This is a genomic window from Candidatus Nitrosopumilus sp. bin_32a, from assembly GCF_054095935.1.
This window is the reverse complement of record NZ_JBSWSN010000003.1, coordinates 112523-168984: the sequence shown is the minus strand read 5'-3', so window position 1 is coordinate 168984 and position 56462 is coordinate 112523. Positions and strand designations below refer to the sequence as shown.

The window sequence follows — 56462 nt, the reverse complement described above, 5'->3', positions numbered from 1 at the left end:
TTCTACAGTGTAACTTCCAGTTTTAGTTGGAATTATTGGAGAGAAATAATATCCAGGTCTTGGATCAGAATTAATATCAATTTTTTTGGATGCTCCCCCAAACATTACAGTAGCATCAATATTTTTGAAAACATTGGTAACGCCTTTGCGAGTACCTTCTGTTTCTCCTGCCTCAGTAAATTTGAAAACAAGATCATTTCGAATTCCAACTACAGGAGGTTCAATCCCCCATCCTGCTTCAATCTCATATGGTTCGACATGAACAGTAGTATGTGCATATGATGGAGCAATCATACCAATTGAAAACAATAACGCTACAAAGCCAAAAAATGCCATCTTCATTGTTATCATTTCATTATTACACATTATTATCTTTACGTGGATTGGTACAAAGATCGAATTCATGAAAACTGTTTAAATTGTCAATAATGACCTGAAGATTAAATGCAAAAGTTTCTAATTGTTTTGTTGGTCTCATCATTCATTTCCATCCCATTTGCAGCAGCTCATCCATTTACAGAAGAAACCATCCCAAGCTTATCATCTAATGCACCTGCTGGTACAACTGAAGTAATTGTATTTTTTTCAGAACCAGTTGACATTAACTTTAGCGAACTCAAAGTACTTGACAATAATGGAAATCAGATAGATAACAAAGATACGAATTACTATGAAGGGGAATTATCCCTTATTGTTACAACGCCTCCTTTAGAAGATGGAGTTTATACTGCAACAACCAAAGTCCTCTCAAAAGTTGATGGACATCTTGTTCCAGGAGCATTCTTGTTTGCAGTAGGGGATGTCATAGTTGATCCTTCTATATTAGGAGTGGAAAGGCCATCAGAATTGGTATTTTTACCTGAAGCAGGTGCAAGGTTTCCAGGAATTGTAGGTCAAACAATTGTTCTAGGAGTTGTTATTGCATCTCTATTCATTTGGGGAACACAGAATAAACATCCTATCAAAGAAGAGTTAGAAAAGATTGAAAAAATTCATCACGGGAAATTTATGTCCCTTACTGGAATTGGCCTCGGATTAGTTTTTGTTTCTGATATTTTGATGATTGTGGTACAGACTATACGATTAGAAACATCTCCATTAAATGCGATTCAAACGGATTTTGGAAATATTTGGCTAATCAGAATGGCAATCACAATAATTTTACTAGGAATTTGGTTTGGATTGGACAGAAAAAAAACTCTATCAAAAAAGAATCAAATCCCATTACTTGCAATGTCACTTGCATTAATTGCTACTTCAAGTCTTATTGGACATGGAGCAGCTAGTGGAGAAGCACCAGCACTGTTACTAGATTACATTCACAATTTAGTTGCAGCAGTATGGATAGGTGGAATATTTTATTTTGTATTCACATTATTGCCAACATTTTCTCAACTCAAAGAATCAAACAGGGAGAAAATGAGTCTGGTACTCATTCCAAGATTCTCAATTGCATTTATCATTGCAGTAGGGATTGTAATCATTACAGGTCCAACACTGATGTGGTTCTTAGAAAGTGACGTAGGATTAATCACTGAATCAGTATATGGTCAATTGATCATTCTTAAAATAGCAATTGCTGCAATTATGGTAGGATTAGGAGGTTATTTTCAGTTTAAAGTACAAAAAAATGCTGAAAAGAATTATTCAACGGGAAAAATTTCCGTTCATAAAAAATTAAAAAGATCACTTAAGATAGATGCAGTATTAGGAATAATTCTACTTGGAGTTGTTGCGTTACTAGCTAATGGAACATTACCTGCAGGTGAAATTCAAAAAGTTGATGCACAAGAGATTGTTTATGAGTTTAAAACTATAGAATTTACTGAAAACGCAAAATTTGATATAGATATCTCACCATTTTCTAGTGGAATAAATACAATTCTGGTCAAAGTAACTGACTCTGAGGGCAATCCATTATCTGATTCAAACCAAGTTAAAGTCAAAGTTTCAAATCCATCAAAAAGCATCTCCCCAATTGAAATTCCTATGGAAATTGTAAAACAGAGTGAAGATGGAATAACTGAATTTCAAGGAGAATTAACATTTGGATTTTCTGGAGAATGGTTAGTAGAAGTGGAAGCTCAGAGAACTGAGAATGCAAATGAATCAAAGTTGTTGAATTTGCTTATAAAACCAAGATTAACAGATATTCAAACACAAATTACAGAATACGAATTACCTGAAGATGCAAAGCCCCTATTCCCAATATATGATGGAAGTGATTCTTTATGGATTAGTGATGCATCTGCACCTAGAATATGGCAATTCTCACTTGAAACAAATGAATTTACTCCTTATTCATTTGATGGATTAGTTACAACTTTTCTAACTCAAGATAATACAGGTAAAATTTGGTTTACAGACACTCCAAGAAACCAAATTGGATTTATCGATATTGAATCAAAAAAAATTACAACTAAAACTCTACCAAAACTAGATCCAGTAATTTCAGAAAATACTCCACTATTCATCAAGGCAGACTTTGATGATAATATTTGGATTACAATTGTAAACAAAGATAGAATTCTAAAATATCTTCCAGACCAAGATGTGTTTGAAGAAATAATTCTACCAGATAAACAATCACTTCCATTTGCTTTAACATTAGATAAAAATGGAAAGATATGGTATTCTACTACAGGAGCAGGCAAAATAGGATTCATAGATCCTAAAGATAATCATCTAACTCAAATTTCAACTGAAACAGTTTTGCAGGCACCAGAAGCTCTAATTTTTGATGAAGATGGAAATCTATGGATTGCTGAACATACAGGTTTAGCAATTACCAGATTCAATCCAGTCTTGGAGACATTTGAAAAAGTATCTGTACCTAATAATGAAGCATTGCCGTTTGGTATGACATTTGACAGATATGGAAATGTATGGTTTGCACAACATACTGTTGATAGTTTAGGAGTGTATGATCCAGATAACAATAACTTGTTAGAAATTCCAATTCCAACTGAAACGTCTTTTATTCAATTTATGACATCAGATGGCAATGACAATGTATGGTTTGTCGAACAACAATCAAATAAAATTGGAACAGTAAAGATTACAGAAATTCCAGTAAGCATAACACAAGTTAAAGAAGTAAATAATATTGAAATAAAATATACTGAGCTTGCATCACCACTAATTGCATTAGGAATTATTGCAACATCTTTATTTTATGTAAAAAGTATTCAAGATAAAAGAAGACTAAATTCTTTGATTAATTCTTAGATAACAATCCAGCTGACTTTATTCCCATAGTTCCTGCAAGCAATCCAATTGCAATCAATACAATAGTTCCTGCAGGAGTAATATCAAAGACGTAAGAGACTAGAATTCCCACCACAACTGAGAAAATAGAAAAACTCATTGAGAGTATTGCTGTTTGTTTGAATCCTTTACCATACATTATTGCTGTAACATTAGGAATTACAAATAGAGCTGAAATTAACAATACTCCTACAAGCTGAATTGATGTAACTACAGTAATTCCTGCCATGAACACAATCAAGTAATTTATTTTTTCTACAGGAATTCCACTGACTTTAGCCTGTTCTTCATTAAATGTAGAATAAAGAAGTTGCCGATATAGTAATAAAATTACAATTAGAATCGCACCAGTTAATGCTAAAACTAGAACAGTATCATCTACACTAACAAGTAGAATACTACCAAATAGAAAACTAAAGATATCAATTGTGAATCCTCCAGATAATCCAATAATTACAAGCCCAACTGCTATGCCTGAGGACAGTAAAACAGCAATAGATGCATCACCAGAGATGTTATACCTGTCTTTTACTTTTGTAATAATTAGTGCACTAGCTATAGAAACAGCATATGCAGTCCATAATGGATAAACACCTGCCAATAATCCTAAAGCAATTCCACCAAATGATGAATGTGCTATTGCATCACCAAATAATGAATAACGTCTTAAAACTAGAAACAACCCCACAACTGAACAAAGAATTGCAATAGCAACTCCAGAAATTAATGCTCTATGCATAAAACTAAAAGTTAAAATTTCAAAAGACATGATTAATGATGATGCATGTGTTCCTGCATTGAGGCCTCAGAATATTGTTTAACTAGTTTATCATCAGAAAAGAATGTTTCAGACTCACCATGAAAGAACAAAGTTCTATTCAGACATGCTACATGATTGGCTAATTTGTTAACTGCATCCAAATCATGTGATGACCAAATAATAGTAATTTTTTGTTTAGAATTTAATTCACGTAAAATACTGTAAAACAGATCAATACTTTGTTGATCAATTCCAGTTACTGGTTCATCTAAAATCAAAATTTTTGGATTATTTACCAAAGCCTTTGCAATAAAGACACGTTGTTGTTGTCCACCAGATAATTCTCCAATTCTTCTTTCACGTAATTCATGTATCCATAATTGTTGCAAAATTTCATCAATTTTATTTTCATCAGATTCTTTTCTTAATCCCATTCTAACAACATCAGTAACAGTTACTGGGAAGTTACTCTCAAAGATTGGCTTTTGTGGAACATATCCAAGTTCTTTCAAATAACTTTTTGATTTTTTTATGTCCTCATCAAAAAATTTGATTGTCCCTTTGTATTTTGTATTCAGTCCAAGCATAGAAGCAAAAAGTGTTGATTTGCCTGCACCATTTGGTCCTATAATGCCTAAAAAGTCTCCTTGATTTACTACTAAGCTAATGTCATCTAGAGCCTTAACATCAGGATATTGAACAGTTAGATTATTGATTTCAACTACTTTCAACATAATGCCTCCTTTAGATGTTCAAGGTTTTGATTCATTTTAGAAATATAATTACCATCAGAAACAATTTCAAGTGGAGATAAAACTAAAACTTTTCCTCCTATTTCATTAGCAATTATTTGAGAAGTTTTTGTATTAACAGATTCTTCACTAAATATTACTTTGATATTTAATTCTCTGGCTTTTGAAATAACATTTTCCAATGTTTTTGCAGTAGCTTCTCCATGAGAATTACTTGATGGAATAATTGTATGTTGATTTAAATCATATTCTTTAGCAAAATATGAAAATGCATCATGGAATGCTATAAAATCATTATTACAATCAGATAATTCAGTTCTAATTTTTGAATCAAGTAAATCTAATTTTTTATTATATTTTTCAGCATTCATATGATAAAATTCACTGTTTTTAGAATCAGAATTAGAAAAAGCATTTGCAATATTTTGAACTTGAATTTTTGCATATACCGGATTCAACCAAATATGCGGATCACCTGCAAGATGTTCATGTTCATCATGTTGTTCTTCATCATGTTGTTCTTCATCATGTTGTTCTTCATCATGTTGTTCTTCATCATGTTGTTCTTCATCATGTTGTTCTTCAGGTTGATTTAGTTTAATTCCATTACTAGTATCAACTATAATTCCTTGATAATTATTTTCAATTAAATCATCAACCCAGTTTTCAAAACCAATTCCATTTATCACAATTAGATCTGACTTTTGCATTTGTTGTACATCTTTGATTGTAGGTTCCCAATCATGAGGTTCAACTCCAACAGGAACTAATAATATGGCATTAACTTTTTCTTGACCTACTATTTGTGAAAACTCATGAAGTGGATTAAACGATGAAATTACTTGAAGTTTAAAATTATCATTATTTGTAAACTGTTGATTGGTATTGGTACCATAAACTGCAATTGAAGTTAATGGAATTACTATCATAATTGCAATAATTGCCATCTTAGTTTGAGTATTCACAAAACAAATCGCTATAAATTATTAATAAATCTATAAAATCTTAATAAGATTAATTGCTAAACTTATAAGATAATTAATAACATTAGGCATATGCCAATAGTTTCAATCTCTCTAAATGATGAGATTTTATCAGAATTAGACAAGCTACAATCCTCAATGGGGTTTTCAGGGAGGTCTGAAGCTATCAGAGCAGGAATTAGAGCATTTGTTTCTGAAGAAAAACAAAAAGCAGATTTATCAGGAAATATTCATGCCATTCTCTTAGTCGTTCATAATGATGAGTTTGATCACATAGTTTCTGGAATTACACATAATTTTGAAGATTTAATCACAACACATCTTCATAGTAAAATTGATAAAAAAAAATGCATGGAACTTTTTGTAATTAATGGAGATGCAGAAAAAGTTTCTACCATTACAAAAGACTTTCAGAGAAATAAAAATATGGATACAGTAAAGTTAGTTGCTCTTTAAATGAACAATTGGTTCCTTCTTGTAACAAAAATAACACTGATTGTAGAAATTACCAATATCAACAATGCAATAGTTCCAAATTCAGGTGCAACCACTAAAACAAATTCAGTTTCTTGTCCTGTATTTCGAATATTTTCAAATTTAATAATTGTGGGGCCAGTCTGATCTTCAGTGAATGCAAATTTTTCAAAATCACCACCAACTTGAGCCATTCCAGAAACACGATGAATTTCCTTTCCATTTTGAATTATTACAAATGTATAGTCAGAACTTCTTAGAGGCTCATTTGTTCTTCCATCCCTGATTGTAAAAATAAAATTAGTGTCAACCCCAGGTTCTACATCTTTAGGATCCCATGAGAGGTTTACTTTGAAATCTTCACTTTTTGTATAAGCTTCTAATGGAAATGCTGTATCTTTGCTCATAGAAATTGTAAATACCATATTATCAGGATAATCATCAAGATCTTTTTTCATTTCATTTTTTAAATATCTCAAGTGATCTTGTAACAAAACAAAATGAATTATTCTTTCATCATCTTCTGTATAATCATCAACAGAAACTGAAGATTTGAATAATTCAACTCCGTTAACATATCCAGAATAGCTAGGTGCCAAAAATTCTACAAAATCTTTTGGAAAGTGTGTTTCTACATGAACCACATTAACATGAGACATTTGTTTTTCACTCCAGTCAAATGGCATTTCAAACGTGACTTGGTTAGCCTCATAATCATAATTGAAATTAGAGATTGTGTCAAAATACGACTTTGAACGAAAATCTACATCATTGTTTTCAGAGTCTTTTTGAGTAAACGATACAGTCTCAATTACGCTCAAATCAGCATTATAGATTCCCGATTCTATGATATTTGTAGGCTCATCTATCGTTCGTATCTCAATTTCAAAATTGTATAATCCACTGGAATCAAACAAAGGCCCTGTGATTTTAAGAGGATCAGATTCAGTTCCACGCCATGCTCCAAGCAAAGAGTCTTGTTCACCATGAATTGTAATTTTATCCTCTAGTGTAGGATTGACTTGTATTTGTAAAACACCATCTTCTGCAAAGAAATAATTTCTAAATATCATTTCGTTTTCATGAAATAAACCAATCAGGAAGGTAACATTTTTTGCTTTTTCTTTTGTGTCATCTTCAGTAGCAGTAATCGTAATTTGTTCTTGATCATTTTCAAAAATCATTGGCATCTCTACTGAAATTGAGAGCTTTTTTCCTTGGATATCTATTGAAGAAATTGTGTCAAGACCAAAACCATGTCCATAAACACTACTTGCAGGAAACAACAAACAAGAAATCAATCCAAATATTACAAATTTTTTTAAAGACATCATAATTATACTGTTAATAATTTTTCAACTCGCTTAATTAGTTCATCCATAGTTGTAGCCTCTAAAATTGGCTGTAACTCATTTGGATCCTTAGCACCGATTGCCGATAATGAGTAAATGTAGTCAATTGTTGGGGTATCAGTGTTTAGATAGTATTGTTCTAAAACATGATCCAATGAATGCAAATCAACAACTTGGGGTAAAGCTTGTTTGATGATTTTCTTTTTCCATAATTCAACTAGTTTTTCCCATTTCTCAAGTGAGATATTCTCATCAATTTCAGGAATCATTTCAACTTCTGCTTGTATGTACATTTTTTCTTCTGTTCCAATTTTTTCATGTATTTCAGAAATTTCTTGGTGGCCCTCAACTGAAAGAGGATCATAATTTGCTGGTTGTGTTATAGAGGGGGGAATTATTCTTTTGATTTTAAATGAATTTCTTCCAATTGTTTCAATGTGTAACTGTAATCCATCCATTTCTACATCTTCACACTTGGAAATTTTAGCCATAGTACCCACTAATTTAGGAGAATTCCAGCCATTAACAGAATTGTTTTCATCAATCAAACAAACTCCAAACTGACCATCACCTATCATACAATCATCAACTAATTGCTTATACCGAGGCTCAAAAATCCGAAGTGGAAGTTCTTGTCTTGGAAATAAAACCAAATCTAAAGGAAAAATTGGGATAACTTTTTTTTCTGTCAACTAGTTTTATTCAAACGTCTCTAGATATATGGAATACGGATTTTCTTAAAATTTAAAATCCATTCTCATTTAGAATCATACCTAACAGGGCAGCACGAGTATGTTTTCCATACTCGGCTTGCTCAAAATATTTGGCATTTTTTGTTTTATCAACATCGGCAGAGATTTCATCAATTCTTGGCAACGGATGCAAAATTATTGAATCGTCTTTCATTCGCTTTAGCATGTCTAATCCCACAACATAGCTTCCTTTGACCTTGAGATATTCTTCTTCATCAGGAAATCTCTCTTTTTGAATTCTTGTCACATATAGAACATCAAGTTCATCCAGATGATCTTCAATGTCAGCAGATTCAACATAGTCTAACTTCTTTTTTATTTCATACGTCGAGTCAGATCTTATTCTTAATGATTCAGGAGAAATCAATCTTACATCAACATCATAATTTCCAAGTCCATGTAATAGGGAGTAGACAGTTCGTCCATACTTTAGATCACCTACAATTCCAATTTTTAAACCGTCAATCTTTTTCTTTTCTTTTTTGATTGTAAACAAATCTTGAATTGCCTGAGTTGGATGTTCTTCAGTACCACTACCTGCATTAATTATTGGTTTATCAGAAATTTCTGCAGCAAATCTACTTGAGCCATCCATAGGATGACGTAAAACTAGGACATCTGAATAAATTGACATTATCCTAACAGTATCAGCAAGACTCTCGCCTTTTTGAGTTGATGAAGATGCAATGTCAGAAATGCCCAATGAATTACCACCGATGGATGCCATAGCAGAATCAAAGCTAAGACGAGTCCTAGTGCTTGGCTCATAAAACAAATATCCTAATGTATTACCTTTGCAAATTTCTCTTCTTTCAGATAGGCTTAGTTGCATAATTTTATCAGTGGATGTAAAGATAGTTTCCAGTTGATCTTTTGTATAATCCTTAATTGAGATGATATCTTTTTGGTAGAACTCGTTCATTCTTTCAATAATATATACAGGTGACTATACAAAGTATTCTGATGGAACAGTCCGACCTTATGGTTCGACGAATTAAAGAAGGTACTGTAATTGACCACATAGACGAAGGAAAAGGTCTTCAGGTGCTTAGTGCATTAAGAATTGATGGGAAAGACGGCAGTCTAATTACCGTAGCTCTGAATGTTCCCAGTGGCAAATTTAAGAAAAAGGATATCATCAAGGTAGAAAACAAGTTTCTGAAAGATGATGATACAAACAAGATAGCAGTTATCGCACCTGCAGCAACAATTAACATGATAAAAGAATACAAACTTGTGGAGAAGCGAAGGGTTTCATTACCAAATGAGATTGATAGAATTTTTAGATGTTCAAATCCGGATTGCATTACAAACAGTACAGAATACATTGAATCAGTAATGGATGTTATCGACAAAGAAGGAAGAGTTCTCAAATGCAGATATTGTGCAAGAGTATTGGATGTTAACAAGCTAAAATATAATTAAATAAAAAATCTAAAAATTTGAAAAATATGTAGTCTGGACTATTGTCCTAAGATGATAAACATCATAACTATACCGTAGATTGCAATGGATTCGACCATACCTACGAAGATGAATACTTTTGACTGTAGTGCTGGATTCTCACTAATTACTGCAAGTCCTGCTGCACCTACTTGACCAAGACCAATACCTGCACCGAAAGCTGCTAGACCGAAAGCTAATCCTGCACCGAGAATTTTGAATGAGTCAGAACTTCCTGCTGCATCGCCTTCTGCAGCGTATGCAACTCCAGTAGATCCAATAACGGATATTACTGCTGCTGCCAAAAGTAGTAAAACGATAGGTTTCATTTTCTGATCAAACTCTCTTAAATCCATATTTAAATCATGATAATAAAATTTCAGATTAACTGAGCGCTTTCTTTTTGAAAGAGGTTAAATCAGCTTTGATTGATTTTGAGAAATCCTCATGATCTTTTTCTATAACTTTTTTAGAGTTTTCGAGTAATTTTCTTATTTCTTCTTTTGCCATTATTATCTACTTTCCATCTTTGCCTTCACTTTTTTTAACTTTGCGAATTCTTCTCTTTCTCTTTCTTCAAGAGTAGAGAGAATAAATCGAATATTTTCTTTGTATTGAGGAATAATGACATTTTCAAGTGCATTTAACAATTTTTGGGTCTTTTCTAATGCTTTTGCAAGACTAAAAATAGAATTTTCATATTCTGCTGCTTTACAAATTTTTGGCATCAATTCTTTGATTTGTTTTGCTGCTCTATCAATTGAAGAATTCGTATCTGCAAATCCATAAGGCATTGATTTTGTATCTTTTTCAGTTACAGTAAGTGCAGGAATTTTCACATCAACAACTCTTCTAACATGAACTTCTACTTCCATTACAGGAGGAGTAGATTCTGCAACAGAGTCAACAGTGTTGGTACCAAGTGCTAGATATGCTTCATTTACGGATTTGTAAATATCTTGTAAAGGATCCCAAATTCCACCTCTTGCTTTAGATGCTTCCTGAATCATTTCTTCAATATTTTTTAAGAGAACTTTACGTTTATCATCTAAGATTTGCTGAACCATAACAGCAATTTGTGTAGATTTTTTATATTTGAAAAGTTCAATTTTTGTTGCTGCAACGTTTTGTCCAAATGACATTCAGTTACTCTTCCTTGTAATATTGTTCTACGTATTTGTCTTTGATTTTAGTAATCTCATTCTTTGGTAATTTTGAGACAATCTTCCACATAAGAGCAAGTGTTTCCTCAATTGTTCTATTCTCATCAGTTGCTTGTGTAAGGAATTCTTTTTCAAAAGTATCACCTACATCCATGTATTTGAGGTCAATCTCAGTAAGTCCTGCTTTACCTACAATACCTGCAAGTGCTCTTACTTCTTGTGCCCTAGAATATGCATCATAAACTTGATTAGAAACTTCACTGTGATCTTCTCTGGTACTTCCTTCACCAATTCCATCTTTCATTAATCTACTAAGACTCATCAAAATATTGATTGGCGGATAAACTCCTTGTCTGAACAAGTCTCTACCAACTACAATTTGTCCTTCTGTAATGTAACCAGTAAGGTCAGGTATTGGGTGAGTAATATCATCAGATGGCATTGATAAAATTGGAACTTGTGTGACACTTCCTTTTCTTCCATTGAGCTTTCCTGCTCTCTCATAAATTGTTGAGAGGTCAGTGTATAGATAACCAGGATATCCCTTTCTTCCAGGAACTTCCTCTCTTGCTGCACTAATTTCTCTTAGTGCCTCTGCATAGTTTGTCATGTCAGTCATTACAACTAAAACATGCATTCCTAATTCAAATGCCAAATATTCAGCGACAGTTAATGCTACACGAGGCGTGATAATTCTTTCAATTGCAGGATCATCTGCAGTATTTAGAAATAGAACACTTCTTTTGAGTGCACCAGATTCTTCAAGACTTCGTCTGAAATATTCTGCTTCACTGTATTGCACACCAATTGCTGCAAATACTACAGCAAAATCATCTTGTGTTCCAACAACACTTGCTTGTCTTGCGATTTGTGCTGCCAAAAGATTATGAGACATACCAGAACCTGAGAAGATTGGAAGTTTTTGTCCTCTAACTAGAGTCATCAATCCATCAATTACAGATACACCGGTTTGAATGAAATCCTTTGGATATTCACGTTGTTCAGGATTCATTGGTTCGCCGTTAATGTCAATAAATTTATCAGCAATTGGATCTGGCAGTCCATCTTTTGGTCTTCCTAATCCATCAAATACTCTACCAAGTACCTCTTTTGATACGGGCATTTCCATAACTTTGCCTACAAATTTTGCTTTAGTTCCAGATATTGATAATCCAGTTGTTCCTTCAAAGACTTGTACAATTGCTTTACCGTTTCCTACTTCAAGAACTTTACCTAATCTCCTTTCACCATCAGTAGTTTCAATTTCAACTAGTTCATCAAATGCTGCACTTTCAACATCATCTACGACAACTAGAGGACCTTTGATTTCTGCAATCTTACTGTATTGAACTCCGCCTTCTGCTGTCAATTTGATATTTTTACTCCTGAAATTGCTTTGAATTGTTCTTGCATGTCTTTATCTAATTGATCAAGTTTTGGCATCTCATCATCTTTGACATCCATTCTTGCTTTGAGTAAACTAGTTACTATAGACAATCCACGTATGTCAGATAACGCTGTACCTTCTTTGAGTGCTTGTTGTCCCTTTTTGTAAAAATCAACTAATAATTTCATTAATTTGAATTGTTTTTCTGGACTACAATAAGTATCAACATCATCAAATGAATTTTGTTGTAACAAACCAATCTTTACCATTCTTGCAACTTCAAGAATTAATTTTTCTTCATCAGGTAATGCTTCAGGACCTAAGAGTCTGACAATTTCTTTTAATGTATCTTCTCGTTGTAGAATACCATAAGTTTCACTTCTAATGCTAAACCAATCTTCACTAATGTTTTCACTCCACCATTTTGCAATATCTGCAAGATAACCAGAATAACTGTTCATCCAATTAATTGATGGATAATGTCTAGAGTATGCAAGTTTTGCATCCAATGCCCAGAAAGTTTTGATAAATCTCATTGTGTGAGTTGTAACTGGTTCTGTAAAATCACCACCGGATGGAGATACAGCACCAATCAAAGTAACAGAGCCATCACGTTCTGGACTACCAGATGCTTGAACACGGCCTGCTCTTTCATAAAATTCTGCTAATCTAGATGCCAAGTATGACGGATAACCTTCTTCTGCAGGCATCTCTTCTAATCTTCCACTCATTTCTCTAAGTGATTCAGCCCATCTACTTGTAGAATCTGCTACAAGTACAACATCTTTACCCATATCTCGGTAATATTCTGCAATTGTGACACCAGTGTAGATACTTGCTTCTCTTGCTGCTACTGGCATGTTACTAGTATTTGCGACAAGGACAGTTCTATCCATTAATGGTTTTCCACTACGTGGATCTTTAAGATGTGGGAATTCAACTAATACTTCAGTCATTTCGTTTCCTCTTTCACCACAACCAATGTAGACAACAACCTGAGAATCAGCCCATTTTGCAATTTGGTGTAATGTTACAGTCTTTCCTGTTCCAAATGCTCCAGGAATTGAACCGGTTCCACCTTTTGCAATTGGGAAGAATGTATCAATAACACGTTGTCCGGTTAAGAGGGGTACAGTTGGATCATATCTTTTATTGTAAGGACGTGGTTTTCGTACAGGCCATCTGTGATACATTTTAACAGGAATTGATTGTCCATCTTTCTCAGTAGTGGCCATTACAGTTTCTAAATCATAATCTCCTTCGGATACAAGGTTTGAAAGTTTTCCACCTGGATGATCTGGTGGCAACATAATAGAGTGTTCAATAAGATCAGTTTCTTGAACAGTTCCGATAATATTTCCTGCAGAAACTTCATCGCCATTACTTGCTGTTGGAACAAAATGATATTTTTTTGTCATATCAACTGCAGTTGTTGTGATGCCCCTTCCAATGAAAGAACCAGATGCTTTAGATAATTCTCTTAGTGGTCTTTGAATTCCATCATATAGTTGTCCAATAATTCCAGGGCCTAATAATACACTAAGTGGATTTCCAGTACCAATTACAGGCTCACCGGGTTTAAGACCACTTGTTGATTCGTATACTTGAATAAATGCAACATCTCCAGTTAATCGAATGACTTCGCCTACTAATTTTGAATTACCTACAGTTACAGTTTCATACATTTTTGCATCAGACATACCGTCTGCTCTTACAGCTGGACCGCTTACCCAAACAATTCTACCTTGAGCTGCCATTTTCTAATTTCCCACTCCGAATTTTGCTACAATATCTTTCCTAATTAAAGGCTTCAAACGTTCAATCCTTGCATCAAGAGTATTATCGAAAGTCATTGCTCCATCTTTAGATTTGATGATCACACCACCAATACATTCGATAACATCTGAGGATAATTCAGATCCAGGAAATCCAGATAGTGTAGATTGAACAACATCACGATCTTTAGAATTTGCAGATACTATAACTTCAGATGTACCTAAAATTCTGATTGATTCATCTAATAATGATTTTATCAAATTAGCATAATCACCACTGCGTTCATTATTTGTAATTTCGTCTAATGCCTTTGTAAAGACCTTATCAACAGAGGCTTCTAATGTTAAAAGTTGTTTGTTTCTAGCCTCAATATCAGCACCGCCGATAATCTGTTTTTCAATTTTATCTGCTTCTTTCTTACCATCTGCAATAATTTTGTCATATTCTTTTTCTAATTTAGGAATAGCATTATCAAGAGTTTGATTTGAGTCAGTTAAAGCAGAATCCATGCTAGATTCGATCTCTTTTTGAGTTTGATTAAGGATTTTATCGATAGTTTGTTCTAAAGCAAGATTTGCCAATGGGTGCCATTTATCCATAATAGATTTTAATGTTTGGGAATGAATAGCAAATTCAGAAAGATATTAAAATCAAAGAAATCACCGATGGATTATCTTGGTTGTGGCCGATCTAAAGCTTGGGAGTTTAATTTTACCAAGAAGTGACTCTCCAAGAGCAATTTCTAGATTAACTGAATTTGAATGGTTTCACAAAATTGATACTGAAAATGACCTAGTCACACCAGAAATTGACGATTTATTATTAGATGCTCAGCAAATTTACCAATCTATTGATGATGTGATTAAAGGTCTGGGTATTCCTCCAATGGTTGGAATTTTAGAGATAATGTTCAAAGGTACAACAATCAAGAAGAAAGATTACGAAATTGATGAGATAGAAGAAATGATAGTTGACCTTAAAAAAAGAACGCCAACAATCATTGATGAACCATCTAAACTTTTAGAGGTACAAGCATCACTGAAACGCTCACTTGAGGAATACACATCACTGAAAGAAACATTAGAAATTGCCAAGAAGCTAAGTATTGATCTTTCAGGATTTGGATTAATGAAGTATTTTTATACAAATCTTTTTGTCATAAACTCTGCTGACTTTGAAGAAATTAGTAGAGCATTAGAAGGAATTACATTTTACAAATATGAACTAGCAAGTAAAGAGAAAGCAGCAATTCTTGTAATTTCCAGTACAGCCGATTCTGATAAAACCCTCAAAGTACTAAGAGGATTTAATGCAAATCCCTTTGTAATTCCAGAAGGGATCTCTCAAGTTCCATCTGAAGCATATGCATTGGCAGAATCAAAAATTAAAGAATTGACTGAGAAACAAAAAGCAAACACAAAACTAATTGCAAAGATTACAAAAAAGATTAGACGAGATATTTTAGCAATTCATGAAGAGGCTCAAGTAGCCAAAGATGTTCTGGAGACAGTTAGAAAACCAGCAGGAACAAAACATTTTGCAGTAATTCAAGGATTCATTCCATCTAAAATGGAGGAGAAATTCAAAGATTCAACTAAACAATGGATGTCAATAGTTGAAGACATCACTGATCCAAAATTAAAAGAAGAAATTCCAACATTATTTGATAATAAAAAATTCGTAAAAACTTTTGAGGTAATTACAGAAAGTCAAGGCATTCCAAAACATGGAGAAGCAGATCCAACTCCAATGATTGCTCTAATGTGGCCAATTTTCTATGGACTGATGTTTGCAGATATGGGTCACGGTCTATTACTAATGGGAATGGGATTATTATTCAAAGTAAAAGGACAAGGTACACTTTCAAGATGGGGCATGTTGATTGCAATATCCGGAGCTTCAGCTGCTATAGCAGGTGTTGGTGCAGGCGAAGCCTTTGGATTCCATCTAGATCATATGGGGCCATTGGAGGGTTTGTTAGAAGAAGGCGGAGCATTACATTCGGTTAGTTGGATTGTAGGTATTCTTAGTGTAGCAGAATTAACATTTGATCAAGTCATTAACATACTCAAAGTTTCATTATTCATTGGAATTGTTCACTTGGTTTGGGCAATGGTTCTAAGAGTAAAGAGATTAGCTGCAGAAGGTCACAAGTTTGTTATGTTTATGGAAGCAATTCCCAACATTACGCTTTATGGTGGAATTGTCGTCATCATGATGTGTGCAATTGGAGCTAATTATGACGTGATGAACATGTATTCCAAAGTTCACACAGAAGCAGTTCCTTGGGTTACAATTTTCTTAGGAGAATGGGCAGAAGTATGGATTATTACAAGAATTGCAGTTGTGATTATTATTACATCAATGATCTTGATGATAGTTGGCGGTGTATTACATGCTAAGAAACATCCTGAAGATGGAGGTTCGGCTGCAAATGTGGTCATGGAAGTATTTCTTGGAAAGACAGTAGAAAGTTTAGCACATACAATTAGTTATGCTCGATTAGGAATTATGTTACTTGTACACGCTGCATTGCTCATGACAGTCAACAATGCATTTCAATCACTTGGAGGTGCAAGTTCAGGTGCTGCAATGGCCATGATAATTGGAGGAAACTTAGGAATTATGATGATTGAGGGATTAATTGTATACATCCAGTCTCTCAGATTGCACTTGTATGAATTCTTTACAAAATGGTATGATGGTGGAGCACAGCCATTTAGACAAATTAGACCAGAGTTGATTTACAATCAATTTGTTTGGAAAAAGAAATAGAAAATTTTAATTATTTTCATAAAGATTTACTGTAACTTTTGTAGTCCAGGGTTTTAGATTGTCAGGAAAAATTACTAGCAAGCCACTATCTTTTTTGATATTGTTACATGTGCCACTGTAACTCTGTTTATTTTGAGCATAGCATCCAGATTCTGTGTAATAATCAAATTTGGAATTTACAAAGTTTTCACGTTCCAAATAGGAGGAAACAAAATAAACATCAAAACCCAAATCTTTGTTATCAGTTTTCACACTATAATCGTATGATGTGGCATCCTGTGAAGTACAAATTGGGAAAAATTGCGCATATCCATTTTTAATTGTTAATTGTTGTTCTAAATTATCATAATTTTTGTTCTGAATATCAGGATATACAGAAACGCTAGGATCTGTACTTAGCTGTTGTCCTTGGACATATTCTATTTCATGTCTAACAGCATCCACTGCTTTTCTATACAGCATTGGTTGCCATTCTTCTTGACAATTACTGAATTCATGCTTTAATTCAACATATGATTTACCATTGATTTCATGAAGTTGATTTTCATTGTATTCTTTAAATTCAGCATCAAATACATGATTTACATCACTAATTTTATCTGATTTGTGCCAGGTGTTTGTTACTTCAAAAATAATATTCTTTGAATCACTTTGCCATTCAGGTAGTAAGTGAACATACACTGAATACTTGTTTACAACTTGAGTTTCAGATGCAAAAATTAGATGACCAAAAAACATGTTTACAAAAATTATTGAAAATGCAAGAACTGGGATTATTACATAGAATATTTTATTCATTTTTACCTCCAAAACAGATAAAAGATAATTTCGAATTTGTCATTATTTTTCTACTGGTAATTCGGGTTTATTTCCCCATTCACCCCATGATCCAAGATAAACACGGACATTTTTGAATCTCAATTTTTTCAAAACCAAAAATGTATTGGCAGCCCTATATGCCCCTTGACAATAAGTGATGATTTCAGTATCTTTAGGAATTTCATACATTTTTGATAATTCTTCATCATTTTTGAAAGTGCCATCTTTTGTGATATTTTGATTCCAATCAACATTGATTGAATTTGGAATATGTCCAGATTGCGCTGCTCGAATTATACTTCCATCATATTCTCCGGGAGAACGAGCATCAAGGATTTTCAAGGATTCTAAATTATCTCTAATGTATTCAAACCCTGAAATAATATCTGAGTTGATTTTTCCTGAAAATTTAGAAGGTTTGAAACCATTGGGTTTTGTCTCAGTTGAAAGATTCTCTTTTTTCCATTTTGTAATTCCTCCATCTAGCATGGAGACATTTTGATGAGAAAAATACATCAGCATCCAAACCCCTCTTGCTGCAAGCATTCCAGAAACTGAATCATAAAAGATGACTTTTTTCTCTGGTGTCACTCCAAGAAATGAAAGAAGGTTTTGAGTTTGATTGTTGAAATTTTCAATTCCTTCTTGAGTTGTATCAATCCAATGAAATGCAAATAGATCCAAATGAACGGCTCCTGGAATATGTCCTTCAGAATATTCTTTGAAAGAGCGTGTATCAGCTATGATAACTTCAGAGTCATTTAGAATTGAATTTAGTTCAGTTGTAGAGATTAGCATGATTTAGATAAAATGATCAAATGTAAATTGATTTGGATTAAAATAAAAAGAAGAAAAGAAAAGGGTTTTTCTATTCGTTAACGTATGCTCTTTCGCCATGCTGTGCCAAATCAAGACCAATCTCCTCTTCTTTAGGAGTGACTCTGATTCCGCCCGGCCATACGGCATCCATTACTTTGAGGATTACAATTGTAACACCAAAGGCATAGCCTACTGATATTGCAGCACCAATGATGCTGATTGCTTGCTGTTCCATTCCTTCTGCAGTACCAGTCCATGCACCGATACCGTCTCCAGTATCCCAAATGTGTGGACTAGCTAATGTACCAGTCAAAATTGCACCTGTAAGACCACCCATTCCGTGTACTCCCCATACATCTAATGCGTCGTCCCATTTGCGTGCACTCTTGAATGCGATACATGCATAACAAACTGTACCAGCGGCAATTCCAATTATAATCGCAGCCATTGGACCTACCCAACCTGAGGCTGGTGTGATTGCTACCAATCCTGCCACTGCTCCTGATGCAGCTCCAACAACACTTGGTTTTCCTGTATGTGCCCAAGACATGAGCACCCAAGTGATTGCAGCCATACCAGTTGCTGTATTTGTAACAGTCCATGCGCTGACGGTAATGCCGTCTACCATAACTTCACTTCCTGCGTTGAAACCAAACCATCCAAACCAGAGTATTCCTGCTCCGAGGACCACCATTGGGATATTGTGTGGTTCCATTGGCACTTTGCCATATCCAAGTCTTCTGCCAAGGACTAGGGCTCCTGCCAATGCAGCAAATCCTGAAGAAATGTGTACTACAGTACCACCTGCAAAGTCTAATGCGTATGATGGTGATAGTTCTGGATCGAGGTCAAGTGCACCTCCTCCTATGTATCCGCCTCCCCAGACCCAATGTGCTATTGGATCATAAACGAAGGTTCCCCATAAGAGAACGAATATGATTAATGCGCTGAATTTGATTCTGTCAATCAATCCACCAATAATTAGAATTGGTGTGATAATTGCAAATGTTGCTTGGAACATTGCAAATAGTTGGTGAGGTACTGTACCAGGCCAACCTTGACTACAAACATCTCCTTCAACCATAGCATTCATCTGGTAAGCTGCTGACCATGTGTCTGCACATGGACCTGCTTCTCCTAATGGTGCGTATGGTGAAACCATGTTAAATCCGACGTAATCGAGATTTCCCATGAACATGTTTGCATCTGAATCAATTCCACCAAATGCTAGTGAGTATCCCCATAGAACCCATTGTACTGACATTAGACCCATTACAATTAGGGTCATACCAAGTACATTGACGATGTTCTTTGATCTGGCTAATCCGCCATAAAAGAAACCGACACCTGGGGACATGAAAAGTACCAAAGATGTTGCTGTAAGCATCCATGCTGTATCACCTGTATCAATTTTACAAGGTAGCATGCTGCCATCTTCTTCATACCAACATTCGTTAGGGTTACCAGTGTAAATTCCACTGGTTCCTTTGACATATCCGTCCATACCATCATCAACACTTTGTGCATATGCCTGAGACATAGCACCGACTGCTGTGATAGATACTGCGGCTACAAGTAATAGAGCATACTTGTAGTTCCTAGAATTCATTAAATTAATCGAAATTGAAAATTATTTAAGCATTGAAGACTCGAAAGCATGTAAAAAAGTAAATAATTATATTTCACTATATTCTGATAGTAACATAAAAAATGAATATTATGACAAAGGTGAGTAAATGAAAATCAAATCCAGTACGAAATTAGCAATTTTTGATACATTTAAGACAAAAGGAGATGAACTTACTGGAGAAGCAAATAGACAAAGAGCGATCATTGCCATACTTGGAAGTAATGCAAATCCTGCAGAAAGAACAAGAACCGGAATATCTCAAAGAATTGCAAAAAAAGCAGACATTGCATGGAAGAATATCTATTCAGGGATATTTCGAGATCTAGATGAAATCTTACTTCCTCTAGGAATTGCTGAAGAGGATGGTAGATTACCGTTGAAAAGAGGACCAAAAGCGCTTCAAGAAATAGGAATTCCATATTATCACTTGACAAAAAAAGGAATCTTGGTTGCATTATCAATTACTGAAGTTAAAAATAAAGAAAAACTCATGAAAGAATTTTTTTCTATGGCGGATTCTGATGAAAAAGAATTCAAAGAAATTCTTACTAGTCTATTGGAATCTAGTCAAAATTTTACTCATTCAATATTTAAGAAATATGTAAAAGCATTTTGTGAGAATAAAATCGATAAATTATTGCCATTTAATCTTTCAAAATTAAGCCAAATTCCAGATGAATCATTAATTATCCAAAAAGAGATTTTAGATGTATTTTTGAAATTTTCCAAACAAGAAAAAGACGAGGCACTGAATTTTCTAAATAAAATCATTCCAGATGGACAATAATATCGACAAACATTAAAATCTGTTACCCATCACGTTTTTTTAATGGGTAAGAATGTCTATGCATCTGTAAAATCATACAGCCAAAGGGGAAAATTACTAAAAAAGGCTGATTTGCAGACTTTGGCAGAATCAAGAGATCTTGAAGAATTAATGACTCGGATCAAAAATACAATTTATGGGGATGCAATTTCTAATGTCCAAAAACCATATACTTCTCAGAGTATTGAATCTGGTTTAAGAGGTCATTTAGCAGGAGTTCATTATTCAATTGCAAAGACTGCAGGGGATTCAGATATTTTGGATGCATATTATATGAAATTTATTATTTCAAACTTAAAACAAATTCTCAAAGGTAAAGTTTTGGGAAAATCCCAAGAAGAAATTGAGACTCACATTAATCTTCGTGCAGAAGAACTAATCAAACAAAGGGATACGATAATCAAAGCATTAGTTTCAAAAGATTTGGAAGAAACAGTTGCCAGTCTAAATTCAGTTCAATTTGGTGATGAAATTTCAAAAGCAGCTTCTCTGTATAACGAAACAAAAAATCTTCAAGTTTTTGATACATATTTTGATAAAATTTTGTATCAACAATTAGGACGTGCTTTGAAAAACACTAGAGATAGAGAAGTGATAAAATTGGTTGGAATGGATGTTGATTTTTACAATCTACTTAGTGTTATCAGAGGAAAATTCTGGGGATTAGACGATTCGCAAATTGAAGATTTGATTGTTTCACAAACTCCATCAGTTCCTAAAGAATTACTTCAAAGAATGATGGCATCTGCAACAATTAGAGATGCATTTGCTGAATTATCAAACACAAAATATAAGAATTTAATTCCAGATGTTGAAAACGAATTAGATGCTGTAGCTCAGTTTGAAAGATCATTTGAGATGGCAATTTATAATTCATCAGCAAGATCATTTACCAAAATGTTCAGTTTTGCTACAATCATTGGAATTACAAAATTAACATCTTTTGAAGTAAGGAATTTAGCAGCAATTGCTTATGCAGTTGAGCAAAAAATTGCTACTGATATTACAATGTCAAAACTAATTGTAAAAGAATAGTTTTTGAAATGATTAAATTCCCAAAGAAAAAACAAAATATTTCTACAGAGACGTTAATTAACACTATTTGGGTTAGTACATTTTTAGCAATGATTTTTTCAATACCCCCATTAGTGATATTTTTAGGAATATATTTTGGAACAGGGAATCTTGCCGTAGGTGCAATTCTAGGATTTGCCATGCATTTTGTTATTTTAGCATTTTCAGCCAAAATTTCAAAATTTTTGACTCAGATTTTGAGCTAAACTATAAGTGATCATAATAATGAAATAATCTATCATGATGGGAGATAGAGATTTTCGAAGCATTGTTGAGAATGCACTGGATTCAATTGGAAAAGAATTAGAAATCGATATTGATTCAGCGGATATTCAGACTATACACCTACATGAAGTTGTACAATGTTTAAGACGCTCATATTATGATAGAATTGATCCTCAAGAAGTTCAGAGAAAAGGATTCAATGAACTTCTCTCAGGATTACTCAGAAAATTACAATATGGTAGTGACCCAAAAGAATTTGCAATTGATGAAATCAAACTAAAAGGTCAAGTTGATATGCTTGTTGATGATTCCATCCTCTTATTCAGAGGAGCAACAAATGAATTAGAAAATCCTCGAGCAAACGATGTTCTCTATCTTAATGCATGTATGTGGATTTATGATAAATCAGATGGAATGATTGTATACATAACTGGAGATAAAAAAGAGACGTCATTTTCAATTTCACGAAATAAAAAGATGTTTGAGGAAATTATTCGAAGAGTTCGAGTTCTAAATGATCTTCTAAAAGAGCAAAAAACTCCAATTTTAGAGCCATCAATTGAGTGCTCCGAATGCCAGTATTATGAAAGATGTTTCATGAAAAAGAAAAATGCTAAACAATTAGACCTAGCAGAGATGTTAGGATTTGGCAAGAAAGATTAGTGAAAGATTAGAAAAATATTGTAAAGGAAAAATTCCTTTGTTTAATCGAGTGGTTCTGGATGTCCTTTACCACGTAGAGCGAAACACACTACTGCGAGTGCAATTGCAACTCCTGCTGCTGCGCCAAATGCGGCCATACCTGCTTCTGCCATTTGATAAAAAACAATGAAACGGACTTTTATAACTTTGCCAATATTTTCCATCTAAAAACATACTATCATAATTTAAAGAAATTGTGATACTATCAAGTTTATTTTGTAAATTCAAAATTAAGTGTGTTTTCTTGACCACTAGTCATTGAACTTAGATTGTAAAAGACAGTACCAGAAACTCGCCAAGATGGATTGTCATCTCGAAGAATTGCCCATAACTCAGAAGTATTTTCAGAACCCTTCAGTTCAATAGTTTCCTTTAGAATTATTGAATTTTCACCAAGAAGAGTATAGTAATTTGATCCAAATTCTACCATTCCTGTAGGTCTACTTCCAATTTCACCACCAGAAATTTGTTCAGAGTCAGAGTAATTTGTTTCAAATAATTGATAATCCATAGTTTGAACAATTACTGCACGTGAATTAGGATTAGAGATTTTAAATGCAATATTGATTGTAGCTGTTCTTTCTGAAACTCTTTCAACAGATAGATCTTCTAATTCAATTTGAAGTGGTCTAGCTTCTGAGGTACCTTGAGTATCCCCCTGAGAAGGTATAACAACTGTAGGTCCTGTTAAAAGAATTCCACCTAAAATTATGGCAAGTGTAGCAATTGCTATTCCAACAAAGATTTTAGGATTCATAGTTTTTTCATTACCTCTTGACATCTTAAATGTTGAGATAGTTATTATACCATTGTAGGAAGGAAAAATTGTGCAATATTTTCAAGCAGTACAACAAGGAAAGCAAAGAGCAAGTAAATCACAAATGAAAATATTTGAAGTTGCTGGATTTGGCATGTTAACTTTAACAACGAAAAAGATTGATGGAAAATTTTATCCTGTTGGAGAAGAAGAATTTACTGCGGTAATTAATTCTGAAGATGGTCATGTTGCCGTAATAGTAGATAAAGATGGATTTACCAAGGCTCAATCCAAGGCTGTGGAGAAAGAAGAAGCATTATCAATTTACAAGAAACTACGAGATACTGGAATTCCCGAATATCCAAAAAATGACATTCAAATTTGGTCTCAGACACGACCTACAATTCAAAACAATTCTTCTGATTGATTATTTTTAAGAAAGAATGATTTCGGTGCCAACGTTTCCACCTTTGATTGCCTTTTCAATAATTTTTGGGTCTGCTTTTAGAATTCTTGTTTTGATTTTTGAACGCTCAATGATTTTTAGAGCAACAATATCCATCAAATCATAGCCACCTGCGATAGAATCTTCATGAACTAACATGTTTCTCAAATTTTTCAATTCTATTTGTTTGAATTTTTTTGCTTTTTTGAATTTGTTAGGATCCATATCATAAACTCCATCAACATCAGTAGCATTAAGAAACTGTTCAGCTTGAATTTTTTCTGCGATCAATGCTGCAGTACCATTAGTACTTTGACCAGGATGAAGACCTCCCGCCACAACAATTAATCCATCATCTACTGCATGTTTTACTTCTTGTAAAGTGGTTGGTGGATGTGAATATGCTTTATTTTTTAAAGCATAAATGAGTAATTTTGCATTAAGTCTAGATATTTCAATTCCTAGTTCATCAAGAGTAGATTCATCAGCTCCTGAAGATCTTGCATGAGAAATGTAATGCCGTGCAATATTGCCTCCACCAGCAATTACAATAGGTTGACAAAATTTACTAATTTTTACTAAAAATGCAGCATAATCTTTTAGAACTTTGACATTATCCATACCAAAAACTCGTCCAGATAATTTAATTACAATTCGTTTTTTCATTTCAGATCACCAAGTATTGATTTTGCGGCAATTTCAACTTTTTTTCTGTTCTTTTGATGAGTGTAAATTCTAAGTATATTCATAAAGCCAGAAATGGCTGAAACCACAGGTATTTCAGAAATCGGCATCTCTTTTGCAGATGATTTTGTACCCTCATGAGTTATCAGAATGATTGATTTTGACTCATTTTTTGATGGAGCAAGAGGGATAGATGGGGTAACAGAACTATCTACAAAAATTTCATTTTCATCAACTTTAGATTTTTTGGAAATTTCGATTCTAAGTTCATTTGTTCTAGTTTTTTTCAAATTTGTTTGATTGGTAAGAATTCTTTCAAATACACATTTTAACAATTTTCTATTTTGGTAATCCTCTGCAAATTGCCTTGCACGTTTCAGTTTGGAAGATTTTGATGAAATCAAAGTTGATAGAACATACTCATCAGTTAATTTGATGAATTCGTTTAGATTAAAAGATGTAAAACCAAACTCATCATCAGATAATTTTAACGCTTCAATGAGCATAACTTCTGCAGCACGTACAGTTTTATGAAAATATACCGCTTTGAACATCTGATATCTAGAATGCATCATAGATTCAAAAGAATAAAGTGCTGAACGCTCCAAAGCAAGTTTATTTTTATGAATGTCAAGAGATTGTGTAATTCTTTTATGATCAATTTTTGCATGTTCAGCTCCCGTAAAATAGCCATCTCTTAACAAATAATCCATCATATCTGCACTCAAAGCACCTGAAACAATTTCATTAAGATATTGAAATTTTGATTCTCCAAATGCAATATTAGTAATTAGTTTTTTATCAAATCCAGTTTTAGATAATATATCACCAATTTCAGAATTTAAAATAATTTTTTTTCCATAATCTTCATGTGAAATTTTTTTTTCTTGTATGATTTCTTCAAATAAATGAGAAAAAGGTCCGTGACCAATATCATGTAACAACCCTGCAATACGTAAAATTTGAACATCATCAGAATTTAAAAGTCCTTTTTCGTTTAATGCAAAACCAGCTTGACTAGAAATATGCATAACTCCTAGAGAATGTTCAAATCTACTATGTTGAGCCGAAGGATATGTCAGATGTGCACCAGATAGCTGTTTTATCCGTCGTAATCTTTGAAAAAGTGGATTGTCAATTATTGGAAGTTCATAATCATAGACACGAATAAAATCATGAATTGGATCAATAATATCTAGATAATTTTTTTTCATAATCCTAATTTCTTTGAAAATATTTTTAAAATTTCTTCATGAACTTCAGTTCTAGATTTGGTAGCATCAATTATTTTCCATCCTTTTTTCTTGGCAGCAGATCTGTAAAGATTAGAAATCTTTATAGAAAATTCTTTATTTTTTTCAAACTTGTCTCTTTTCATTACCTTTCCACCAATTTTGTTTTTTGGTGTTCTTGAAAATGATTCTTTTTGTGTAACATCAAGTAAAATAACAAGATCAGCCTTTGGAAGACCTTCATCAAGACTTTCAAGCCATTTTTGTTTTAAACCATTTGCCAATCCATAAACCAGATTAGAATGATAATATCTATTCATGATTAAAATAGAATTTCTCTCCTCAGCTGCTAAAATTGCATCAAGTTTTTCCCATCTGTTTGCTGCTAAAAGACAATGAATCACTTGTGGAGGAAATTTTCGCTTTCCATCCAAATATTTTCTAATTTCTTTACCAATTGGTGTTTCATAGTCAGGAAAATGAAATAATTTTGTTTTGATCTTTTGTTTTTTGAGAGCTTTTTCCAATAGAGTGGATTGGGTTAACTTACCTGCCTGATCTCCACCTTCAATTACAATAATCATAAGTTATCAAAACTGAGAAATTAATTGATTAAAAATCTATCAAAGTTTATAACCAAAAATTGAGCACATAACACAAAATGGGACTTGTGAAAGAAGTAATCAAAGAGATTGGAAATAAATCAAGAGAATTCTATGAATTTGTTTTACCACCAGTCGACATGTATCTCAATGATGAAAATCTAAAAATTATAATCGACATTCCTGGATTTACAAAAAAAGAAATTGAATTATCTTTATGTGGAGATATTCTATCTATTAATGCAAAAAAAACAATTGATGAAAAAAAATCTGAATTTTTAATATCAAACCAAAGACCAAATGTAATTGATAAAAAAATTAGACTGCCTATTGAAATTAAGCAAGGTGAGGAAAAAATTGAATCTGCAAAATATGAAAATGGTATTCTTACATTAATTATACCTGTTATAAAAAAAGGAAAAGATATTACAATAGAATAATTTAATATTTTCTAAAAAATCCTGAAATCATCATTATCAAACCAGAAGCAATTATTCCAACTAATCCAAGTGATTCATTTGTTTGATACACAAATGCCGAACTAATTAAAATTGCAGATGCAAATATACTTCCACTGAGTAAAACTACAGGTTGTCTTTTTTTCATAAAAATCTGAGCTTCATCCATGAGTTTTTTCATCTCAGGTCCTAATCTAAGTGCTGTGTCAATTGATTTTGAAAAATTATTGAATGAAATCTTTAATTCTTCAACATATGCAAGAGGAATAAGATTTTCTTCTTGTAAAATATTTTTTAAAACTTTGACGAATTTAAAATCTACATCATGGGTTTTGTAAATTCCTTCAATGATTGATGCCATTCTCATATACAAAGCTAAATTCTTAGGTAATACAAAGGGGAATTTGCTCATCGTTTGGTTTGCAAGCTCCATTAAACTTTGAACTTCCATTTCATCAGGTTTATTTCCATGCATTGCACGAATTGAGAGTTCAATTCCTTTTTCAATTACCTCTCTATTGTAACCAGGAGTTAACATTGAAAGATCAATCATGGCATTAACTACTCTGGGAGGATTTTTTTCAACTAGTGCTAGATATAGTCTGATTAGTTTAAATCGTGTTTCATTGTTTATCCGTCCTACCATGCCATAATCATACAAAATGAGTTTTCCATCATCAGTTACTGAAATATTTCCAGGGTGTGGATCTGCATGAAAAACAGAATGTTTGAGAAGCATTGTAAAAAATAACTTATGAACATCAATTACAAGCTGCTCTCTATCAATTCCTTTTTCATCTAAAGCTTGAACATTGGTGACTTTAATTCCTGGCAGATACTCCATAGTAAGGACATTTTTTGATGAATAATCATCATAGACAGATGGCACAACGACATTAGGTGAGTTGGCCATATCCTCTTTGATTCTCTTAAGATTCGCAGATTCGTTTTTGTAATTCATTTCTTCATGAATTGTTTCAATAAATTGAGAAAGCATGGCTTTTGCAGAATAACGTAAATTTGGATCAACAAATCTTAATGCTAAAGGAAGAACTCTTTTGAGAACTTGGAGATCTTTTGCTACAACTTTTTCAATTCCGGGTCGTTTGACTTTGACAACAATCTGCTGACCAGAAATTGTTCCACGATAAACTTGACCTAATGAAGCACCAGATATTGGATTAGGATTAATCTCATCAAATTTTTCATCAATAGGTCCAAGATCTTTTTCAATTATTGGTTTTACTTGATCAAAAGGGGCAGATGGAACACTGTCTTGAAGTTTTGAAAGCTCTTCCAAATAAGGTTGAGGTAAAATATCTGCTCGAGAAGAAAGCCATTGTCCTAATTTTATGTATACAGGACCTAAAGAAATGAAAGTGTTGAGTATTTTTTGTGCATTTTTTCTAAACTGTTCTGAATCAATTTGGTTTTTTTCTTGATTAATCCATTTTTTTCTATCTTTACGTAATGCAAAAATAGATGGAAGGAGTTTAAAGAGTACTTCAATGGTTCTAACAGTAGACATAATTTACTCCAAATAATTTTTAATTTTCTTAGTAGCTAAATATCCAAGATATCCAGAAATTATTGAAGAGACTAATCCAGATGTTACTGTTAGTTTTTTAGAATTATTATTTATAATTTTTCTTGTTATTTGTGAACCACCAAAAATTGCACATGCCAAACCAATTAAAACCTCAGGAGCATCATAAACTAAATGTCCCATTGGATCTTTACGCGGATCAATTTTATCATTATGAACTAAAAATTTATCACCGTATTCTCTGATATGCAAATTTCCATAACGATATTGTTTGTCTGCACCATTTTTTTGTCCAAGAATTGTTTCTTCAGCTTCTTCTAGCATGAATTCTCGTAATTCTTTTGGTACTTCAATTTCATCGCCAGGCATATTCGCAAGATCCAGTAATTGCTTATAATCTTACGGTCAAAAAATTAACAGTCTAAGACCAAAAACGATTTGTTGTTTGGTGACGACTAGTAAGATTGTTGAAAAACAGTATTTAGATCTCACTGATAATTTCTACGTGGATTTTTTATTCAAACAAAATTAATTTAATTCAAATAGATAGGATGAAGGCTTTTCTTATAAAAGACCTTACACCGTCTATTACACATAAAAATATGATTATTTTAATTGATTTTTTGTAAACATTACAAAACTAATTGAAAATGCTACTAACATTGAAATTCCAGTAACATATGCATAGTTAAATCCAACACCAGGATGAGTTTCTTGGTGATAATAATTAATTAAAAAAGTTACAACTAACAAAATTACTCCTAAAATTGTTAATTTTTGATGTATTTCCAATAAAAATTTCATTGCAAATAACTATATGAATTTAGAAAAATTTTTAGATATTATAGTAACGGTGTTGTGATAAAGCCTACAATGCTACCTGCTAGAAAGAGAAAAATGCCCTTTGCCATACTCAATATTATCTTCTTAAGATGAAATATAATTATGGTGTAAATTTCCCAAAAATGGAAATTAGTTTTACTATGGATTAGATTCCATTTGAGACAATTTTGTAATTACTTGTTCTAATTCTGCTTTGTTTTCTTCAATTACACGTTTTATTACTTCAATCTCGTCATTAATTTGATCTATATGAATATCATCTGAATTTTTAATTTCATATTCAAGATCATTTAGGATTTTTTGATTTTGTTGATTAATTTTTTCTAATTCATTTTTGTAGGATTCTAATTGTTCATATTGATTAGTAATTTCAGGAACATCAATGTATTCTTGAGAAATTAGAAAACCTAATGAAATTACTATACTTCCAATAGATAAAACTACAATCAAAATGATAATTGTTAATCTCAATTTATTATTCCTTAATTCTTCGTTTTAGATTTAAAATTATGTCTTCAACTAGCCTCAATTGTTGCTTTTTTACGCCTACGAATTATATAAAATGCAGCTCCTATTATCAAAATAATTGGAATAATTATCAACGTTGGATCAGTAGAATTTTCATTTTCATTTGATGGTGCCTTTACAGTAATTGTTGCATCATGATTTAGAAATATCTCATCTCGTGTACTATCTTTGTATCTAACAGTTATGGTAATATCATGTTCACCGTATTGTGTTTCACCATCAAATTCAATTGGAAGATTAAATGGTACAGGTGCATCTATTTCAATTTCGTCAATGAATTGAGTTGTTGATTTAATGTTGGAATTCCCTTTAGATTCAATAGAAACAAAACCAAATAACCCATCTTCATTACCTTCGTTAATTATTTCACCAATTACCATTTGAGTACCAGACAATTCAATTACATCGACATTAAAAATTGTTAAATCAATCAACCCTTTAATGTAAAAATCAACAATTTTTGAAACTTCATGTAAATCTCCATGTGCATTATAGTATGAAATTAACAAAGGAATTCTTAATGTATCACCTTTCAATGATTCAGGAACATATACAGTTGCAGTTAGATATCTTGCAGATTTAGGAGATATATTTCCAATATCCCAGCTTGATTCTAAGATTACAACGTTTTCAATATTAGTAGTTGAAGATGATGTTGATGCACGTTCTGTTTGTGTATTAGTTGCAGAGATATCTACACCAGAAATTGCAGCAGTGCCATCATTTGAAATCTCAATAATTACATCATTAGTTCGTAAAGATGTGAGAAAAGGATCCATAGCTTTGACATTAATCACACTATCTCCTGTCACTTTAAAATCAAAATTAGCAAATGCAGTTCGAACGCCAGATTCTCTTAATCGTGAATAATCAACTTTCACAGTTCCAGGATATTGTTGAATTTGTGTATTTTTGTCAAGATTTACAAAAAATGTTAGGCTGAAATTCTCTCCTGCTGATGAATTTGAATCACTGTTTGCATGTATTATTGAGCCTGGGCCATCAGAAGGTGAAAAACCAAATGGCAAAGATAACTGACCTCGAATTCCTGTAATATCTTGAGTTCCTACATTTGCAAATACTACTGTAAATGGAACGTTACTATCTCCTGCTTCAACTTCAATTTTATCATTTAAAGTACCAAAATATGCATCTAAAAATTTCACATCACCGAAATCTCTTTCAAACGGAGACTGGCCAAATCCTCCTGAAGTAATTTGTGCATAAGAATTATCAAAAATAATTGGCAACAATCCAATCACAAATAATGATAAAATGATTTTAGAATTCATTATGCTATAATCTCCATTTCTGATGGCAAATCACCTTCAAATGCTTTACCATCTTTAATTGTAATTACTCTATCAACGTCACCAAAGTGTTCTCTATCGTGTGTGACAATAATGAATGTTTGATTGAGTTTTTTTGCCATAGATTTCATTAGTTGAACTATAGTTGCTGAAGTTATAGAATCAAGATTACCAGTAGGTTCGTCTGCTAAAACAATTGAAGGCTTATTGATCAAACCTCTTGCAATTGCTACTCTTTGAGCTTGCCCACCTGAAATTTTATTTGCACGTTTGTACATTTGATCTTCAAGTCCAACTGCAGTTAGTAAATCCATTGCATCTTTCTCACCAGTATTATTGCCTGCAATTTGTAAAGGTAACAAAACATTTTCTAAAACTGAGAGATCAGTAAGTAAATTTGAAAATTGGAAGATAAATCCTAGTTTTTTATTTCTAAATGAAGAAATTTTATCATCATTGAGTGTAGTGGTGTCAATTCCATCAATAGAAATTTTACCTTTTGTAGGATGATCTAATAATCCAATCATGTTCAGTAATGTTGATTTACCAGATCCGGAGCTACCAACAATTAAAACAAATTCTCCTTGTTTAATTGAAAATGAAACACTATCAAGAGCTTTTACTTTGTTATCAGATTCACCATAAATTTTACTCATATTATTAATTTCAAGTACACTAGACAGTTCTCATAGCCTCCACAGGTAGTAATTTTGTAGCTCTATACGACGGATATAGAGATGCTATTATTGCCAAAATAAATGACATTAAAGCAGTTTGAATAATTTTTTCCCAGTTGTAAGTTACTTCTAAAGGAAGACTTCCATTAAATGACATTTTAGTTTCCTTTGCATATACAGTATAACCTAATCCTGCTGCAGTACCTACACCAGCACCAATAGCTCCAATAATCATTCCTTGAAAAATAAAAATTATTAGAATATCTTTTCTTTTAGCTCCAATTGATCTCATGACACCAATTTGTCTTGTTTTTCCATTTACTAACATCATTTGTATTGTGACAATTGCAAATGCAGAGGCCATCATTCCAAAATATCCAATCATGTTAATCATTGCAATACCAGATCTAAAACCTTGTAGTTGTGCTTCTGATGCTTCTTCTGTTGTTTCTGCAATAAAGTCTTCATTTGGAAATGAACGTAAAAAGAATTCTTTAACTTCAAAAGCTTTAGAGTGATCATAAAGTTTTACCATAAATGAACCAGTATCTCCATGTCTACTCATCATATCCCGTAAAGTATCAATGTGAATAACTCCTGAATAGTCAAAGCCTTGACCTCCAGGTGAATTTGCAATTCCAACAACTGTAAATCGTCTAATTTGATCTTCGCCCCATCTATCAACCACTAAAACTTTAACACTATCACCAACTTGAGCTCCTCCAAGATCTCGTGCCACATTAGAACCTAATACCATAGAGTTTCTTGAAAAAACATAACTTCCTTCTGTAACAGTTTCATGAACTGTAGATGCTCTAATATCATTAAATGGATCAACACCAACCAACGAAATTCTAGTTTCTTGAATCAGCTTTCCATTTTTAGTCATGTTCATTTCTGAAGTGGTAGAAAGCCGCGGTGTTGCGGCTTTTACAACTGGGATTCGCTCAAACCATCGAATTAAAGATTGATCAGATTTATCAATAAAATCAAATTCATCAGTTACAATAACATCTCCAGTGTTATAATCACTAATGTCCCTAACAATAGCATCAAACAAACCCTGAAAAATTACAAAATTTACATGAATTACTAAAATTCCAATTGTTACTGCTAAGACAGCACCAACCAAACTTCCTTTTTGATTGAATAGCATTCTTTTTGCAAGTTTTACCCTATAATCCACAAAATAAATAAAATAGTCTAATATTTAATGTATATGATACATAGTGCTAACAGTATAGACAATTTTATATGATATTAGTTATTTCTGTAGATTATGGAGTCATCATAGGTGATATAATGGACAATTTAGATATCAAAATTCTGAGCAGATTATTGAATAATTGTAGAGAATCTGACCGACAAATAGGTATAGAATTGGGAATATCAGGCGGAGCCGTTAGAGCCAGAATTCGAAAAATGCTTGAAAAAAATATAATTGAAGAATTTTTCATTAAAGTTGAACCTCCAGTGTTAGGCTATGGAGTATTGTATTTTGTTGTATCAGGAGAAAATATTTCAGAAATTTTAGAGCAAGCAAGTCTTGTGGGCGAACCATATTTTGTGGTACCTTGTATTGGTGGAATAACAGTTTGTGGAATTTCTATAAAAGAAAATATCAATCAAAAAATAGAACTTGCAAAAAAACTAATGAAAGATGTCAGAGTTTTATCAATTTTTGAAGCAGAAAACCCTGGATTTAATTCAAATCTTACAAAAACAGATTTAGAAATTCTAGAAGAATTAATTAAAGATCCTAGACAAAAAATAGAACGAATTGCCAAGAATACAAAAATGTCAACAAAGACAATTACAAGATGTATAGAAAAATTTCATGAAAATGAGGGTATACAATTTACACTAGTTTACGATCCTAGAAAAATTGAAAATTTTATTCCACATGCCATACTTACTTGGATAAAAGGAGATCTTAAAGAAACATTGGAAAGTTTGAATAATTCATTTTCTAAATCGTATTTACAAATTCCTTTTATAGCAAAAAATCAAATTGTGTTATTTATGTACAGTGACAATATTTTCAAAATGGATGAATTAGCACAAAAAGTCAGAAATATTAAAAATATAAAATCGGCTGATTTATTCATTCCAAAAAAAATTTTATTTTATTTAAATTGGATAGAAAAAGCAATAATAGATTTCAAAAAATCACCCAAATTACATTTAACCTATCAAACAAATTAAATAAGAATAATTTTTCACATATCACATGAAAGAAAGAAAAATCTATGAAGGTAAAATTCTAGGTCTTAGTGTTTATGATGGTAAAATAGAAGGTAGGAAAGTTAAACGAGAAGTTATCAAACACAGAGGAGCATCAGCTATGCTTGCCTTTGATGAAAACAAAAAAGTGATTCTTGTTAAACAGCATAGATTTCCACATGGCTATGTTTTAGAAATTCCTGCTGGAACATTAGAAAAAAAAGAAAAGCCAATAAAATGTGCATTCAGAGAATTAGAGGAAGAAACAGGATATAGAGCAAAAAAAATGACTCATCTTATTACCTATTATCCATCAATTGGCTATAATGCAGAGATAATTCATTGCTTTTTAGCCTCAGGATTGAAAAAAATATCGGATTTAAAATTAGATGAAGATGAAATATTATCGGTAGTAAAAATGGATTTCAGAAAACTTCTATCAATGATAAAAACTGGCAAAATTCAAGATTCAAAAACAATATGTGCGGTTTTAACATATGCTGCAAAGAAAAAACTATACTAGTTATTCATTATAGATAGGCTGTACAAGATCTGCAACATCAGCCCAAGATTGTGCAATTCTTTCAAACATGTATACTAGATCAAGAAAATCCAATGGAATTTGTTTTTTATTACCCAATGTTGTTCTAAGTAAACTGAGTTTTTTTTCATATTGTTTATGCATGGAAATTGCTTCGATAGCTAAAAGTCTATCAGGTTTTGTAAAAGCATCAATAGATTTTTCAGCAAGTTTATTAAAATCTTTTACAACATCATAAATTTTTTTAGAAAATTCTTTTGATAATGAAAAATTAAAAATAAAATCTGAAAGTTCTACAATAGAATCTCCTGCATTTTCAAGAACATTTGCTGCAACTCTATAATCAAGTACATCAATATTTTCTAAATTAAATGCATTAGATAGTCTTTTGTCAACTAATGTACTACGAATTAAACGGACAAGTAAGAAATATTGTCTATTTACTTCAACATCACGTTTTGATAATGTTTGAAGATTGGATTTATCATCTGAAATTAATCCATTAGATACATCATCATACATTCCAAGTGCAATAGAACTCATTCGTTTGAGAATTTTTGAAGGATTAAGTGTTGTTGCATCTAAAAGAAACTGCATATTGATATGAGATGCGTCTTCTTCAATTATTTCCATTCCAACTAATCGTCTCATCGAATTACGAATTTCCTCTCTATCTTTACCTGGGATAATAGATTTTGAATTAATTACAATAACATCATACCCTAAAAGATATGCACCTGTAATGTTTGCAACAATATTCTCTTCTTTAGGTAATGGATAAGAAATGACAAGTTCTTTTGTTGGTCGAGTTTCTTTATTAGCAGAAATTGAAATACTGTCTTGACCTGTCTCTATTTCTACCTGACTACCTTTATCCAGATTATTTGTGTCAACCCATTCTTTAGGTAATGAAACTAGTATGCTACTTCCTATTCTTTGCAGGCGTCGAACAAATTTAGTCAATTTATACTAATATAATTAATTTAAGCCATATTCTTATATTTTGTGTTAAGTTTAAACTCAGATCAATGGAGGCCACAGCATTTTGTCCAGCACACATTACAGGTTTTTTTAAAGCCCACTTAGAAAGTAATGAAAATAATTTAGAGAATTTAGGCTCAATGGGAGCAGGTTTTTCAATTAATCAGGGGGTTACAACTAGGGTAAAAATTCAGACAAAAAATAATCAAAAATCAAATTTTAAAATCACAACACATGGATATCAATCAGATAAAACAGATGTTTCACAATACGTATTAAATGAATTTTTAAAACTAGGAAAATTTTCAGACAAGTTTTTTGATATAGAACACAACATATCAGTTCCAGTTGGCTATGGTTTAGGTTCTAGTGGTGCAGTTGCATTATCATTATCGTTTGCATTAAATCAAGCACTTGAAACTAACTTAGAGAAAACAATGATTGGACAAATTGCACATAATGCAGAAGTCAATTGTAAAACAGGATTAGGAGATGTCTTAGCATCATATCATGGCGGATTTGAAATTAGAGTTAAACCGGGTGCACCAGGAATTGGACATGTTGAAAAAATACCCATAGATAAAATTTCAATTATTATGATTTGTTTTTCTCCAATTTCTACAAATACATTCATCAAAGAACGTTTATCTCAGATTAATGGATTAGGTGGAAAAATGGTAAACCAATTATTAGAATCAAAAGATTATGATCATTTTCAAGATATGTCATTAGAATTTGCAAAATATGTAGATGTCATGACACCTAGAATGCAAAAAATAGTTGAAGAATTATCTAATAATGACATTAAATGTGGAATTGCTCTTTTTGGCGAAACAATTTTTTCAATGATTCCTCAAAAAGATGAATCTAAAGTTTTAGAAATTTTACAAAAATACTCTGATGGGATTTTAATAAAATCAGAATTAGATGATGGTGGGGCTAGAATTTTAAACAATTAATTAAAAACATGTCATTGATTCCTAAATCTCATCCTAGATCTAAATCTCTTTTGATTCGTGAGAAGCTTGTCAAAGGATTTGATAATGGATTAGTTGCAAAAGAAGGTCTTTTAGCTCAAGGTAGAGGCGAAGCATTTGATTATCTTTTAGGAGAAAAAACGGGCAAGGCTTCATTAAAAGCCATAAGGGCTGCTGCAGCACAATTGCTCATAGCAGAAACGCCCGTCATATCAGTTAATGGTAACATAGCTGCACTATGTCCAAAACAAATTGTAAATCTATCAAAACAAATCAAAGCAAAACTCGAAGTAAATCTATTTTATACGAATGAAAAAAGGAAGCAGTCAATTATTAAGACTTTGAAAAAAAATGGTGCAAACGAAATTTTAGGTTCTAAAACAAGTTCATCTAAAAAATTACTAGGAATTGATTCTGCAAGAAGGATTGTGGATAAAGATGGAATTTTTGTAGCAGATGTCGTTGTAGTTCCTTTAGAAGATGGAGACAGAACCATGGCACTTAGAAAGGCTGGAAAAATAGTCATAACATTTGATCTAAACCCACTCTCCAGAACATCACAAACAGCAAATATTACAATTGTAGATAATGTAACACGGGCAATTGATGTATTAATCAATGAATCAAAAAAACTATCAAAAAAAAATCAAAAAAGTCTTCAAAAAATAATTAATGATTTTGATAACAAGGAAAATCTAAGAGAAAGTATAATTCAAATTAAAAATAATTTAACAAGGAGAGCCAAAATTGCATAAAACTGTTCAAGATATTATTAACATGAAAAAAGAGAAAAAGAAAATTTCAGTAATTACAAGTTATGATTATACTCTAGCATCATTATGTGATAAAGCAGGAATTGACGTATTGTTAGTTGGAGATAGTGCTGGAATGGTGATGTTGGGATATGAAAACACAATTCCTGTTACAATGGATCAAATGTGTATGTTTACTGAAGCCGTTAGTAGAGCAAGAAAAAATTCTCTACTAGTAGCAGATTTACCTTTCATGTCATATCAAGCAAGTATTGAAGATGCCATAAGTAATTCGGGCAGATTAATCAAAGCTGGTGCAGACGCAGTAAAACTTGAGGGTGGTTCAATTATGGCTGAAACAATTAGTGCAATAGTAGATGTAGGAATTCCTGTAATGGGGCATATTGGACTCCAACCACAAACCACAATGCTTTCAGAAGGATACAAGGTTCAAGGTAAAACAAAAAATTCAGCCATGAAGTTAATTGAAGATGCAAAGGAACTAGAAGATGCAGGAGTTTTCAGTATTGCATTAGAAATGGTAAGTCATGAGGTTGCTCAGATCATTTCTGAATCAATTATCATTCCTACCATAGGCATAGGTTCTGGAGTGAATTGTGATGGGCAAGTGTTAGTTGTTCAAGATTTGTTAGGTATGTATGAAAAAATTAAACCAAAATTTGCCAAAAGATACATGAATTTATCTGAAGATATTGTAAAAGCACTCGAAGAATATAGATCAGATGTAGAATCTGGATCATTTCCTACTAAAGAAAACTCATTTTCAATGAATGAAGAAGAATTAAAAAAATTACGTGAAGAACTTGGTAGTTAAAAAGAAACTAAAAAGAAAAGACCATCCATCTTTAGACATAGTCAGTTCACACGGGATGGAATTATCAGGGAAAAAAATTGTGTTATGTGTAGCAGGCAGTGTAGCAGCATACAAAGCAATTGAACTTGCAAGATTACTAATGAGACATGGGGCAAATGTAACATGTGTTACCAGTAATGCAGTTACAAAATTAATTCAACCAGAATATTTCAAATGGGCTACAGGTAATGAAGTGATTACAAAACTTACAGGTGAATTAGAACATATTAGATTAGCAGACTATAATCAATCTGATCTAGTAATAGTATATCCTGCAACAGCAAATACATTAGGAAAGTTAGCTAACGGAATCGATGATACTCCAGTATCAACGGTACTCACCGTAGGATTTGGATCAAAAATTCCAATCTTAATGTGTCTTGCAATGCATGCATCAATGTATGAGAATTCTGCAGTTCAAAAAAATATTAAATTTTTAAAAAATAAAATTGAATTTCTTTCTCCTAAACTAATAGAAGGAAAAGCAAAATCTCCAGAACCTGAGGATGTTTTAGAAAATGTATTAAAAAAATTTGGATTCTCATCAGTATTAAAAAACAAAAAAATACTGATTACTGCAGGGCCAACCATTGAACAAATAGATCCTGTACGTGCGATTACAAATCAAAGTAGCGGAAAAACAGGAGTATGTTTGGCATCAGAATTGGTTTCTGCAGGAGCTAAAGTGACATTTGTTTATGGGCCAGGAAAAGAAAAACCACCAAAAGGCGCAAAAATTATCAATGTCATATCCAGTAAAGAAATGCATTCAGCTGTAAAATCAGAATTAAAGAAAAAATTTGACATTGTAATTATGGCAGCAGCTGTTGCAGATTACATTCCTACAATTCAAAGTAAAAACAAAATAAAAAGTTCAAAATCAAGAATAAATATTAGCCTCAAAAAAGCTCCAAAAATCATAGATCAGATTAGGAAATATCAAAAAAATGTATTGCTTGTGGGATTTAAAGCTGAAACAAATTTAACAAAAAATCAATTAATCAAATCAGCTAAAAAAAAATTAAAAGAATCATCGGCAGATATTATTATAGCAAATGATATTGGTTCAATTAGATATAAGAAAAACCCTCAAAATAATCAAATAATCATAGTAGATTCTAAAAAAAATATTATTTCAGAATGGATGAATAAAGAAAAAATTGCTAAACTTATCAGAAAACAAATTGAAGTAAAAATTAAATGAAAAAATCTGAACTTAGAAGACTAATTGCTGAATATAAAGAAACTAAAATAAAATTATCAAAATCAAGTAATAAAAAATTAAAAGAGAAATTAAAAGAGAAAGAACACAGATACTATCATGAAACTGGTAGAGCATTAAAATCAGATTTAGAAGAGATTACATAAAATAGATCAAAGAAGATTGTCAGTATTAGATGAAAATTATTCATTCAGAATACAAGCAACGAAATATGAAGATTTGGAATGAAGTTGCTCCAAGATATCATAAGAGATGGGCTAGTGTAAATAAAGGGCCATTTCAAAGTACAAAAAAATTAGTAGAATTAGTAAATATCAGCAAAGGGGATTCAGTATTGGATGTTGCATGTGGTACTGGAGTAGTTACAAATGAAATTCAAAAAAAGATTGGTAAATCAGGATATGTGGTAGGATTAGACACTTCAAGTGCTGCAATTAAAATTGCTAAAAAATGGAATGGTAGAAAATTAAATGTGAATTTTGTAAATACTGATGCAGAAAAATTTAATTTTTCAAAAAAATTTGATGTTATCACTTGTCAATATGCATTGTTTTTCTTTCCTAATGCTCAAAAAGCATTGAAAAATATGAAAAATAGCCTCAAAAAATCTGGAAAAATTGGAATTTCTGTTCATGGAAGTAAAGATAGAGTTCCATTTTTTAGCAATATTATCGATGCAGTTACCAAGTATATTCCAGATTATGTTCCACCAGATTCTCCTAATCTTGATAGATTTGGAACAAAATCTACATTAAGATCTGAAGTGAGTGAAGCAGGATTTTCAAAAATTATTGTAAAAGACTATGTGTTTCATTACAGTCCAGGAAAATTTGAAGATTACTGGGGAAATTATCTAAAATACATTGCAAAACCACTAAAAGAAAAAATAAACAAATTAGATTATTCGAAAAGAAAAGAACTGAAACAGTCAGTCAAAGATAAAACATTGCAATATACTAAGAAAAATGGAGATATTTTATTTCCTTGGCAAGTTTTAATTCTAAGTGCTAAAAACTAGATTAAAGAGGCATGGGTAAAGAAAATAAGAAAAAGGAAGATAAGCCAAAAAAGAATGATTTTAAGTCATTTCTTAAAAAAAGAGCTCCAATTTACCTTGCTTTGATCGCAATGTTAGTGGTATTTGTAATTCCTGAATATACCAAAGGAACACTAGAAAAAAGTTTTCCAGAATTAAATGATGAGGATCAACAAGTTGTAGATATTTTAATGAAATACGATGGTCCAAATGATTCAGGATTAACTGTAAAGGAAGCATTAGAGAATAAAATAAGTGAAGAATATCCTCAAGAAAAAATTTTTGATCATAAAGAAACTACCGTTGATCTAAATGTCATAAATTTAAATTCTGAAGAATATCAAATTGTTTTTAATTTTAAATCACATAAGGGTGAAATGAATTATGATTGGAATGTAAATACAGCCTCTAAGAAAATTACGTCAAATAATCCAGAAGCAAAATACATTATTGATCTAGTAAACTATTATGACTAGATTCAAAGTGTTACTAAATCTTTAGTAAATTTGTGCATTACAATTGGTCTATCTTTTACAATTAACGAGTCCTCTATTCTAATTCCAAATTTATTTTCAATATAGATTCCAGGTTCTACAGTGATTGCCATATTTTCTTTTAATTTTGTATTACTTCGATAAGAAACAGTAGGCAATTCATGAACTTCTAATCCAATTCCATGACCTGTTGAATGAATAAAGTATTTACCATAATTTTGATCGTCGATATATTTTCTACATGCATAGTCAACATCTTTACAATCAACATTTGGTTTAACAGATTTTAGACCAAGTCTTTGAGATTCTTTAACAACTTCATATGCTTCATTTGCTTGTGATGAAATTTTTCCTAGTGCAAATGTCCTAGTTGCATCAGAAACATATCCTTTGTATCTTAACGTAAGATCAGTTACTACTAGATCTCCTTTTTTGAATTTCCTATTTGTAACTTGAGCATGAGGTAAGGCACCATTTGGACCTCCAGCAATAATTAATGGGTTGAGTGTAGATTTGTATCCAGTATCAAACATTTCTTGCTCCATTGCATATGTCATCAAGATCGTTTGTAATTCAGTTTCTTTTTGACCAATTTTCATTTCCTTAGTACAAATTTGGAACATTTCATCAATGATTTTTGAAGCTTTCTTGAGAATTTTGATTTCTTTTTCATCTTTTATGATTCTAGCATTGTAAAATGGTTCAGTTGATGATTTAATTTTTGGAATTGATTTTTTTAATGACATCATTACTGAGTAATTTTGGCAATCAGTACAAACTAGATTTTTCTTAATTTTTTTAATAACTGAAGTAACAAGGCCTTCTCCTCGTTCTGCAGTAATTACATTGCAATCAACAGATTCTTCTTTTGCTCTACCAACTTCAAGTTCGGGTGCAATTATTGTGGTTTTTCCATTTTTTTCAAGTAATCCAATTGCCTCACCCCAAAACCCAGTCATGTAAAACAAATTTTCAGGCTCAAATGTAACCAGAGTATCGCAATCAATCTGTTGGGCATTTTTCAAAAGATTCTTTCTGCGTTGCTTCATACCGAGATATCTCTAATTCTCAATTTATGTATGATGTAAAGTTTGTATATGGAAAATTAGGCCAGATCGCAATGGCTGAAGAAAAAGAAAAGAAGAAAGTGGTTGCACTACTATCTGGAGGATTAGATAGCCAGCTTGCAGTTAGAATGATGCAAGAACAGGGTTTTGAAGTATCAGCTGTTGCAATTAAAACTCCATTTTGTGATTTTGATTGTGGGAGAGGGTGTGGTTTTGAAATTAGGGAAAGGGCAGATGATCTTAATGTGAATTTAAAGACAGTTTATCTTGGTGATGAGTATATTGAAATGCTAAAACATCCAAAGCATGGAATTGGTGCTGGATTTAATCCATGTGTTGATTGTAGAACAATGATGTTTGATGCAGCAAAAAAACATATGGAAGAAATTGGCGCAGAATTTATTATTTCAGGTGAAGTGTTAGGGCAACGTCCAATGAGCCAACATGCACCATCATTACATATTATTGAAAATGAATCTAATTTGAAAGGAAAAATTGTAAGACCATTATCTGCCGGATTATTGCCACCAACAGATGCTGAAAAAGATGGTTTGATCAAAAGAGAAAATCTTGGAATGATTAAAGGAAGACAAAGAAAAATTCAAATGCGAATGGCTAAAGAATATGGAATTGAAAATCCACCAAATGCAGGCGGGGGTTGTTTGTTAACAGAACCACAATTTGGAATTAAGGCTAAAGATTTGTTTGATCATATAGAAACTCCAACAATTAACGAGATTGATTTGTTAAAAATTGGAAGACACTTTAGGTTAGATGAAGAAACAAAATTTGTTGTTGGGAGAAATAAAGATGAAAATGAAATGATTAAAGCATTAGCACTACCTGATGATATCTTACTTGAAGCTAAAGATTACGTAGGACCAGTTTCAATCTTACGGGGTAAAAATGCAAAGTTACATGTAGAATTTGCATCAGCTGTGACTCTAAGATATTCAGATGCACCAAAAACTGAACATAGTATTGTTTCTATTAAAAATGGAGATTCAACTGATGAAATTAGTTCAGAATGTGCAGAAGAACAATCTTATCTTAAATTTAGAATGTAGGCGTGAAATTTTTTAAAAATTAGTTAAAACTAAGGAAGAGTTTTTGAATAAGTAGGTCTCATTTTCAACAAGGATGCAAAAACAAGAAAATTCCACATATCTAAAGGCAATAACAATTAGAGACATCAGTGATGTTCACTCTATCAAAGAGGATATCAAAAAAAATATGATTTTGATTCTAAGAGTTACTCCATTAGCACAAAAAGATGTGGAACAACTTCGTAAAGTGGTTGAAGAATTGTATTCTATTGCAAAAGCCGAAGATGCTGAAATTGCAAGATTAGGAGAAGAGAGAATCATAATTGCTCCGTCCAGCATAAAAATCTGGAAACCAGAATATGATCTAAAATAATTTTATTGCTTCTTGAACTTGTGGATAATGTGCAGGAAGTTTGTACATTCGTCTAATATTCATTGCAAGGTTTTCTGATTTAGAACGTTCTCCGTGATTAACTAATACACGACGAAGTTTTGGTCTTAATCTTTGTACAAATGACATTAATTGGTTATAATCACTGTGTCCACTAAAACCATCTAGTTTTTCAACACCACAGTTAATTGAAACAACTTCAACTTTTCCTTCTTTGCCTAACATAGTTGCTTGTTTAGAACCATCAAGAACCCTTCTTCCCAAAGTTCCGTTTACTTGATATGAAACAAACAGTACTTTGTTCTTTTTATCAGGTGCAATATTTTTGAAATATTCTAAAACTGGTCCACCTTCTAACATTCCAGATGTTGCCAAAATAATACATGGTGAATTATCCCTCATAGGTTCTTCTCTAGCATCTGCATGTTCAATATTAGTAAAGTATTCAGAATCAAATGGGTTATCATCAGTTTCTAATATTTTTTGTTTAAGTTCTCTTGCAAGATATTCAGGATAAGATTCATGAATTGCTGATGCTTCTGAAATCATTCCTTCTGTAAATACTGGTGCTTCAACCATTTCTCCTGATTTCATATAGTGATCAATTACCATCATAATTTCTTGTGCACGTCCAACTGCTGGTATAGGAATCAAAACTTTGCCACCATCTGCTAGTGTATTATTTACAGCATTGATAAAAGAAGATTCTACTTGTTGTCTGGTTGGTTGAATGTCTTCTTTAAGACCATAGGTACTTTCAATCAATAGAGTTTCAACTCTTGGGAAATTCCAACTTGCAGCTTCAAATAAAATACTTTTTCCAAATTTAATATCACCTGAATAAACAAAATTATGATCACCATTTCCAATATGAAAATGACATAAAGCAGAACCTAGAATATGACCTGCATTTGCAAGAACTAGTTTAATGTCAGGAGAAATATCAGTTACAGTTCCATATGGTAAAGTAATTGTTTGTCTCATGACCTGTTTTACATCTCGTTCAGCATAAATTGGAGTTCTACCCTGAGCTGCAGCTACCTTGATTGCATCTAATTGAATTAGATTCATCATTGGTAATGTAGGTTCAGTACAATAGATTGGGCCTTTATAGCCATATTTGCATAGTGCTGGCAAAAATCCAGTATGATCCAAGTGTGCATGTCCAATAACTATAGCATCTAGTTCATCTAGAGTTATGTCTAGAGAATCTAATCTTGGAAATGCATCCATTGGAGAACGTGCACCAGGATTAATTCCACAATCAACTAGAATCTTACTTTCAGGAGTAGATAGTAGCATTGAAGATCTTCCTACTTGTCCAAATCCACCAAGAGTATGAAGAGATACTTCGGTTCTTTGAGATAAACGAGGTCTGAAAATTTCATCTCCTACTTGTTTTAGCTGTTTACTTCTTTCAACAGATGCTTGTTTTAGAGTTGCATTGATTGTTTGAATTGTTCGTGAAGGAATAGTTGTAGCTTTTCTAATTCGTAATCTCCAACCTATCATCTCAGTTACTTCAGCATGATTGAATTCTTTTGCGTTTCTTTGTAACAACCAAGGTCTTTTTGCTTCAACTGATACTTCACCTGTAGCTGTATCAAAAATAGTTCCTTGAAGATTAGCTTCTTTTGGAACACAATCTGCCAAAATTTTCCTCGCTTCAGCTTCAGGTTTTCTAATTGATTCATCGGTTCTAACAACAATTCTTTTTTTAATTATATTTACAAGATTAGAAATCGTATCATTATTTTCCATCAAGTAACGTGGAGAATTTGTATAAAGAGCAATTCTTGGTCCTTCATATTCTATTTTTGTTACACTTGCCTCCTTAGGTATACTTTGCAGTATGGTGGCCATTATATTCTGGCTACTAGGAGCTAATTCTTTTTCTTGATATTTTCTTTGCATTAAATCACTAAAGTTCGATGACGGCTTTCTTTTGCTCATCGGTTAATAGACGGAAACCGTCTTTGTCCATAACTGCGATGTTAATTCCATCGCCAGTACCAATGTTTCTAGTTATTGCGGCTTTAACAGCTCTTAGAGCTACTTGTTTCGCTTCTTCAATTGTAAGATCTTCTCTATATTCTTCTTCAAGTAAACCATAAGCTACTGGAGAACCGCTACCAGTTGTTACATATGATTTCTCTTCAACTGAACCAAACATATCTACATTAAATAATGAAGGACCATTTACATCATATCCACCAAGTAAGATATCAGCCATGAATGGATAACCTCTGTTTTGATGAAATATCAATGAACAAAGCCTGGCAAGTGAATGAATTGAGATTGAACTCTGTTTTTCAACTCTATGAAGGTTAGAATGGTAACGTAAGATATCAACGATATTTTGTGCATCTGCAACACCACCTGCTAAAGTTAGTCCTGCGTGTAAATCAATTTGTTGAATTTTCATGGTATTGTTATTTGCTATAAAATAGCCTGCGCTGGCTCTCATATCGGCGCATAATACAACACCGTCTTTAGCCTTGATACCTACTGTGGTAGTCCCATGCAGAATTTTTTCTTCAACGTTATTTGACAAAATACACCTATTAAGATAAAGTAAAGGGAATCTCCCCCTTTTAAATAACTTTTTGATCCCTTGAAATCATAAATAATGATAAAAAATCATGATCGCATGGAATCACATAGAATGGAGTTACCTAGGCTCATAGAGATAGGGGAGAAAAATATCAATGATTTTGCAGAATTTCTTCAAAGTTTAACTAAACCTAAGAAAGTGTCATTAATTTCAGGAATTCATGTAAAAAAAATTCTTAAACAAAAAATTGAAAAATCATTAAAAAGTAAAAAAATTAAATTTGTTTGGCATACATCAAAAGATAATCAGTTTAGCAACCTAAAAAATATCCAAATTGATGTAAAAAAAGATTACAGCGATATAATTGCAGGAATAGGCGGCGGCCGCTCTGTAGATACAGCAAAAATGGTTGCTTTTAATTTAGATATTCCATTTGTTAGCGTACCTACGGCAGCTTCACATGATGGAATAGCTAGTCCATTTGTTTCAATAAAAAGTGATAAACCTCATTCTATTGTTGCTACTGCACCTTTAGGTGTTTTTGTAGATATTGACATCATCAAAAAAGCACCATCAAGATTACTTGCAAGTGGGTGTGGAGATTTGGTAGCAAATATCAGTGCTGTTAAAGATTGGAAATTAGGACGAGATAAAACAGGTGAATATTACGGAAGATATTCAGCTAATTTAGCAATAATGAGTGCAGAAATAGTTATGGAAAAATCTAGTCAATATGCCAAAAAAGGTCTAGATGCTAGAGTAATAGTTGAAGCTCTGATTAGCGCAGGAGTCGCATCATGTATTGCTGGAAGTAGTAGGCCATGTTCAGGAGCGGAACATCTTTTTTCACATGCACTAGATAAAATTGCGCCAGGCAAAGGATTACACGGTGAAAAATGTGGATTAGGTGCAATTATGATTACAAAACTTCAAGGACAAAACTGGAAAGAAATTGTAAAGACGTTGAAAGATGTGGGAGCTCCAACTACTGCAAAACAAATTGGTTTGAGTGATGAACAAGTAATTGATGCATTAATGATTGCGCAAGATTTACGACCAGAAAGATATACAATTCTAAAAGAGATTGACATGACAGAAAGAAAAGCTAGAAATCTTGCAAAGACTACTAAAGTAATTTAAACAGTTTTTTGTTCAGGAGCTTTTGCTTTTATTTCAGGCTTTTTTTCCTGAGCTTGTTTGTTCACATGTGTTTCAACAAAACTTACTTTTTCTAAAGTTGGAACAAATTTGAAAACATCAAGTTGAATAAAGTGCTTCATAATTTGCAATCCATCAGCACGCAAAATTTCCTCAGGAATTGTAATGTTAACTTCTTTATCTTTCAAATCAAATGCAATTTTTGTGTCTTCTACAGGCAATCTGTTTTTGAGAATACTGTCGATTTTATCATTTGGAGTATCTAGTGATTTAATGACATTGACGTCAAATAGAATTGTTTTTCCAGCATATCTGTGATTGTAATCTACTTGAACTCTACCAGAACCGATATAACGAATAATTCCTCTTTTATTATCAACTTCAATTGAATCACCTACTGTAACTTTCTCTGCATCTTCTCCTAATTTTCTAATAGGAATCATTCTAACTTTACCAGCATCTCTTTCACCAAATCCTTTGTCTGGAGTTACTTCAATTGTGAGTTTATCACCAACAGTTGTTTTTGCAAGTGCTTCATCAAGTCCTTTTAGAACAGGATAAGAAACTTCACCAATAGAAACTAGTTTTGGTTGATACTTGAAATTTTGTTCATGAATAGAATGCTTTTTTGCATCCTCTTCAATTGTTGTATCAAAAACTTCTTCAGTGTCTTTTACCTTTGCAGTATAATCAACTAGAATTAAAGAGCCTTTATTGAAAGTCAATGTGTTCGGTTTCGAATTTCCTTATATTAAGTTAACAGGGTTTAGAGAGCTTTTAGTTTTTCTTCTGCAGTTTTGAGTCCTGCTTGAGCATCAACGTCATATCCCATCATTGCTAATGTAGATGAAATCGCAGAAATGGTTCTCATTACATGATAAGGACTAACTTCTCCCATACATCCAACTCTGAATACTTTGCCTTTAAGATCACCAAATCCACCAGCAACTAAAACTTTGAATTTATCAGCTAGTGTATTTCTAAAAGTTTTGTCTTCAAGTCCATCCAAATAATTTAATGCTATAATTGAGATTGAACGATCTTCTTCTTTTGCAAATGGAGAAAGACCCATTGCACTTAATCCAGTGTATAATGCATCTGAACAAACTTTATGACGTTTAAAGACATTTTGCAATCCTTCTTCTAAGATAATAGATAGTGCTTCTCTATATGCATAAAGTAACGGCAATGCAGGTGTGAATGGAGTATGTTTTTCTCCATCATAAAATTTGAAATATCTTGCTAAATTGAAATACATTGTAGATGGTGGATTTTCAATCATGTATTTTTTTGCTTTAGCACTAACAGATATTGGTGAAATTCCTGGAGGAGCAGCTATTGCTTTTTGTGCACCAGTCATGCATACATCAATATTCCATTTATCAACTGGAAGTGGAGCACCACCAAGTAATGAAACAGAATCTACAACATAGAATGCATCATTTCTTGAAGTCAAGTCAGATATTCTATCAAGATAATTTACCATTGTTCCTGTTGAGGTTTCATTGTGAACAACATAGAATGCTTTAACATCTTTGTTATTATCAAATGCTTCTTTAACTTGATCAAAAGTTGCATTTTCTCCAGGTGGAGTTTCAAGTTTTACAACATTACCTCCTTGACCTTCAATTAATTGTGATAATCGTCTACTAAATTCTCCATTTACAGGAATAATGATTTTGTCACCTTTTTTGACTAAATTTACAACACCTGCTTCAACTGCACCTGTTCCAGATGCAGATAATGCTACAATATCATTTTTCGTTTCAAATACTTGCTGAGTTTTATCAACTACATCAGTGTATAATTCCACAAAGTCATCACTTCGGTGATTGATGATTGGTGCCAGCATTGCCCTCATTACTCTATTAGGTACATTTGTTGGACCAGGAAGCATTGAAAGGTATTCCATATGTTATCTATCAAGAGTGTGTTTGGGGTTTATTTATAATTAGAGATTTTTTAAATGATCTTTGGCACTAGTCCTTTCTAAAAAATTTCTAGTGCCCTCAGGTACGAGATCATCCCATTTCTGATCGTGAGTTATTAGATCGCGAATATTGGTTCCAGATAATGATTCTCTATTGAGAAATGGAATAGTAAGAACTTGGATGTTTCTTTTTGAATACAGATGTTTTGTCAAATCATCATTTGAAAAAATTATATCAAATTTAGGTACAATGGTATCTATTTTTTCCATCCATTTAATGTGATTATCTAAATCAGGAATAAAATAAATTGAAATTTTTTCTTTCATTGAATCATCAATAGATGATAGAATCATTTCTTTTCGTTGTTCGGCTGTAAATGGATTATTTTTTTCTACAGGCTTGTTAGAGCTGCCTAAACCTACCCACAATTTATCAACTTTAGATAATGCGAATTGTAATGCTTCAAGATGACCCAAATGAAAAGGTTGGAATCGTCCTATCAACAAACCATTCATACAAACTATAGGAAATTTCTTTTTAAAAAACTATCATAAAGAGTAGTTAATAGAAAAAATTATGGATTTTCTAAAAATTAATGGAGGTCACGGTGAGGGTGGAGGACAAATTATTCGTTCAGCAATTGCACTTTCATGTATTACAAAACAACCAATCCATTTAGAAAATATTAGAAAAAATAGAAAAATATCTGGATTAAGACCACAGCATCTTACAGCAATCAAAATTCTTCAGAAAATTGCAAACGCTAAAGTTATCGGAGCAGAGATTGGATCCACCGAAATAAAATTTATTCCAGATAATATTGAAAATCTAGATTTAGTTGAAGATGTAGGTACTGCTGGAAGTATTCCATTAATTCTACAAGTATTGATTCCAGTTGTTGCAATGTCTAAAAAACAATTTAATTTAAGAATTAAAGGTGGGACAGATGTTCTTTGGAGTCCGACTATTGATTATACTAAGCATGTATTACAAGAGGCATATTCAAGAATGGGGATAAATTTTTCACTTGAATTATTCAAACGAGGTTATTATCCTAAAGGTGGTGGTGAAATAAAATTACAAGTTAACCCATCCAGTATAAAATCAATATTATTTTCAAAACGAAAAACAAATAAAGTAAGATTAATTTGTTCATTTTCAAAATTTGCAAATAATAAAATTGAAAACAAAGTAAATGAAATTGTAAAACAATTAACTGATTCAGACTATGATGTTAATGTAGAAATTAAATCTGAAGAAGCATTAGATTCAGGTGCATCTCTACTAATTTACAGTATTGATGATAATTCTATAATAGGAGTTGATGCATTGTACGATAATAAAACAGGGGAATTTGATTTAGATATAGACAATTTTATTAAAAATTATTCAATTGATGATAATTTAGCAGACATGTTAGTGGTTCCTGCAAGTTTAGCTAGTGGGAAAACCATTCTACCTGTCAAAGAAATTACAAAACATTTAGAGACAAATTTGTTTGTCACTTCTAAAATTACTGGTTGTAAATATGGTATCGGGAGAACAAATAATGGTTTTGAAGTAATTATTGAAGGAATATCATACGCCAGCATCAAGTAATGAAGCAAAAAATAGAATAGCTACAGACAACACTACAGTTACCTCTCCAAGTATGATAATTTTCTTTCTTAATTTTTGAATTTCAGATTCTGGCATTTGATTTGACATAATTTTTTCTTCAACATCTTTACGAATTACTCTAACATGAACAGCGTATGTAATAATTAATGCAATAACGAGAATTATTTTGATAATTAAAAAAGTTCCATAGCTTGTTGAAATGAGAAGATCAGGTTTTCCAATTAATGTATGTGAAGTATACAAACCTGTAATCATTAAAATTATCAATGAGGGAACAGCAACTTTGTTAAACCGTTTACCAACACGAATCATTATTTGCATTCGTTCTTCAATAGAATTAGTCATTGTTTTCAAAAGTGGAGAAAATACAATTCCAATAAATAAAGAACCACCTACCCAAATTGAAGCAGCTATAAGATGAATCCAAGTGATTATTGCCTGTTCTATTGCAGTCATGGTTTATGATATTTTAAATCAAATATTATGTATTTGGATCTTGACAACCTTTTTTAGTTGTACAAATCTGGAATCAATGAAATGGCACTTCAAAGTAAGATGACAGTGTATCTAGCTATTGCAGGAGTTTTTGCATTAATGGGAGGAATTGTTTTCTATGCCAGTCTGGATAATGTTGATCTTGATCTAATTGAGATTGAATTAACAAGTGTAAAACTATTAGAAGTAAATACAGTAAATAATCAAGCAAAGTTTGAAGTAACATTTTTAGTTAAAAATCCCAGTGATAAAACATTAACAGTTTCACTTATCGATTACCAATTATACGGTGATGGTAAATTATTAGGTTCTGGATTATATTCTACAGTAGATATTGCATTACCTGGAAGAGCTTTGTTCCATTCAGGTGCAGAAATTCCTTTAAAAAATATATTTGTTCTAAGTAAATCTGAAGTTAATTCAGAAATTTATGAAGATGTCATTAATGAAAGAATTACTAGTTTTGCAGCTGAAGGAAATATCACTACTCAGACCTCATGGAGTGAAGCTGACAAAGATTTCAAAACAAGTTATAATTAAAAAGTGGGCCTAATGAGATTCGAACTCATGATCACTGCCATGTCGAGGCAGTATCCTAACCAGCTAGACTACAGGCCCATTGAAAAATAAATCAAATAATTGACATTATTAACGTTTAACAAAAGAAAGAAAGAAGGTACAAAATAGATGACGGAGAATTTTACTGATGAAGAAAAGAAAGGCTTCTACAAGGCAATTTATTCAAGAAGAGATGTAAGATCCCACTTTACCTCAAAGCCTATAGAAGATGAGATTTTATCAAAAATTCTTAATGCGGCTCACCATGCACCTTCGGTAGGATTTTCTCAACCATGGAATTTTATTTTAATCAAAGATCTTGATACTAAAAAGAAAATAAAAGAATCTTTTGAGGAAGAAAAAAATCGTTCATCACAGTTAATTGAAGAACCAAAAAAATCAAAATATCTTTCATTCAAGTTAGAAGGCATTTTAGAATCACCTGTAAATCTATGTGTCACATATGATCCTACAAAATTTGGACCATTTGTAATTGGTAGATCAAGTATTCCTGAAGCAGGACTCTATAGTGTATGTTGTGCAATTCAAAATTTATGGTTATCAGCTAGAACGGAAGGAATAGGTTTAGGATGGGTAAGTATCCTGTCAAATGACACGTTAAAAGAAACTTTAGATTTACCTGAACATGTTATTCCTATTGCATACTTATGTTTAGGATATGTTGATGAATTTGCAGAAAAGCCAGATCTTGAAACTAAAGGTTGGTTACCAAGACTAGAATTGAAAGATGTTGTATTTTTTGAAAAATGGAATGACAAAGAAAATAAAAATTGGAAAAAAATTCAAAACATGATCAAAGATAATCTTGATTACGCTTAAATAATTAAGAATGTTTTTTTTGCTGGGCTTGTAGCGCAGAGTCAATTTGACGCGCAACATGGATAGCGCAGTAGCCTCCTAAGTTACAGGTCGAGGGATCGAAGCCCTCCAAGCCCGTTTAATTTCAATAATTCATGGAAATTTAAATACAAAGACAAATGGCTGAAGATATGAAAATTGTTGTAATTTCTGGCAGTCCAAGAAAAAATGCAAATACACAGATCATAATGAAATATGTTTTTGAGTATGCTAAATCAAAAAATCAAGATACAAAATTAATTAATCTCTCTGATGGTCAAATAGAATACTATAGAGGGCCGGACATAGAATACAATGAAACGACAAAAAATGCTGCAAATGACATCATGGATGCAGATGTATGGTTAATTGGCTCACCAATTTACAATTCATTTTTTAGTTCTGCATTGAAAAATCTTTTTGAATATATAGATTATAAAAAAACTCCAGGAAAAGTTGCTGGAATTACAATTTTAGCTGCTGGAAACATTGGTTTTGTCAATGTTCAGACACTAATTACACAATTGATGTCATATTTCAGAGTAATAACAAATCCAAAAGCCGTATTTTTGACCACCGAATCTATAAAAGAGAATTCAGTAATCGATGAAGATGTAAAAAATAGATTAAGAGAAATGGTAGATGAAACTTTGGAAATTGCATTAAAAATTTATCAAAATTAGGCTCAATTTTACCTTAAACAAAATCAAGTTTCATAATTTGTTATTGAAAAAAATTTATCAGCATTATAATCATTTGATTGATGCAAATTTTTTGTATTTTATAAATTCATAATTGTAATTGTTAAAAATTTAGAAAGCAAGGAATAATTTTCATAATTTATACAATAATTTCTAACTAAGATTTTGTTTTATTATGTTTTAATTTAATAAATTTTTTCTAATTTTAGAAAAATTTTTAATTTTGTTATATGATATCTTTAAAAGAGATTGTATTAAGAAACAATTCCACTAGTAGGTAAAATTATCATAATTCTAATAATTATTTTAAAAATCAGTTATTTTTAAGAAAAGAATTAATGATTCATTTATTTGGAATGCAAAAGTCAAATATTAACATCATTTAGAGATAACATTGATAAATTTGAAAAAAGATCCAACAGAATTATGTTCTTGTAAATGTCATTTTGGAGGTGCAGTTAGTTGTCCAGGCTGTAAAGAAAATCACGGTGAAGTTTGTTGTCATTGTAAAGATTAGATCAGTTTACTTAGTTTTTCTTCCAGATGCTAGCATTTTGAGATTAGCTAATTCAGTTTTTAATGATTCTATCTGAACAAGAGTTTCAAGATTAGAAATTTCTTGATTTAATCTTTCAATTTCACTATCTTTGAGCTTTACAGTTTCTTTTACACTATTTAGTTCAAAAGATAATTCATTTTGAATTTGTTTAATTTCTGAAAGATTTACCTGTGATCCTGATGTTGTAGTTTGAATGGTTTGTGTATTATTCAAGCTTTTTTTTTGACTATGAGTTGATGCGTGATTATGCATGTAATCTGTACTTTTTTGTGAAATCCAACATGTGAATGTCAAGAACCATGTAATTGGAACTGCCATCATGAATACTAGATTTAGTATTGGTGCAAAGTCTACAAAGTAAGGCCAGAGCCCAGTCAATATTGCTGCAAAAACTCCAGTCACTAATGTGGCTAGGTGGTTACCAACATATCCCATGAATATTTTAAAATTTCATTATTTATAACAGTAATGCTAAAAATCATAAAATAATATATTAAAAAGAAAAAAAGAGCTGAATTTATTCGTCTTCTTCAGTGGTAGCGACAGTTGCTTTTGGCATATCTGACTGTAAAATTTGGATTTTTTGCAATAGTTCAGTTCTTAAATCTCTTGCAACTCTTCTTACAGTTGGTCTTGGAACCCCAAGTTCATCAACTACTTTGGTGTAGATATCCTGCTTGTCGGTTACCCCTTTGTCAAGATAAGAATTAATCGCTTCTTTAATTATCGTGCTTTGGTTTGTACGATTCAACGAATTCTAAATTTTAATTGATCTATATAAGACTATAACTTTTGAAATGCTAAAATTGTCACATCTAATAAATTCAAATTATAAAATATTAATCAAATCAAAAAAAACCAAAGTCTACATAAATAAATTTTTTAACGAAAACCGTACAAATCATTATAGATTTTTCAATATTGCTAAAACATCTATGAACATATTTCTGTCAGTTTCCGCAAAAGACTATTAAGATGTATTTGCAGATTTTACTCAATGTCTACAGTAAATATTGAAACTAATTTAGGAAAGATTTCATTTAAACTTCTACCTGAATTAGCTCCAGAAACTGTAAGAAATTTTGAAAAATTAGCTAAAGATCAATTTTATGACGGAACTCTTTTCCACAGAGTTATTCCAGGATTTATGATTCAAGGAGGAGATCCTAATACAAAAACAGACAATAAAGGTTCTTGGGGAATGGGTGGACCTGGATATAATCTCAAGGCTGAATTCAATTCAAGATCTCATTTACGAGGCATAGTTTCCATGGCTAGATCACAAGATCCAGATAGTGCAGGATCACAATTTTTTATCGTTACTTCAGATAGTCCATTTTTAGATAGACAATATACCGTATTTGGCGAAGTGGTAGAAGGTATGGATGTTGCAGATAAAATTGTCAATCTTGACAGAGATGGTAATGATTGTCCATTAGAAAAAACATCAATGATTCACGTTACTGTGGAATAAATGAATAGCAAGATTTTTGGATTTTTAGTAGTTTTACTTATAATTTCAATTATTCCTACAATTGATGCTCAAATTTCATTTGGTGAAAAAGCTGCACAAAAATCTATTGAAATAGCGATAAATTCATCGGGAGATGTTCATGTAAAACATGTTGTCAGTCCAGCAAACATACCAAAACAAATTGAGTTAATTTATGGAACAGTTTCAAATTTATCAGTCGCTGATGAGCAAGGAGAAGAAAAGCAATTCTCAGTTATTGGGGACAATGCAGGGCTGTTGATTCTTCCGTCTAGTAACAAGTCCATAGTAGAGTATGATCTTGAACATGCAATTTCACAAAAAGATAATGTGTGGACATGGAGTTTTAGATATCTTGAAACAACTTCTTTTATTTTACCTGAAGAGGTTGACTTGATCTTTGTAAATGAAAAACCAGTATTTCTTGATGGAAAAAAAGGAATAACATGTCATGGTTGTCAAATGATTTTAGAATATTCTATCAATGAACCAAAAACTTTTCAAAACATAAAATGGGAAGATAAGGAATTTCTTGTAGAAATTAAAAGTCATTCAGATATAGATGAATTTGTTTTTGATCAACCATCAAAGAGCATTACGTTTGATGTTTCTGAAAAGAATAGATTTGTTACTACAATAATACCACTAGAATTATTGTGGGGTCCATATGCTGTATTTCTTGATGATGAAAAAATTTACTTTCATGATTACATCAACAATGGAACTCATGTATGGATTAACATGAAACCAGAAACTGCAGGTGAGGTTACAATAATAGGAACCACAGTTGTACCTGAATTTCCAATTATTGCACCATTAGCAATTGGATTTTTAATGATGATAATGGTTCCATTTGTTAGAAAATTTAATC

The 56462-nt window shown here is 32.1% G+C and carries 67 protein-coding genes and 2 tRNA genes (3 of these 69 only partly in view); 30 read left to right on the top strand and 39 right to left on the bottom strand.

Features of this window, described 5'->3' with window-relative positions:
- A protein-coding gene (locus ACW9XH_RS03700) for a hypothetical protein (protein WP_457759289.1) crosses the window boundary here: on the bottom strand, positions 1-342 show its 5' portion. It extends 288 nt beyond the left edge of the window; the window shows 342 of its 630 coding nt (coding positions 1-342); the start codon lies at positions 340-342; the stop codon falls past the left edge of the window.
- Between the two features lie 102 nt (positions 343-444).
- Between ACW9XH_RS03700 and ACW9XH_RS03695 the strand changes: the two genes are divergently transcribed.
- On the top strand, positions 445-3228 hold the full coding sequence (locus tag ACW9XH_RS03695; RefSeq protein ID WP_457759288.1) for a virginiamycin B lyase family protein: 2784 nt from the start codon (positions 445-447) through the stop codon (positions 3226-3228).
- Here ACW9XH_RS03695 and ACW9XH_RS03690 read toward each other — a convergent pair.
- The 3 genes from ACW9XH_RS03690 to ACW9XH_RS03680 are packed head-to-tail and all read right to left on the bottom strand — an operon-like array spanning position 3218 to position 5744.
- Positions 3218-4006: a metal ABC transporter permease gene (locus ACW9XH_RS03690; protein ID WP_457759311.1), complete on the bottom strand. Its 789-nt coding sequence runs from the start codon at positions 4004-4006 to the stop codon at positions 3218-3220. The genes ACW9XH_RS03695 and ACW9XH_RS03690 overlap by 11 nt on opposite strands.
- Before the next feature lie 32 nt (positions 4007-4038).
- Positions 4039-4761, bottom strand: coding sequence for a metal ABC transporter ATP-binding protein (locus ACW9XH_RS03685; protein ID WP_457759287.1), 723 nt, complete (start codon positions 4759-4761; stop codon positions 4039-4041).
- Positions 4755-5744 (bottom strand): metal ABC transporter substrate-binding protein, encoded by a 990-nt coding sequence (locus tag ACW9XH_RS03680; RefSeq protein WP_457759286.1) that lies wholly within the window; start codon positions 5742-5744, stop codon positions 4755-4757. Before ACW9XH_RS03680 ends, ACW9XH_RS03685 begins: the two co-directional genes overlap by 7 nt.
- A gap of 90 nt (positions 5745-5834) precedes the next feature.
- On the opposite strand from ACW9XH_RS03680, the gene ACW9XH_RS03675 reads away from it, so the two are divergent.
- Positions 5835-6218, top strand: a complete 384-nt coding sequence (locus tag ACW9XH_RS03675; RefSeq protein WP_457759285.1) for a CopG family ribbon-helix-helix protein — start codon at positions 5835-5837, stop codon at positions 6216-6218.
- Here the strand turns inward: ACW9XH_RS03675 and ACW9XH_RS03670 are convergent.
- From ACW9XH_RS03670 to pyrB, 3 genes are read right to left on the bottom strand one after another with little or no spacing between them, the layout of a single operon-like run.
- Positions 6215-7570 (bottom strand): PEFG-CTERM sorting domain-containing protein, encoded by a 1356-nt coding sequence (locus ACW9XH_RS03670; protein WP_457759284.1) that lies wholly within the window; start codon positions 7568-7570, stop codon positions 6215-6217. The two genes, ACW9XH_RS03675 and ACW9XH_RS03670, sit on opposite strands and share 4 nt — an antisense overlap.
- Positions 7571-7572: 2 nt before the next feature.
- Positions 7573-8280 (bottom strand): LON peptidase substrate-binding domain-containing protein, encoded by a 708-nt coding sequence (locus tag ACW9XH_RS03665; RefSeq protein ID WP_457759283.1) that lies wholly within the window; start codon positions 8278-8280, stop codon positions 7573-7575.
- Between the two features lie 52 nt (positions 8281-8332).
- Complete coding sequence (gene pyrB, locus ACW9XH_RS03660; RefSeq protein ID WP_457759282.1) at positions 8333-9262, bottom strand: aspartate carbamoyltransferase; 930 nt, start codon at positions 9260-9262, stop codon at positions 8333-8335.
- 41 nt (positions 9263-9303) lie between these two features.
- Here pyrB and pyrI point away from each other — a divergent pair, with 41 nt between their 5' ends.
- Positions 9304-9765 (top strand): aspartate carbamoyltransferase regulatory subunit, encoded by a 462-nt coding sequence (gene pyrI / locus ACW9XH_RS03655; protein WP_457759281.1) that lies wholly within the window; start codon positions 9304-9306, stop codon positions 9763-9765.
- Between the two features lie 38 nt (positions 9766-9803).
- On the opposite strand, the gene ACW9XH_RS03650 is transcribed toward pyrI, so the two are convergent.
- The 6 genes from ACW9XH_RS03650 to ACW9XH_RS03625 are packed head-to-tail and all read right to left on the bottom strand — an operon-like array spanning position 9804 to position 14708.
- Positions 9804-10112 carry an ATP synthase subunit C gene (locus ACW9XH_RS03650; protein WP_179360722.1) on the bottom strand — a complete coding sequence of 103 codons (309 nt, stop codon included), beginning with the start codon at positions 10110-10112 and terminating at the stop codon, positions 9804-9806.
- A gap of 55 nt (positions 10113-10167) precedes the next feature.
- The gene (locus ACW9XH_RS03645) at positions 10168-10293 is read right to left on the bottom strand and encodes a hypothetical protein (RefSeq protein ID WP_457759280.1); all 126 of its coding nucleotides are present in this window, start codon (positions 10291-10293) and stop codon (positions 10168-10170) included.
- Positions 10294-10295: 2 nt separating this feature from the next.
- Positions 10296-10925: a V-type ATP synthase subunit D gene (locus tag ACW9XH_RS03640; RefSeq protein WP_457759279.1), complete on the bottom strand. Its 630-nt coding sequence runs from the start codon at positions 10923-10925 to the stop codon at positions 10296-10298.
- A gap of 4 nt (positions 10926-10929) precedes the next feature.
- Entirely contained in the window at positions 10930-12315 is a 1386-nt protein-coding gene (locus ACW9XH_RS03635; protein WP_457759278.1) for a V-type ATP synthase subunit B, read from the bottom strand.
- Positions 12312-14090: a V-type ATP synthase subunit A gene (locus ACW9XH_RS03630; protein ID WP_457759277.1), complete on the bottom strand. Its 1779-nt coding sequence runs from the start codon at positions 14088-14090 to the stop codon at positions 12312-12314. Before ACW9XH_RS03630 ends, ACW9XH_RS03635 begins: the two co-directional genes overlap by 4 nt.
- A gap of 3 nt (positions 14091-14093) precedes the next feature.
- A complete protein-coding gene (locus ACW9XH_RS03625; RefSeq protein WP_457759276.1) occupies positions 14094-14708 on the bottom strand; it encodes a V-type ATP synthase subunit E in 615 nt (204 codons plus the stop codon).
- A gap of 76 nt (positions 14709-14784) precedes the next feature.
- On the opposite strand from ACW9XH_RS03625, the gene ACW9XH_RS03620 reads away from it, so the two are divergent.
- Positions 14785-16884: a V-type ATP synthase subunit I gene (locus tag ACW9XH_RS03620; RefSeq protein ID WP_457759275.1), complete on the top strand. Its 2100-nt coding sequence runs from the start codon at positions 14785-14787 to the stop codon at positions 16882-16884.
- Positions 16885-16890: 6 nt separating this feature from the next.
- Here ACW9XH_RS03620 and ACW9XH_RS03615 read toward each other — a convergent pair whose 3' ends face one another.
- The 3 genes from ACW9XH_RS03615 to ACW9XH_RS03605 form a co-directional block, all read right to left on the bottom strand.
- On the bottom strand, positions 16891-17682 hold the full coding sequence (locus tag ACW9XH_RS03615; protein WP_457759274.1) for a hypothetical protein: 792 nt from the start codon (positions 17680-17682) through the stop codon (positions 16891-16893).
- A 42-nt stretch (positions 17683-17724) separates the two neighbouring features.
- Complete coding sequence (locus ACW9XH_RS03610) at positions 17725-18501, bottom strand: sulfurtransferase (RefSeq protein WP_457759273.1); 777 nt, start codon at positions 18499-18501, stop codon at positions 17725-17727.
- Between the two features lie 70 nt (positions 18502-18571).
- Complete coding sequence (locus ACW9XH_RS03605) at positions 18572-20131, bottom strand: ammonium transporter (protein WP_457759272.1); 1560 nt, start codon at positions 20129-20131, stop codon at positions 18572-18574.
- Between the two features lie 127 nt (positions 20132-20258).
- Between ACW9XH_RS03605 and ACW9XH_RS03600 the strand changes: the two genes are divergently transcribed.
- Genes ACW9XH_RS03600 through ACW9XH_RS03585 form a run of 4 tightly spaced genes read left to right on the top strand, consistent with a single transcriptional unit; the run spans position 20259 to position 22940 of the window.
- Positions 20259-20939, top strand: a complete 681-nt coding sequence (locus tag ACW9XH_RS03600; protein WP_457759271.1) for a hypothetical protein — start codon at positions 20259-20261, stop codon at positions 20937-20939.
- 42 nt (positions 20940-20981) lie between these two features.
- Positions 20982-22013 (top strand): V0D/AC39 family V-type ATPase subunit, encoded by a 1032-nt coding sequence (locus ACW9XH_RS03595; protein ID WP_457759270.1) that lies wholly within the window; start codon positions 20982-20984, stop codon positions 22011-22013.
- An 8-nt stretch (positions 22014-22021) separates the two neighbouring features.
- Positions 22022-22258, top strand: coding sequence for a hypothetical protein (locus ACW9XH_RS03590; protein WP_457759269.1), 237 nt, complete (start codon positions 22022-22024; stop codon positions 22256-22258).
- 34 nt (positions 22259-22292) lie between these two features.
- Positions 22293-22940, top strand: coding sequence for a hypothetical protein (locus tag ACW9XH_RS03585; RefSeq protein WP_457759268.1), 648 nt, complete (start codon positions 22293-22295; stop codon positions 22938-22940).
- Between the two features lie 250 nt (positions 22941-23190).
- Here ACW9XH_RS03585 and ACW9XH_RS03580 read toward each other — a convergent pair whose 3' ends face one another.
- Positions 23191-23736: a hypothetical protein gene (locus ACW9XH_RS03580; RefSeq protein ID WP_457759267.1), complete on the bottom strand. Its 546-nt coding sequence runs from the start codon at positions 23734-23736 to the stop codon at positions 23191-23193.
- A 70-nt stretch (positions 23737-23806) separates the two neighbouring features.
- On the opposite strand from ACW9XH_RS03580, the gene ACW9XH_RS03575 reads away from it, so the two are divergent.
- On the top strand, positions 23807-24163 hold the full coding sequence (locus ACW9XH_RS03575; RefSeq protein WP_457759266.1) for a hypothetical protein: 357 nt from the start codon (positions 23807-23809) through the stop codon (positions 24161-24163).
- A 6-nt stretch (positions 24164-24169) separates the two neighbouring features.
- Here ACW9XH_RS03575 and pyrH read toward each other — a convergent pair whose 3' ends face one another.
- Genes pyrH through tmk form a run of 3 tightly spaced genes read right to left on the bottom strand, consistent with a single transcriptional unit; the run spans position 24170 to position 26681 of the window.
- Positions 24170-24847: a UMP kinase gene (gene pyrH, locus ACW9XH_RS03570; RefSeq protein WP_457759265.1), complete on the bottom strand. Its 678-nt coding sequence runs from the start codon at positions 24845-24847 to the stop codon at positions 24170-24172.
- On the bottom strand, positions 24844-26079 hold the full coding sequence (locus ACW9XH_RS03565; RefSeq protein ID WP_457759264.1) for an HD domain-containing protein: 1236 nt from the start codon (positions 26077-26079) through the stop codon (positions 24844-24846). The genes pyrH and ACW9XH_RS03565 overlap by 4 nt, the downstream gene beginning before the upstream one ends.
- Positions 26076-26681 carry a dTMP kinase gene (gene tmk, locus ACW9XH_RS03560; protein WP_457759263.1) on the bottom strand — a complete coding sequence of 202 codons (606 nt, stop codon included), beginning with the start codon at positions 26679-26681 and terminating at the stop codon, positions 26076-26078. Before tmk ends, ACW9XH_RS03565 begins: the two co-directional genes overlap by 4 nt.
- 77 nt (positions 26682-26758) lie before the next feature.
- Here tmk and hsp14 point away from each other — a divergent pair, with 77 nt between their 5' ends.
- Complete coding sequence (gene hsp14 / locus ACW9XH_RS03555; RefSeq protein ID WP_457759262.1) at positions 26759-27139, top strand: archaeal heat shock protein Hsp14; 381 nt, start codon at positions 26759-26761, stop codon at positions 27137-27139.
- Position 27140: 1 nt separating this feature from the next.
- Here the strand turns inward: hsp14 and ACW9XH_RS03550 are convergent, their stop codons facing one another.
- The 7 genes from ACW9XH_RS03550 to ACW9XH_RS03520 all read right to left on the bottom strand — a co-directional run bounded on the left by ACW9XH_RS03550 (position 27141) and on the right by ACW9XH_RS03520 (position 33217).
- Complete coding sequence (locus ACW9XH_RS03550) at positions 27141-28685, bottom strand: ABC1 kinase family protein (RefSeq protein ID WP_457759261.1); 1545 nt, start codon at positions 28683-28685, stop codon at positions 27141-27143.
- A 3-nt stretch (positions 28686-28688) separates the two neighbouring features.
- Positions 28689-29072 (bottom strand): hypothetical protein, encoded by a 384-nt coding sequence (locus tag ACW9XH_RS03545; RefSeq protein ID WP_457759260.1) that lies wholly within the window; start codon positions 29070-29072, stop codon positions 28689-28691.
- 237 nt (positions 29073-29309) lie between these two features.
- On the bottom strand, positions 29310-29495 hold the full coding sequence (locus ACW9XH_RS03540; protein WP_457759259.1) for a hypothetical protein: 186 nt from the start codon (positions 29493-29495) through the stop codon (positions 29310-29312).
- A gap of 189 nt (positions 29496-29684) precedes the next feature.
- The gene (locus tag ACW9XH_RS03535; RefSeq protein WP_457759258.1) at positions 29685-30017 is read right to left on the bottom strand and encodes a hypothetical protein; all 333 of its coding nucleotides are present in this window, start codon (positions 30015-30017) and stop codon (positions 29685-29687) included.
- Positions 30018-30061: 44 nt separating this feature from the next.
- The gene (locus ACW9XH_RS03530) at positions 30062-31366 is read right to left on the bottom strand and encodes a COG1361 S-layer family protein (protein WP_457759257.1); all 1305 of its coding nucleotides are present in this window, start codon (positions 31364-31366) and stop codon (positions 30062-30064) included.
- Positions 31366-32040, bottom strand: a complete 675-nt coding sequence (locus ACW9XH_RS03525; protein ID WP_457759256.1) for an ABC transporter ATP-binding protein — start codon at positions 32038-32040, stop codon at positions 31366-31368. Before ACW9XH_RS03525 ends, ACW9XH_RS03530 begins: the two co-directional genes overlap by 1 nt.
- A 19-nt stretch (positions 32041-32059) precedes the next feature.
- Positions 32060-33217, bottom strand: coding sequence for an ABC transporter permease (locus tag ACW9XH_RS03520; RefSeq protein ID WP_457759310.1), 1158 nt, complete (start codon positions 33215-33217; stop codon positions 32060-32062).
- A gap of 146 nt (positions 33218-33363) precedes the next feature.
- Here ACW9XH_RS03520 and ACW9XH_RS03515 point away from each other — a divergent pair, with 146 nt between their 5' ends.
- A complete protein-coding gene (locus tag ACW9XH_RS03515; RefSeq protein WP_457759255.1) occupies positions 33364-34266 on the top strand; it encodes an AsnC family transcriptional regulator in 903 nt (300 codons plus the stop codon).
- Positions 34267-34291: 25 nt separating this feature from the next.
- Positions 34292-34807 carry an NUDIX hydrolase gene (locus ACW9XH_RS03510; protein WP_457759254.1) on the top strand — a complete coding sequence of 172 codons (516 nt, stop codon included), beginning with the start codon at positions 34292-34294 and terminating at the stop codon, positions 34805-34807.
- On the opposite strand, the gene ACW9XH_RS03505 is transcribed toward ACW9XH_RS03510, so the two are convergent.
- Positions 34808-35788 (bottom strand): PhoU domain-containing protein, encoded by a 981-nt coding sequence (locus ACW9XH_RS03505; protein WP_457759253.1) that lies wholly within the window; start codon positions 35786-35788, stop codon positions 34808-34810.
- Positions 35789-35853: 65 nt separating this feature from the next.
- Here ACW9XH_RS03505 and ACW9XH_RS03500 point away from each other — a divergent pair, with 65 nt between their 5' ends.
- Genes ACW9XH_RS03500 through ACW9XH_RS03470 form a run of 7 tightly spaced genes read left to right on the top strand, consistent with a single transcriptional unit; the run spans position 35854 to position 41143 of the window.
- Positions 35854-36765 carry a pantoate kinase gene (locus ACW9XH_RS03500; protein WP_457759252.1) on the top strand — a complete coding sequence of 304 codons (912 nt, stop codon included), beginning with the start codon at positions 35854-35856 and terminating at the stop codon, positions 36763-36765.
- A gap of 8 nt (positions 36766-36773) precedes the next feature.
- Positions 36774-37538: a 4-phosphopantoate--beta-alanine ligase gene (locus ACW9XH_RS03495; protein ID WP_457759251.1), complete on the top strand. Its 765-nt coding sequence runs from the start codon at positions 36774-36776 to the stop codon at positions 37536-37538.
- Positions 37531-38370, top strand: a complete 840-nt coding sequence (gene panB, locus ACW9XH_RS03490) for a 3-methyl-2-oxobutanoate hydroxymethyltransferase (protein WP_457759250.1) — start codon at positions 37531-37533, stop codon at positions 38368-38370. The genes ACW9XH_RS03495 and panB overlap by 8 nt, the downstream gene beginning before the upstream one ends.
- The gene (gene coaBC, locus ACW9XH_RS03485; protein WP_457759249.1) at positions 38360-39613 is read left to right on the top strand and encodes a bifunctional phosphopantothenoylcysteine decarboxylase/phosphopantothenate--cysteine ligase CoaBC; all 1254 of its coding nucleotides are present in this window, start codon (positions 38360-38362) and stop codon (positions 39611-39613) included. The genes panB and coaBC overlap by 11 nt, the downstream gene beginning before the upstream one ends.
- Positions 39610-39777 carry a hypothetical protein gene (locus ACW9XH_RS03480; RefSeq protein WP_457759248.1) on the top strand — a complete coding sequence of 56 codons (168 nt, stop codon included), beginning with the start codon at positions 39610-39612 and terminating at the stop codon, positions 39775-39777. Before coaBC ends, ACW9XH_RS03480 begins: the two co-directional genes overlap by 4 nt.
- Before the next feature lie 29 nt (positions 39778-39806).
- Positions 39807-40649: a class I SAM-dependent methyltransferase gene (locus tag ACW9XH_RS03475; protein ID WP_457759247.1), complete on the top strand. Its 843-nt coding sequence runs from the start codon at positions 39807-39809 to the stop codon at positions 40647-40649.
- Between the two features lie 11 nt (positions 40650-40660).
- Positions 40661-41143: a hypothetical protein gene (locus ACW9XH_RS03470; protein ID WP_457759246.1), complete on the top strand. Its 483-nt coding sequence runs from the start codon at positions 40661-40663 to the stop codon at positions 41141-41143.
- 2 nt (positions 41144-41145) lie between these two features.
- Here ACW9XH_RS03470 and ACW9XH_RS03465 read toward each other — a convergent pair whose 3' ends face one another.
- Entirely contained in the window at positions 41146-42210 is a 1065-nt protein-coding gene (locus ACW9XH_RS03465) for a M24 family metallopeptidase (RefSeq protein ID WP_457759245.1), read from the bottom strand.
- Between the two features lie 71 nt (positions 42211-42281).
- On the opposite strand from ACW9XH_RS03465, the gene ACW9XH_RS03460 reads away from it, so the two are divergent.
- Together ACW9XH_RS03460 and sepF are read left to right on the top strand one after the other, a co-directional pair.
- Entirely contained in the window at positions 42282-43295 is a 1014-nt protein-coding gene (locus ACW9XH_RS03460) for a tRNA (5-methylaminomethyl-2-thiouridylate)-methyltransferase (RefSeq protein ID WP_457759244.1), read from the top strand.
- Between the two features lie 73 nt (positions 43296-43368).
- A complete protein-coding gene (gene sepF / locus ACW9XH_RS03455; RefSeq protein ID WP_179362651.1) occupies positions 43369-43647 on the top strand; it encodes a cell division protein SepF in 279 nt (92 codons plus the stop codon).
- On the opposite strand, the gene ACW9XH_RS03450 is transcribed toward sepF, so the two are convergent.
- Both ACW9XH_RS03450 and psmB read right to left on the bottom strand, forming a co-directional pair.
- Positions 43639-45579, bottom strand: a complete 1941-nt coding sequence (locus ACW9XH_RS03450) for a beta-CASP ribonuclease aCPSF1 (RefSeq protein WP_457759243.1) — start codon at positions 45577-45579, stop codon at positions 43639-43641. The genes sepF and ACW9XH_RS03450 overlap by 9 nt on opposite strands.
- A gap of 7 nt (positions 45580-45586) precedes the next feature.
- Positions 45587-46219 (bottom strand): archaeal proteasome endopeptidase complex subunit beta, encoded by a 633-nt coding sequence (gene psmB, locus ACW9XH_RS03445; RefSeq protein ID WP_457759242.1) that lies wholly within the window; start codon positions 46217-46219, stop codon positions 45587-45589.
- Between the two features lie 75 nt (positions 46220-46294).
- Between psmB and ACW9XH_RS03440 the strand changes: the two genes are divergently transcribed.
- Positions 46295-47359, top strand: a complete 1065-nt coding sequence (locus tag ACW9XH_RS03440; protein WP_457759241.1) for a sn-glycerol-1-phosphate dehydrogenase — start codon at positions 46295-46297, stop codon at positions 47357-47359.
- Here ACW9XH_RS03440 and ACW9XH_RS03435 read toward each other — a convergent pair.
- From ACW9XH_RS03435 to ACW9XH_RS03425, 3 genes are read right to left on the bottom strand one after another with little or no spacing between them, the layout of a single operon-like run.
- Positions 47356-48102 carry an FKBP-type peptidyl-prolyl cis-trans isomerase gene (locus ACW9XH_RS03435; protein ID WP_457759240.1) on the bottom strand — a complete coding sequence of 249 codons (747 nt, stop codon included), beginning with the start codon at positions 48100-48102 and terminating at the stop codon, positions 47356-47358. The genes ACW9XH_RS03440 and ACW9XH_RS03435 overlap by 4 nt on opposite strands.
- A gap of 41 nt (positions 48103-48143) precedes the next feature.
- Positions 48144-49289 carry a pyridoxal-phosphate-dependent aminotransferase family protein gene (locus tag ACW9XH_RS03430; RefSeq protein ID WP_457759239.1) on the bottom strand — a complete coding sequence of 382 codons (1146 nt, stop codon included), beginning with the start codon at positions 49287-49289 and terminating at the stop codon, positions 48144-48146.
- 39 nt (positions 49290-49328) lie between these two features.
- Complete coding sequence (locus ACW9XH_RS03425; RefSeq protein WP_457759238.1) at positions 49329-49823, bottom strand: nicotinamide-nucleotide adenylyltransferase; 495 nt, start codon at positions 49821-49823, stop codon at positions 49329-49331.
- A gap of 61 nt (positions 49824-49884) precedes the next feature.
- Between ACW9XH_RS03425 and rtcA the strand changes: the two genes are divergently transcribed.
- Entirely contained in the window at positions 49885-50907 is a 1023-nt protein-coding gene (rtcA, locus tag ACW9XH_RS03420) for an RNA 3'-terminal phosphate cyclase (protein ID WP_457759237.1), read from the top strand.
- On the opposite strand, the gene ACW9XH_RS03415 is transcribed toward rtcA, so the two are convergent.
- The gene (locus tag ACW9XH_RS03415; RefSeq protein ID WP_457759236.1) at positions 50887-51384 is read right to left on the bottom strand and encodes a CopD family protein; all 498 of its coding nucleotides are present in this window, start codon (positions 51382-51384) and stop codon (positions 50887-50889) included. The genes rtcA and ACW9XH_RS03415 overlap by 21 nt on opposite strands.
- Positions 51385-51465: 81 nt before the next feature.
- On the opposite strand from ACW9XH_RS03415, the gene ACW9XH_RS03410 reads away from it, so the two are divergent.
- Positions 51466-51963, top strand: a complete 498-nt coding sequence (locus ACW9XH_RS03410; protein ID WP_457759235.1) for a hypothetical protein — start codon at positions 51466-51468, stop codon at positions 51961-51963.
- A gap of 4 nt (positions 51964-51967) precedes the next feature.
- On the opposite strand, the gene ACW9XH_RS03405 is transcribed toward ACW9XH_RS03410, so the two are convergent.
- Positions 51968-52041 (bottom strand) — tRNA-Val (locus ACW9XH_RS03405).
- A 69-nt stretch (positions 52042-52110) separates the two neighbouring features.
- Here ACW9XH_RS03405 and bluB point away from each other — a divergent pair.
- The 4 genes from bluB (at position 52111) to ACW9XH_RS03385 (ending at position 54057) form a co-directional block, all read left to right on the top strand.
- Positions 52111-52821, top strand: coding sequence for a 5,6-dimethylbenzimidazole synthase (bluB, locus tag ACW9XH_RS03400; protein WP_457759234.1), 711 nt, complete (start codon positions 52111-52113; stop codon positions 52819-52821).
- Positions 52822-52845: 24 nt separating this feature from the next.
- A tRNA-Arg gene (locus ACW9XH_RS03395) sits at positions 52846-52938 on the top strand.
- A 53-nt stretch (positions 52939-52991) separates the two neighbouring features.
- Positions 52992-53522 (top strand): NADPH-dependent FMN reductase, encoded by a 531-nt coding sequence (locus ACW9XH_RS03390; RefSeq protein ID WP_457759233.1) that lies wholly within the window; start codon positions 52992-52994, stop codon positions 53520-53522.
- 412 nt (positions 53523-53934) lie between these two features.
- Positions 53935-54057: a hypothetical protein gene (locus ACW9XH_RS03385; RefSeq protein ID WP_457759232.1), complete on the top strand. Its 123-nt coding sequence runs from the start codon at positions 53935-53937 to the stop codon at positions 54055-54057.
- Positions 54058-54063: 6 nt separating this feature from the next.
- Here ACW9XH_RS03385 and ACW9XH_RS03380 read toward each other — a convergent pair whose 3' ends face one another.
- Together ACW9XH_RS03380 and ACW9XH_RS03375 are read right to left on the bottom strand one after the other, a co-directional pair.
- On the bottom strand, positions 54064-54534 hold the full coding sequence (locus ACW9XH_RS03380) for a hypothetical protein (protein WP_457759231.1): 471 nt from the start codon (positions 54532-54534) through the stop codon (positions 54064-54066).
- Positions 54535-54616: 82 nt separating this feature from the next.
- Positions 54617-54850: a hypothetical protein gene (locus ACW9XH_RS03375; protein WP_179360780.1), complete on the bottom strand. Its 234-nt coding sequence runs from the start codon at positions 54848-54850 to the stop codon at positions 54617-54619.
- 246 nt (positions 54851-55096) lie between these two features.
- Here ACW9XH_RS03375 and ACW9XH_RS03370 point away from each other — a divergent pair, with 246 nt between their 5' ends.
- Both ACW9XH_RS03370 and ACW9XH_RS03365 read left to right on the top strand, forming a co-directional pair.
- Positions 55097-55573 (top strand): peptidylprolyl isomerase, encoded by a 477-nt coding sequence (locus ACW9XH_RS03370; protein WP_457759230.1) that lies wholly within the window; start codon positions 55097-55099, stop codon positions 55571-55573.
- Positions 55574-56462: the 5' portion of a hypothetical protein gene (locus tag ACW9XH_RS03365; RefSeq protein ID WP_457759229.1), read on the top strand. It continues 8 nt past the right edge of the window; only the first 889 of its 897 coding nucleotides appear in the window; it begins with the start codon at positions 55574-55576; the stop codon falls past the right edge of the window.
- Positions 56457-56462, bottom strand: the 3' end of a protein-coding gene (locus tag ACW9XH_RS03360; protein ID WP_457759228.1) for a hypothetical protein. The gene runs 150 nt beyond the window's last position; 6 of the gene's 156 nt are visible here — the last part of the coding sequence; its start codon lies beyond the right edge, outside the window; the stop codon is at positions 56457-56459. The two genes, ACW9XH_RS03365 and ACW9XH_RS03360, sit on opposite strands and share 14 nt — an antisense overlap.

Excerpts from the sequence above, each read along its gene's own strand:
- ACW9XH_RS03415 (WP_457759236.1), bottom strand. The coding sequence starts at position 51,384 with ATGACTGCAATAGAACAGGCAATAATCACTTGGATTCATCTTATAGCT.
- hsp14 (WP_457759262.1), top strand. The coding sequence starts at position 26,759 with ATGGGACTTGTGAAAGAAGTAATCAAAGAGATTGGAAATAAATCAAGA.
- ACW9XH_RS03585 (WP_457759268.1), top strand. The coding sequence starts at position 22,293 with ATGATGGGAGATAGAGATTTTCGAAGCATTGTTGAGAATGCACTGGAT.
- ACW9XH_RS03550 (WP_457759261.1), bottom strand. The coding sequence starts at position 28,685 with ATGTCTACTGTTAGAACCATTGAAGTACTCTTTAAACTCCTTCCATCT.
- ACW9XH_RS03425 (WP_457759238.1), bottom strand. The coding sequence starts at position 49,823 with ATGAATGGTTTGTTGATAGGACGATTCCAACCTTTTCATTTGGGTCAT.
- ACW9XH_RS03650 (WP_179360722.1), bottom strand. The coding sequence starts at position 10,112 with ATGAAACCTATCGTTTTACTACTTTTGGCAGCAGCAGTAATATCCGTT.
- pyrH (WP_457759265.1), bottom strand. The coding sequence starts at position 24,847 with ATGAAAAAACGAATTGTAATTAAATTATCTGGACGAGTTTTTGGTATG.
- ACW9XH_RS03640 (WP_457759279.1), bottom strand. The coding sequence starts at position 10,925 with ATGTCATTTGGACAAAACGTTGCAGCAACAAAAATTGAACTTTTCAAA.
- rtcA (WP_457759237.1), top strand. The coding sequence starts at position 49,885 with ATGGATTTTCTAAAAATTAATGGAGGTCACGGTGAGGGTGGAGGACAA.
- ACW9XH_RS03685 (WP_457759287.1), bottom strand. The coding sequence starts at position 4,761 with ATGTTGAAAGTAGTTGAAATCAATAATCTAACTGTTCAATATCCTGAT.
- ACW9XH_RS03470 (WP_457759246.1), top strand. The coding sequence starts at position 40,661 with ATGGGTAAAGAAAATAAGAAAAAGGAAGATAAGCCAAAAAAGAATGAT.
- ACW9XH_RS03580 (WP_457759267.1), bottom strand. The coding sequence starts at position 23,736 with ATGAATCCTAAAATCTTTGTTGGAATAGCAATTGCTACACTTGCCATA.
- ACW9XH_RS03475 (WP_457759247.1), top strand. The coding sequence starts at position 39,807 with ATGAAAATTATTCATTCAGAATACAAGCAACGAAATATGAAGATTTGG.
- ACW9XH_RS03595 (WP_457759270.1), top strand. The coding sequence starts at position 20,982 with ATGGGTAAGAATGTCTATGCATCTGTAAAATCATACAGCCAAAGGGGA.
- ACW9XH_RS03670 (WP_457759284.1), bottom strand. The coding sequence starts at position 7,570 with ATGATGTCTTTAAAAAAATTTGTAATATTTGGATTGATTTCTTGTTTG.
- ACW9XH_RS03500 (WP_457759252.1), top strand. The coding sequence starts at position 35,854 with ATGGAGGCCACAGCATTTTGTCCAGCACACATTACAGGTTTTTTTAAA.
- ACW9XH_RS03410 (WP_457759235.1), top strand. The coding sequence starts at position 51,466 with ATGGCACTTCAAAGTAAGATGACAGTGTATCTAGCTATTGCAGGAGTT.
- ACW9XH_RS03675 (WP_457759285.1), top strand. The coding sequence starts at position 5,835 with ATGCCAATAGTTTCAATCTCTCTAAATGATGAGATTTTATCAGAATTA.
- ACW9XH_RS03545 (WP_457759260.1), bottom strand. The coding sequence starts at position 29,072 with ATGCCTGGCGATGAAATTGAAGTACCAAAAGAATTACGAGAATTCATG.
- ACW9XH_RS03600 (WP_457759271.1), top strand. The coding sequence starts at position 20,259 with ATGAAAATCAAATCCAGTACGAAATTAGCAATTTTTGATACATTTAAG.
- ACW9XH_RS03645 (WP_457759280.1), bottom strand. The coding sequence starts at position 10,293 with ATGGCAAAAGAAGAAATAAGAAAATTACTCGAAAACTCTAAAAAAGTT.
- pyrB (WP_457759282.1), bottom strand. The coding sequence starts at position 9,262 with ATGAACGAGTTCTACCAAAAAGATATCATCTCAATTAAGGATTATACA.
- ACW9XH_RS03605 (WP_457759272.1), bottom strand. The coding sequence starts at position 20,131 with ATGAATTCTAGGAACTACAAGTATGCTCTATTACTTGTAGCCGCAGTA.
- bluB (WP_457759234.1), top strand. The coding sequence starts at position 52,111 with ATGACGGAGAATTTTACTGATGAAGAAAAGAAAGGCTTCTACAAGGCA.
- ACW9XH_RS03525 (WP_457759256.1), bottom strand. The coding sequence starts at position 32,040 with ATGAGTAAAATTTATGGTGAATCTGATAACAAAGTAAAAGCTCTTGAT.
- ACW9XH_RS03480 (WP_457759248.1), top strand. The coding sequence starts at position 39,610 with ATGAAAAAATCTGAACTTAGAAGACTAATTGCTGAATATAAAGAAACT.
- sepF (WP_179362651.1), top strand. The coding sequence starts at position 43,369 with ATGCAAAAACAAGAAAATTCCACATATCTAAAGGCAATAACAATTAGA.
- ACW9XH_RS03370 (WP_457759230.1), top strand. The coding sequence starts at position 55,097 with ATGTCTACAGTAAATATTGAAACTAATTTAGGAAAGATTTCATTTAAA.
- tmk (WP_457759263.1), bottom strand. The coding sequence starts at position 26,681 with ATGATTATTGTAATTGAAGGTGGAGATCAGGCAGGTAAGTTAACCCAA.
- ACW9XH_RS03530 (WP_457759257.1), bottom strand. The coding sequence starts at position 31,366 with ATGAATTCTAAAATCATTTTATCATTATTTGTGATTGGATTGTTGCCA.
- ACW9XH_RS03695 (WP_457759288.1), top strand. The coding sequence starts at position 445 with ATGCAAAAGTTTCTAATTGTTTTGTTGGTCTCATCATTCATTTCCATC.
- pyrI (WP_457759281.1), top strand. The coding sequence starts at position 9,304 with ATGGAACAGTCCGACCTTATGGTTCGACGAATTAAAGAAGGTACTGTA.
- ACW9XH_RS03520 (WP_457759310.1), bottom strand. The coding sequence starts at position 33,217 with ATGCTATTCAATCAAAAAGGAAGTTTGGTTGGTGCTGTCTTAGCAGTA.
- ACW9XH_RS03430 (WP_457759239.1), bottom strand. The coding sequence starts at position 49,289 with ATGGAATACCTTTCAATGCTTCCTGGTCCAACAAATGTACCTAATAGA.
- ACW9XH_RS03515 (WP_457759255.1), top strand. The coding sequence starts at position 33,364 with ATGGACAATTTAGATATCAAAATTCTGAGCAGATTATTGAATAATTGT.
- ACW9XH_RS03615 (WP_457759274.1), bottom strand. The coding sequence starts at position 17,682 with ATGAATAAAATATTCTATGTAATAATCCCAGTTCTTGCATTTTCAATA.
- ACW9XH_RS03610 (WP_457759273.1), bottom strand. The coding sequence starts at position 18,501 with ATGCTAATCTCTACAACTGAACTAAATTCAATTCTAAATGACTCTGAA.
- ACW9XH_RS03630 (WP_457759277.1), bottom strand. The coding sequence starts at position 14,090 with ATGGCAGCTCAAGGTAGAATTGTTTGGGTAAGCGGTCCAGCTGTAAGA.
- ACW9XH_RS03625 (WP_457759276.1), bottom strand. The coding sequence starts at position 14,708 with ATGGATAAATGGCACCCATTGGCAAATCTTGCTTTAGAACAAACTATC.
- ACW9XH_RS03380 (WP_457759231.1), bottom strand. The coding sequence starts at position 54,534 with ATGGGATATGTTGGTAACCACCTAGCCACATTAGTGACTGGAGTTTTT.
- ACW9XH_RS03590 (WP_457759269.1), top strand. The coding sequence starts at position 22,022 with ATGATTAAATTCCCAAAGAAAAAACAAAATATTTCTACAGAGACGTTA.
- ACW9XH_RS03565 (WP_457759264.1), bottom strand. The coding sequence starts at position 26,079 with ATGAAAAAAAATTATCTAGATATTATTGATCCAATTCATGATTTTATT.
- ACW9XH_RS03690 (WP_457759311.1), bottom strand. The coding sequence starts at position 4,006 with ATGCATAGAGCATTAATTTCTGGAGTTGCTATTGCAATTCTTTGTTCA.
- ACW9XH_RS03510 (WP_457759254.1), top strand. The coding sequence starts at position 34,292 with ATGAAAGAAAGAAAAATCTATGAAGGTAAAATTCTAGGTCTTAGTGTT.
- ACW9XH_RS03465 (WP_457759245.1), bottom strand. The coding sequence starts at position 42,210 with ATGAAGCAACGCAGAAAGAATCTTTTGAAAAATGCCCAACAGATTGAT.
- ACW9XH_RS03440 (WP_457759241.1), top strand. The coding sequence starts at position 46,295 with ATGATAAAAAATCATGATCGCATGGAATCACATAGAATGGAGTTACCT.
- ACW9XH_RS03495 (WP_457759251.1), top strand. The coding sequence starts at position 36,774 with ATGTCATTGATTCCTAAATCTCATCCTAGATCTAAATCTCTTTTGATT.
- ACW9XH_RS03460 (WP_457759244.1), top strand. The coding sequence starts at position 42,282 with ATGGCTGAAGAAAAAGAAAAGAAGAAAGTGGTTGCACTACTATCTGGA.
- ACW9XH_RS03450 (WP_457759243.1), bottom strand. The coding sequence starts at position 45,579 with ATGCAAAGAAAATATCAAGAAAAAGAATTAGCTCCTAGTAGCCAGAAT.
- ACW9XH_RS03390 (WP_457759233.1), top strand. The coding sequence starts at position 52,992 with ATGAAAATTGTTGTAATTTCTGGCAGTCCAAGAAAAAATGCAAATACA.